Origin of the sequence: Acidimangrovimonas pyrenivorans, from assembly GCF_042643245.1 — a bacterium.
GTDB classification, from domain to species: domain Bacteria; phylum Pseudomonadota; class Alphaproteobacteria; order Rhodobacterales; family Rhodobacteraceae; genus Acidimangrovimonas; species Acidimangrovimonas pyrenivorans.
Genome location: NZ_JBHRSK010000015.1, coordinates 1 through 54,992, shown reverse-complemented (window position 1 = coordinate 54,992; position 54,992 = coordinate 1). Strand labels below are relative to the sequence as shown.

The following is a 54,992-nucleotide window of genomic DNA, read 5'->3' as shown; positions in this document are numbered from 1 at the left end:
TCGAGCAGACGTCGGACTGGATCGAATCGGCGATCAGATGGGTGATCCGGTCGAGCCGCTCCTGCCCCGCGCCGCGCTCGGCCAGGGTGTCGCGCAAGCGGCGCAGCAGCTTGCGACTTTCACTTTCCGTGCGCTCGGGCATGGGCCCCCGCTCAAATCAGTCCGGGACAGGCGCCCCGGTGTCAGGCGGCCGTGTCCAATTCGAAGGCATCATGCAGTGCCTGAACCGCCAGTTCCATGTATTTCCGGTCGATCAGGACCGAAATCTTGATCTCGGAAGTTGAAATAACCTTGATGTTGATCCCCTCGACCGAGAGCGCATCGAACATCTTCGCCGCCACGCCGGCATGGCTGCGCATGCCGATGCCGACCACCGAGACCTTGGCCACCTCGGTATCCTCGACCAGCTCGTCGAAATTGATCTCGCCGGCGGCCTTGGCGTCTTCCATCGCCTTGCGGGCCCGGGCCACCTGGTTGATCGGGCAGGAGAAGGTCATGTCGGTGACCGCGACGCTGTGGCCCTCGTAGTTCTTTTCCGAAATGTTCTGGACGATCATGTCCACGTTCACCCCGGCTTCGGCCAGTGGGCTGAAGATCGCCGCGGCGATGCCGGGCCGGTCCTCGACCGACACCAGGGTCATTTTGGCCTCGTCGCGCGAATAGGCGACGCCGGAGACGACTTTCGATTCCATGATTTCCTCCTCGTCGCAGACGAGCGTTCCCGAATTGGCGTCGCTGTCCTCGAAGCTCGACAGCACCCGCAGCCGTACCTTGTAGCGCATCGCCAGCTCGACCGAGCGGGTCTGCAGCACCTTGGCGCCCAGGCTGGCCAGTTCCAGCATTTCCTCGAAGGCGATCTTTTCCAGCTTGCGCGCCTTGGCGGTGATCCGCGGGTCGGTGGTGTAGATGCCGTCGACATCGGTGTAGATGTCGCAACGCTCGGCCCCGAAGGCGGCGGCGAAGGCCACCGCCGTGGTGTCCGAGCCGCCGCGGCCCAGCGTCGTGATCCGGCCCTCGGGGCTGACGCCCTGGAAGCCGGCGACCACCGCCACCTTCATGCCTTCGGCGAATTTCTGGTCGATATTGCCGCGCGGAATGTCGACGAAACGGGCCGAGGCGTGCGCGCTGGTGGTCTGGATCGGCACCTGCCAGCCCTGCCAGCTGCGCGCCGGCACGTCCATCTCCTGCAGCGTCAGCGCCATCAGCCCGGCAGTGACGTTCTCGCCCGAGGCGACGACGGCATCGTATTCGCGCGCGTCGTAGAGCGGCGAGGTCTGCTCGACCCAGCCGACCAGCTCGTTGGTCTTGCCCGACATCGCCGAGACGATGACGATCACGTCATAGCCGCGCTCGACCTCGCGCTTGACCTTCTCGGCCGCGTTCTTGATGCGGTCGAGATCGGCCACCGAGGTGCCGCCGAATTTCATCACCAGAAGCGGCATGGACCATCCCCGCGCGCCAAGTCACAATCGGCTGTTTCATATGCGTGACAGGGCGGTTGCGCAAGGGGGCGGGGAACGCCGCCGCCAGTCCGGGCGCCTTGGCGCTGGCGTCCGCCCGGCGGCTCGCATAGGGTCGCGCCATGACCGTGCCGGCGCTGCAGTTTTCCGAAGATCAGGCCGAGGCCTGGGACCGCGTGGCGGATGTGCTGCGCGGCGCCGGCGTCGATCTCGACGACAGCCTGCTGACGGCCGAGGCTTCGGGCAAGAGCCAGGTCCTGGCAGTGGTCGGCAAGGCCGGCTCGGGCAAGACGATGCTGCTGGCCAGCATGGTCAAGGCGCTGACCGAGGCCGGGGTCGACATCGTCTCGGGCGATTACGAGGGCAAGAAGCGCAAGGACCGGCGGACGCTGGCGATCCTGGCGCCGACCAACAAGGCGGCCAGCGTGCTGCGCAACCGCGGCGTGCCGGCGACCACCATTCACCGCATCCTCTACACCCCGGTCTACGACCCGGAATACGAGAAGATCGCCGAATGGCTGGCCGGCAATGGCGACCGGCCCGAGATCGAGGGCCTGACCGAGCTGGCGCTCGACCGGGCCAAGGCGTTCTACGAGACCGTCAAGTCGATCCCCGGGGCGCTGGCGGCGGCGGGGCTGCGCGGCTCGGACTTCATCCGCGGCTGGAAGCGGCGCGAGGATCCGCTCGATATCGGCTTCGTCGACGAAAGCTCGATGCTCGACGAGCGCCAGTTCGACGACCTGCGCGAGATCTTCCCGACGCTGGTGCTGTTCGGCGATCCGGCCCAGCTCGCCCCGGTCGGCCAGTCGGGCGAGATGGTGTTCGACCGGCTGGGCGAGGAGCGCAAGCTGACCCTGCACCGCATCCACCGGCAGGAAACCGACAGCCCGATCCTCGATCTCGCCCATGCGCTGGCCGAGCCGGGGCTGAGTTTCGAGGAATTCGAACGAATGGTCGAAAACGCCGCCCGCCGCGACGACCGGGTGGTGGTGGCGCAGCGGGTCGAGGCGGCGATGATGGCGCGCAGCCCGGTGCTGGTCTGGCGCAATGCCACCCGGATCCGGCTGATCCAGGCCTTCCGCGCCGCCTATGCCGCGCCGGCCGACGAACTGTTGCCGGGCGAGCCGTTGATCTGCGACGGCATCGAGCTGCCGCTGAAGCACCGCAAGAAACGCATCGACCTCGAGGCGCGCGGCCTGATCAAGGGCGCGCAGGTGATCTATCTCGGCCCCGGCCGCAAGCCCGGTTTCGCCCGGCTGCACGTCATCGGCGCCGAGGAGCCGCAGGTCTCGGCCGCCTCGATCATCAAGATCGAGCTGCCGGGCGAGGAGGAGCCCTTCATCGCCTCGGCCGCCACCATGGGCGCGGCCTTCCTGCACGGGGCGGCGGTGACGATCCACAAGGCGCAAGGGTCCCAGTGGGAGAACGTCCAGGTCTTCGCCCCCGACCTCTGGGCGGCGGCGCAGGCGGGGCGAACCGAGGCCGGCATCGCGCTGTGGAAGCGGCTGGCCTATGTCGCCATCACGAGGGCCGAGAAGCGGCTGTTCTGGGTCGTTCGCAACCGGCTGGCGCGGCCGACCGAGCCGCTCTCCACCGCCGATCTGCAGGCCCCGGCGGCGGAGTTGAAGCTGGAAGCGGAATGATGGCTCTGGCGGGCGCGGGCGCTTCGCCCTAGTCTGGCGGCCAAACGTCCAAGGAGGCCCCGATGCGCTGCGTTTTCGTCCAGTTCCGCTGCACCCCCGGCAAGACCTACGAGGTGGCCGACGCGATCTACGACCGCGAGGTCGTGTCCGAGCTGTTCTCGACCTCGGGCGACTATGACCTGCTGGCCAAGATCTACATCCCCGACGGCGCCGATGTCGGCCACTACCTGTCGGAAAAGCTGTTCGACATCCCGGGCATCAGCCGAACCCTGACGACGATCACCTTCAAGGCGTTCTGAACCATGACGGGGACCATCGTCATCACCGGCGCCAGCGCCGGCATCGGCCGGGCGACGGCCGAGCGGTTCCTGCAGGCGGGCTGGAACGTGGCGCTGCTGGCGCGGCGCGACGAGGTGCTGAAAGAGATCTGCCACGGCTGTCCGACGGCCCTGCCGGTCGCCTGCGACGTCACCGACCTGGGCGCTGTCGAGGCGGCCTTCGACGCGGCGGCGGGACGCTTCGGCCGGATCGACGTGCTGTTCAACAACGCCGGCGTCTTCCCCGAATCCGGCCTGATCGACGAGATCGCGCCCGAGAGCTGGAGCAGCGCGGTGGCGGTCAACCTGACCGGCATGTTCAACGCTGCCCGCGCCGCCTTCGCCCGGATGCGCCGACAGGAGCCGCAGGGCGGGCGGATCATCAATAACGGCTCGATCTCGGCCCATGTGCCGCGGCCCAATTCTGTTGCCTACACCACGACCAAGCACGCGATCACCGGCCTGACCAAGTCGCTGTCGCTGGATGGCCGGCCCTATGACATCGCCTGTGGCCAGATCGATATCGGCAATGCCAGGACCGAGCTGCTGGAAGACGTGATCGAGCGGACGCTCGAGGCCGATCCGCTGGCCGAGGTGCCGCCGACGATGGATGTTTCCCATGTCGCCGACGCGGTGCTGAACATGGCCGAGCTGCCGCTGTCCGCCAATGTCCAGTTCATGACCCTGATGGCGACCAAGATGCCCTATATCGGCCGCGGCTGAATGGGCTCGGGGCGGAGCGGGACCGGCGGCGCGGCGCCGCCGGGGGCGGTGTCGAAATGGCCGTGGCTGGTCTTGTCCCAGAAGAACGGCCGGGCAAGCAGCTCCCACGCCGCCTTGTAGGCCGCCAGCGCGCCGAGCGGGAAGTAGAAGATCAGCGTCGGCACCCAGGGCAGCAGGAAGCGGTGGCGCGGGCCCGAGACGCCGCGCAGGCCGGTGGCGATGTTCACCCCTTCGCTGGCGACGAACAGCCCGATCAGGGCGGCGCCGGCCCAGCCCGGCATCGCGACCAGCGGTTGCCCGAGGCCGAGGGCCAGGAGCCAGAACGACCACAGCACCGGCGCCAGCAGGAATTGCGACAGCGTGCCGAGGAACAGCGCCTGCAGGCCGAGAACCCGCCGCCATCCCAGCTGCCGCAGCAGCAGGCGGGGGCTGCGCGTATGCACCCACCAGGTCATCATGAAACCCTTGAGCCAGCGCGAGCGTTGCCGGACCCAGGGCAGCAGCCGGCAATTCGCCTCTTCCCCCGTCGTGCTGTCGAGGATCTCGGTCCGGTAGCCGTGGCGGGCGAGGCGGATGCCGAGATCGGCGTCCTCGGTCACGTTATGGGCGTCCCAGCCGCCCAGGTCCTCGATCGCGGCCCGGCGCAGGAACAGGGTGGTGCCGCCGAGCGGGATCACCAGGCCGAGCCGCTCCAGCCCGGGCAGGATGACCCGGAACCAGGCCGCGTATTCGATGGTGAAGCAGCGCGCCATCCAGTTGCTGCGCGGGTTGTAGTAGTCGAGCTTGCCCTGCAGGCAGGCGACCTCGGGCCCGCGTCGATGGAACCGCGCCACCACCTTGCGGATCTGGTCGCGCTCGGGCGCATCCTCGGCGTCGTAGATGCCGACGATGCTGCCGCGGCAGAAATCCAGCGCGAAGTTCAGCGCCCGCGGCTTGGTCGTCAGCGGTCCGTCCGGCACGGTGACGGTGCGCATCCAGCTGGGCAATGCCGTCCTGGCGAGCGCGTCGCGGGTCAGGCGGTCCGCCTCCTCGACCACCAGCAGCACGTCGAGCAGTTCCTGCGGATAGTCGAGCCGGCCGAGGCGGCGGATCAGCCGCGGGGCGATGGCGGGTTCGCGGAACAGCGGCACGATCAGCGAGACGCGCGGGAGGCGCGCGATTGCGGGCGCCGGGCCGGTCTCGGCGGCGGCGGGACGGGCGCCCAGCATCGCCAGCAGGGCCGCAGCCTTGAGCGTGACGGTCGCCATCAGCGTCAGCACCGCCCAGGCGGTCAGCGCCCCGAACAGCGCCCGCGGCGCCAGCGCGAGCAGCGCGATGATGAGCGCGGCAGCGGCCAAGGCGACGCTCCTGAGCCGGCCGATGCGCCAGCCGCGGCAGCTTTCCGCGGCCGCCACCCGGGTTTCGGCCCGTCGTCGCAACGCGTCGCCGCGGAGCGCCGTGATCGCCGCGCCGATCGCCGCTTCCGGGGCCAGCGCCATGGTCACGGGGCCGAACAGGGCCGTCAGCGTCGCGCGCTGGCGTTCGAAATGTTCGGGCCGGGCGCTGAGGAGGACGGTGGTGCCGCCCGACCGGCGCCAGGGCAGCAGCCCCTCGGCCAGGCAGCGCGCGGCGCCGAAGGCATCGACCAGTTGTGGATCGGGCGGTTCGGCACGGGGATCGACGACGCGGCTGTGCCAGCGTGCCGCCTGCGCGGCCAGCAGCTCCGCCTCCGTCACCAGGCCGCGGGCCTGCAACAGCTCGTCCAGTCCCGCCTCCTGCCGGGCCGCGGCCTCGAGGGCGCCGATCAGGGGCCCCGACGCAACGGCCCCGCGGGCCAGCAGTGCCGCGGCCAGCGACGGCCGTCGCGCAGGCCCGTCCCGCTCCGAAACGGCGGGCGCGCTGGAACGCGGGTTGTGGCTGTCCATGGCATCCCCGGGTCGACCCGATGGGGCGAGCTTGCCGGCGGGGGCCTTAAGGAGCCGTTAATGCCCGGCGGGCGCCTCGGCCGTCTTGCGGGCGCGCATCGCCTCGGCGAAACGCTCGAACAGGTAGTAGCTGTCCTGCGGCCCCGGGCTGGCCTCGGGATGGTACTGGACCGAGAAGACCGGCCGGTCGGTCAGGCGGATGCCGCAATTCGAGCCGTCGAACAGGCTGACGTGGGTTTCCGTGACGCCCTCGGGCAGGCTCTGGCTGTCGACCGTGAAACCGTGGTTCATCGAGGTGATCTCGACCTTGCCGGTCTCGATGTCCTTCACCGGGTGGTTGGCGCCGTGATGGCCGTGGTTCATCTTCACCGTCCGGGCGCCGAGCGCCAGCGCCAGCATCTGGTGGCCGAGGCAGATGCCGAAGACCGGCAGATCGGCCTCCAGCACCCCCTTGATCGCCGGCACCGCATATTCGCCGGTCGCCGCCGGATCGCCCGGCCCGTTCGACAGGAACACCCCGTCGGGGGACAGTGCCAGCACGTCCTCGGCCGTCGCGGTGGCCGGCAACACCGTCACCTCGCAGCCCGCCGAGGCGAGGCAGCGCAGGATGTTGCGCTTGGCGCCGTAGTCGATGGCGACCACCTTGAGGCCCGGCTCCTCGCGCCGCTTGTAGCCCTCGGGCCATGCCCAGCGCATCTGGTCCCAGCGGTAGCTCTGGGCGCAGGTCACTTCCTTGGCCAGGTCGAGCCCGACCAGCCCGGCGAAGCCGCGCGCCTTGGCGACCAGCGCCGCGATGTCGAACTTGCCCTCGGGGTCATGGGCCAGCGCGACATGGGGCGCGCCCTGCTGGCGGATCGCCCGGGTCAGCCGGCGGGTGTCGACCCCGCCGATGCCGATCCGGCCCTTGCGCGCCAGCCACTCGGTCAGCTCGCCGGTGGCGCGCCAGTTCGACGGCTCGGTCGGGTCCCATTTCACCACCATGCCCTCGGCCACCGGTTCCGCGGTCTCGTCGTCGTCCTCGTTGACGCCGACATTGCCGATATGCGGGAAGGTGAAGGTGACCACCTGGCCGGCATAGGAGGGATCGGTCATGATCTCCTGGTATCCGGTCATCGCGGTGTTGAAGCACAGCTCGGCCACCGTCTCGCCGGTCGCGCCGAAGCCGTGGCCGTAGAAGACGGTGCCGTCGGCCAGCGCCAGGCAGGCGGTGGGTTTGGGGGCGGATTGCGACGGAGTGGCGGGCATGGAGGTCTCCCCTGCTCAAATCTGCGGCAAACTATGGCTTGCGCGGGGGCGGGTCAAGAGGCCGCGACCAAATGGTTAATTGTTGTAAATCAATGGTTTGCTAGATTAGGTATCGGTTGTCACAGCCGGGCTGGCGGGATATGGTGGGCGCTCAGACGATCTTCGGACTGCTAGGGGATGCCAGCCGATGAGTTTGCGTGACCGGATTTCCGCGGCCCTCAAGGACGCGATGCGGAACAAGGAGGCCGAGCGCCTCTCGACCCTGCGGCTGATCAATGCCGCGATCAAGGACAAGGATATCGCCGCCCGCGGCGAGGGCAACGATGCCGGCGTCACCGACGCCGATATCCTCGCCATCCTCGGCCGGATGGTGAAGCAGCGCCAGGAAAGCGCCCGGGCCTATGAAGAGGGCGGGCGGCTGGAACTGGCCGAGAAGGAACAGGCCGAGATCGCGGTGATCGAGGATTTCCTGCCGCGCCAGCTGTCGGAGGACGAGGTCACCGAGGCCATCGCCGAGGCCATCGCCGAGACCGGCGCCAGCTCGATCCGCGACATGGGCAAGGTGATGGGCACGCTCAAGGGCAAGTATACCGGCCAGATGGATTTCGGCGCCGTCGGCCCGATGGTGAAGGATCGGCTGGGCTGATCTCCTGCCGGCTGCCTCACTCGGGATATTGCCGCCGCGCCCGGGCCACGCCCAGCCTGCCGCCCATCTTGCGGGTCTGGGCCGTCGCCGTCCATTCATAGGTGTGACGACCGCCGGGCGGGCAGGGGCTCTTGTAGCGAAAGGCGCCCGGCGCGATCACCTTTTCGCCGTGATATTCCACCAGCCCGCCGCCGTGATTGTAGCTGCGCGCATCCAGATCGGTCATGCGGAAGCGGATGTACCTGGTGCCGGCCGGCACGTCCTCGAGAACGAAGCGCGGGTTGTCGACGACATTGGGTTGGCCGCTGGTGCACAGCTTGAGCCCCTGCCAGTCGAAGGAAATCGAGAAGGCCGCGGCCGCCTGTGCCGAGCACAGGCAAAGCGCGGCGAAAAACGCTGTCTGCTGGAAACGGGTCATTTGCTCCTCCCGGATTTGCGGGCGGAACCAGCATTGGCCCGTCATGCCGGCGGGTCAAGGGGCCGGCGACAGCGGGGACAGGCCGAGGGCTCTTCCCCGCTTTCATCTTCACGAAAATATCCCGGGGGAGTCGCCCCTGGGCGACGGGGGCAGCGCCCCCAGCTGCACGCAGTGCCACAAGGCGTGCGGCGCAACCGCGCAATCGGATCAGGCGCGGCGGCGCAGCTCGGCCAGTTCGACCAGCAACTCGTTGCGCAGCCTGGTGCGTTCCTCCGGGGCGAGGAAGGCGCCGAGCTCGACCTCGCGGCCGCCGCCCTTCAGCGTCAGGTAGTTCGGCACCGGGCCGCCGGTCTCGTGCAGCGTCACCGATACCCAGTAGGGATTGGCGCTCCAGTCCTGGCGCGGCTTGCGCGGGTTGTAGCGGGTCAGCTCGATCCGGTCGGGCCAGAGCCTGAGATCCTCGATCAGCTCGCCGTCGCGGTAGCTGCGGCCGAGCGCGTACCACATGCCGCCGAGGGCCAGCAGCAGGAAGGGCAGCAGCCCCCAGAGCACCGGCGAGCCGAGCAGCTCGATCAGCGGCAGCAGCAGCAGCGCGGCGGTGCCGCCGATGAACCAGACGAAGCCGCGGCGCGGCAGAGAGCGGTAGGGCCAGAGGTGCAGCTCGGCCAGCGGCGGCGCTCCGGCGTCGCGGCCCCCCGCCCGATAGGAAGAGGCCCCGGATTGCTCCGGGGCCTCCTCGATCCGTTTCACCCAGTCGTAGGGCATCAGTGGGCGTGGCCGTGATCCCAGTCCGACTGCTTCGGCAGCGTCTCGAACGTGTGCTCGGGCGGCGGGCAGGTCAGCGTCCACTCCAGCGTGTCGGCATGCTCGTTCCAGTAGTTGTTCTGGGTCACGCGCTTGCCGGCGAGCAGGGTGTAGAAGACCACGCCGATGAACCACACGAAGGAGGCGAAGGCGATGAAGGCGCCGATCGACGAGATGTGGTTCCAGAAGGCGAAGGCCTCCGGGTAGTCGATGTAGCGGCGCGGCATGCCCTGGCGGCCGAGGAAGTGCTGCGGGAAGAAGGTCAGGTTCGAACCGATGAACATCAGCCAGAAGTGCAGCTTGCCGGCCCATTCGGGATATTGCTTGCCCGACATCTTGCCGATCCAGAAGTAGCAGCCGGCGAAGATCGCGTAGACGGCGCCGAGGCTCATCACGTAGTGGAAGTGGGCCACCACGTAATAGGTGTCCTGATAGGCGCGGTCGACGGCGGCCTGGCTGAGCACCACGCCGGTCACGCCGCCGACGGTGAACAGGAACAGGAAGCCGGTGGCGAACAGCATCGGCGTCTTGAACTCGATCGAGCCGCCCCACATCGTCGCGATCCAGCTGAACACCTTGATGCCGGTCGGCACCGCGATGACCATCGTCGCCAGCATGAAGTAGCTCTGCTGGGTCAGGCTGAGGCCGACGGTATACATGTGGTGGGCCCAGACGACGAAGCCCAGCACGCCGATGGCGACCATCGCGTAGACCATCGGCAGGTAGCCGAAGACCGGCTTCTTCGAGAAGGTCGCGATGACGTGGCTGATGATGCCGAAGCCCGGCAGGATGATGATGTAGACTTCGGGGTGGCCGAAGAACCACAGGATATGCTGATAGAGCACCGGGTCGCCGCCGCCGGAGGCGTCGAAGAAGGTGGTGCCGAAGTTGCGGTCGGTGATCAGCATGGTGATGGCGCCGGCCAGCACCGGCAGCGACAGCAGGATCAGCCAGGCGGTGACGAAGATCGACCACGGGAACAGCGGCACCTTGTGCAGGGTCATGCCCGGCGCGCGCATGTTGAGGAAGGTGGTGATCATGTTGATGGCGCCAAGGATCGACGAGGCGCCGGACAGGTGCACTGCGAACAGCGCCAGGTCGGTCGAGTAGCCCGCTTCATGGGTCGAGAGCGGCGGGTAGAGCACCCAGCCAAGGCCCGAGCCCATCTGCTGGTCGCCGCCCGGGGTGAACAGCGACGCGACCGCCAGCGAGGTGCCGGCGACATAAAGCCAGTAGGACAGGTTGTTCATCCGCGGGAAGGCCATGTCGGGCGCGCCGATATGGAGCGGCATGAAGTAGTTGCCGAAGCCGCCGAACAGGGCCGGGATGACGACGAAGAACATCATCAGGATGCCGTGGGCGGTGATGATCACGTTCCACAGGTGGCCGTTCGGGGTGCAGTCCGCCGAGGACGGGATCAGCCGCATGCCTTCCAGGCACATGTACTGGACACCGGGCTCCATGAGCTCCATCCGCATGTAGACCGTGAAGACCACCGAGATGAAGCCGACGATGCCGGCCGTGAAGATGTAGAGGATGCCGATGTCTTTATGGTTGGTCGACATGAACCAGCGGGTGAAGAACCCGCGGGTGTCATGTTCCCCATGACCATGAATGGCTGCGTCCGCCATTTGTGTTGCCTCCCGTCCCTAGGCTGTGATGCGCGGGGTTTGCCCCGCGCGCGATCATTTGATCTTCACTTTTTAGAGGCTCGCCTGCCCCGCGGCAATCGCTCACTTTGACCTGGATCAAGAAAATGAGCGTAAAGACGGGGTTTTGCGGGGCAGGCGCTGCGTCATTCCGACGCAGGTATCTTGTTACTTGACCACCGAAGCCAGGTAGGCGGCGACGTCTTCGCCACCGCGGCGCAGCTTGAAGGTCATCTTCGACTTGGCCTTGTCGCCGGTGATCTCGTCGAGGAACTTGGTCGGGTCCTTGACGTATTCGGCAACCTTCGCCTCGTCCCAGACGAGGCCCTTCTCGGCGGCTTCCTGGATGCCCTTGCCGTAACGGAACCCTTCCTCGCTGGCGGCCGGGCGGCCGATCACGCCGTAGAGGTTCGGGCCGACCTTGCCGCCCTTGACGATCGCGGTGCCGTCATCGGCGATGATCGAGTGGCAGGCCTTGCACTTCTTGAACTCTTTCTCCCCCTTGGCCGCGTCGCCGGCGGCGAAGGCCGGCGAGGCCAGAGCCAGCACGGTCAGGGCCGTGAGCGCGTGCTTTTTCATAATCCGTCAACTCCTCTTGTTCGCTTTGTGAGCGGTTGCGCGGCCGTGACCATAGGGAAATCCGTTCCGAATGTAAGGGCGGGTTATGTCGCAGGTTGGCTGTCTTCTGATCGCAATGGCGTGAACACGTCCTCGAAAGTGTCGCGCAGGGCGAGGTCGACATCCTCGAGCGTCACCGGCAGGCCGAGGTCGACCAGGCTGGTGACGCCATGCTCGCGGATGCCGCAGGGCACGATGCCGTCGAAATGGCTCAGATCGGGTTCGACATTGATCGCGATGCCGTGGAAGCTGATCCAGCGCCGCAGCTTGATGCCGATGGCGGCGATCTTGTCCTCGCGCGGGCTGCCGTCGGCCATCGGCGGCTTGTCGGGCCGTGTCACCCAGACGCCGACGCGGTCGGGCCGGACCTCTCCGACGACGTTGAAGCGCGCCAGCGCGGCGATGATCCAGCTTTCCAGCCCGTGGACGAACTTGCGCACGTCGCGGCCGCGGCGGTTGAGGTCGAGCATGACATAGGCGACGCGCTGGCCCGGGCCGTGATAGGTGTACTGGCCGCCGCGGCCGGCGCTGTAGACCGGAAACCGGTCCGGCGCGGTCAGGTCGGCGGGCCGGGCCGAGGTGCCGGCGGTGTAGAGCGGCGGATGCTCGAGCAGCCAGATCGCCTCATCGGCCTCGCCGGCGGCGATTCGCGCCACCCGCTCCTCCATCGCCGCGAGGGCTGTCTCATAGGGCACATAGCCCGGCCAGTTGCGCCATTCGACCATCGATTTCGGTCCCTTCTTTCCGCCGCTTCCGGCGTCTGCGGCAATTCCCCGCGCGCAGGACGCGCCGGTCATGCTACAGTCGTTCCATATTCTGCGAAATGCATTTGGGGGAGAGATGTGATGTTCCCGAAGAGAATTGCAACCAGCTGCCTGCTGGCGGCCCTGGCGGTCAGCCCGGCGCAGAAGGTGGCGGCCGGCGGCGGCGACGCCATCGTCGGCGGGGTGATCGGCGGCATCATCGGCGGCGCCATCGTCAACGAGGCCAACAAGAACAAGCAGCGGCGCACGACGACGCGCAGCACGACCTACTATTCGGCCGCGCGGGCGCAGAATCGCGAGGTCCAGGTGGCGCTGAACTATTTCGGCTTTCCCGCCGGCACGCCCGACGGGGTGCTCGGCCACCGCTCGCGCGCCGCGATCGCCGATTACCAGGCTTTCCTTGGCTACCCGGCCACCGGCCACCTGACCGTCTATGAACGCGACGTGCTGGTGACCTCCTACCATCGCGGCATCGCCGGCGGCGCGCTGACCACCCAGCAGGCGGCCGCCAACCCGATGGGGATGCGCGGCGTGCTGCTGAGCTATCGCGACGACATGGCGGGGATGCCGGCGCAGCCCAACCTGGGCATGGGCGACGAGATGGCCTCGGCGCCGCAGACGGTCGATCCCTTCGCCGCCCCCGAAACCGGCGCGTCCACGCAGGTGGCCGAGCCGAGCCCGGCGCCGGAACCGGCCGCGCCGGTCAGGTCGGGCCTGCCCAATTTCATGGCCAGCAGCCGGCAGGCTTCGCTCGCCTCGCACTGCAACAAGGTCAGCCTGCAGACCAGTTCCAACGGCGGCTTCACCACCGCGGCGACGATGACGGACGCCGATTTCGCGCTCAACGAGCAGTTCTGCCTCGCCCGGACCTACGCGATCTCGCAGGGCGAGGATCTCGCGGCCAAGGTCCAGGGCTTCACCCCGCAGCAGATCGCCGAGCAGTGCAACAGCTTCGGCCCGGCGATGAAGGACGAGATCGCGGCGCTGTCGCTCAAGCCGCGCGACGAGGTGCTGCGGATGGTGTCGGATTTCGCCCAGGGCACCGGCATGGCGCCGGACCAGCTTGCCGCGACCGCCAAGATCTGCCTCTCGGTCGGCTACCGCACCGACAACATGGATGTGGCGATCGGCTCGGCGCTGCTGCTCTCGGCGCTCGGCGACGCCGCCTATTCCGAGCTGCTCGGCCATCACCTGGCCGAAGGCTTCGGCGCCGCCAGGCGTCCCGATCTCGCGCTCGCCTGGTACCAGCAGGCGCTCGACGCGCTCGGCTCGGGGGCGCGGGCCGCCTTCGTGCCCGGCCAGCCGGACCGCGCCGAGCTGATTCGCAAGGCCGCCTACATGGCGGCGGGCAAGCCCGGCGCCTCGGCCGCGCCGGCCAAGCTGCCCGCCTTCGGCATGCCGAAGACGCAGAAGGTCGCCACCGATCCCGCCGCCGATCCCGCCACCGGCGCGACGGCGGTGCCGGCGATGGAGTAGCCCGGCAGGCCCGCAGACGGGGTCCGCACGGGCCCCGCAGGCCTTTTCATCTTCACCCAAATATCCCGGGGGTCCGGGGGCAGCGCCCCCGGCCTCCGTTCCCGGCCGTCACCATGTCGCAGCCCGCGAGGGCACGATGTGAAAAATCCGCTTCACAACCCCGGGACGGTGCGCTAAGAGGCGGCGCACCAAGCCAAGACAGTGCGGTCGTGGCGGAATTGGTAGACGCGCAGCGTTGAGGTCGCTGTGGGGTAACTCCCGTGAAGGTTCGAGTCCTTTCGACCGCACCACTCTTCTCCGCCCAGGCGGGCCGGTAGAACGAGGGCCGCCCCAGGCGGTCGCGGGGCGGATGCGAAGTTCCGGCAATTCCAGGTAGATAGCGCGGCCACACTTTCGCGCGAGGTTGCGCGTCCCCGGCCCGGGACGGAGCGTGGAACGCCGGAGAAATGCCGCGGCGGGCTGCCGCGAAATTCAGCCAATTCTCCCGGAAAACGCTATGCGGGTGCCGCATTGGCCACCAGAAGCGGCGGATTCTGACCATTTTTCCCGCATTTTTTGGGCAATGCCTCATTCACCGACAAGCCGGTTGCAATGCCGGTCCGCTTTCGGTTTAGTCGGGCCGGAACCAAGCGCAGCATCGCTGACGCAATCATAAGTGCAGCCAAGCTGCCGCGACATACGGGGAGATCAGAGTGGGAAACCACAACGACGCATTCGTCGAATTCGACCGTGTGCAGAAAAGCTATCGTGTGCAGAAAAGCTATGACGGGGAAACGCTCGTCGTTAAGGATCTGAACCTCCAGATCGGCAAGGGTGAGTTCCTTACCATGCTGGGGCCCTCGGGCTCGGGCAAGACCACCTGCCTGATGATGCTGGCGGGCTTCGAGACCGCCACCCATGGCGAGATCAAGCTCGACGGCCGGCCGATCAACTCGGTGCCGCCGCACAAGCGCGGCATCGGCATGGTGTTCCAGAACTACGCGCTTTTCCCGCACATGACCGTGGCCGAGAACCTTGCCTTCCCGCTGGAAGTGCGCGGCATGGGCAAGTCCGAACGCGAGGCCAAGATCAAGCGGGCGCTGGAAATGGTCCAGATGGGCGCCTTCGGCAACCGCCGGCCGGCCCAGCTCTCGGGCGGTCAGCAGCAGCGTATCGCGCTGGCCCGCGCCCTGGTCTTCGATCCGTCTCTGGTGCTGATGGACGAGCCTCTGGGCGCGCTCGACAAGCAGCTGCGCGAGCATATGCAGTTCGAGATCAAGCACCTGCACGAGACGCTGGGCATCACCGTGGTCTACGTCACCCACGACCAGTCCGAGGCGCTGACCATGTCGGACCGGATCGCGGTATTCAACGACGGCCGCATCCAGCAGCTGGCGCCGCCGGCGACGCTCTACGAAAGCCCGGAAAACAGCTTCGTGGCGCAGTTCATCGGCGAGAACAACAAGCTGCCCGGCACCGTCGAAGAGATTGCCGAAGGCCGTGCCACGGTGAAGCTCGATACCGGCGAGATCATCGACGCGACCGCGGTCAACGTCCAGTCGAAGGGCCAGAAGACCCTGGTCTCGATCCGGCCCGAGCGGGTCGAATACCGGCCGGAAATGCTGCCCGAGGGCGCCCATACGATCGACGCCGAAGTGCTCGAGTTCATCTATATGGGCGACATTTTCCGCACCCGCCTGCGGGTCGCCGGCAGCGACGAGTTCGTCATCAAGAACCGCAATACCCAGGGCCAGGAACGCCTGGTTCCGGGGCAGACGGTCAAGATCGGCTGGGCGCCGCAGGACGCGCGGGCGCTCGACCCGATGTGAGGCGCAGGGCCATTCCGGGGGGCCTTGCCGGGCCTCGTTCCGGGATGGCCGACAGGTAGAAAAGTCCAACTGGGAGACTACAAATGAAGAAAATGCTCATTCTGACCACCGCGCTGACGGCCGGCCTCGCCGTCGCCGCCCATGCCGAGGAGATCAACGTCGTCTCCTGGGGTGGCGCTTACGGCAAGAGCCAGGTCGAGGCCTATGACAAGCCGTTCACGGCGAAGACCGGCATCAAGGTCAACATGATCGACGCCAGCAACCCGGCGACCCCGATCAAGGCCCAGGTCGAGGCCAAGAACGTCACCACCGACGTGGCGGACGTCGAGTATTCCGACGCGGTGCGGATGTGCGACGAAGGCCTGATCGTCCCGATCGATCCGAAGATGCTGCCGGCCGCCCCCGACGGCACCCCGGCCTCGGAAGACTTCATCCCCGGCGCCATCACCGACTGCGCCGTGGCCTCGATCGTGTGGTCGACCGTCTACGCCTACGACACCACCAAGTTCACCGGCGACAACGTGCCGAAGACCATCGACGACTTCTTCAACGTCAAGAAGTTCCCGGGCAAGCGCGGCATGCGCAAGACCGCCAAGGCGAACCTGGAAATGGCTCTGATGGCCGACGGCGTGAAGCCGGCCGACGTCTACAAGGTGCTGTCGACCCCGGAAGGCGTGGACCGCGCGTTCAAGAAGCTCGACTCGATCAAGAAGGATGTCGTCTGGTGGGATGCCGGCGCCCAGCCGCCGCAGCTGCTGGCTGATGGCGAAGTGTCGATGACCACCGCCTATAACGGCCGCATCTTCAACGCCGCCGTCGGCGAGGGCAAGCCGTTCAAGATCGTCTGGGACGGCCAGGTTCTCGACTTCGACCTGTTCGTGGTGCCGAAGGGCGCGCCGCACGAGAAGGCCGCGATGCAATACATCGCCTTCGCGACCGACACCCAGCGCCTGGCCGACCAGGCCAAGTGGATCGCCTACGGTCCGGCCCGCAAGAGCTCGAGCGCCCTTGTCGGCAAGTACAAGGACGGCAAGACCGACATGGCGCCGCACATGCCGACCGCGCCGGCCAACATGACCAACGCGCTGGTCAACAGCTACGAGTTCTGGGCCGACAACGGCGACCAGCTCAACGAACGCTTCAACGCCTGGCTGGCGTCGAACTGAGCGTGACCTGATCGGGCGGCGCGGCACGGCCGCGCCGCCCTTTCCTCTTTCCCAAAGACAAAGAACTGCAACACGGGGGCAGGCATGACGGATGCGACCGCAGAGGTAACCGGGCCGCTGGTCACGGCAGACGGACGGCCGCTAAAGGCGGCACTGGCCCGGGCGCAGGCGCGGGCCAAGTGGCGCGCCTTCGGCCTCGTCTTCCCACTGCTGCTGTTCGTCCTGCTGACCTTCGTGGTGCCGATCGGCGGCATCCTGTGGCAGTCGGTCCATAACGACGCCTTCACGGCCAACATGCCGCGCATGGTGGCTTGGTTCCAGGCCAACCCGCAGGGGACCGAGCCGGACGAGGCCGCCTACACCGCGCTGGTCGAGGATCTCAAGGCCGCCTACAAGGACCATACGGCGGGCAAGATCGGCACGCGGGTGAACTACGAGATGTCGGGCACCCGGTCGCTCTTCACCAAGACGGCGCGCCATGCCAAGCGGCTCGAACCGCCCTACAAGGAGGCGGTGCTGAAGGTCGACAAGGACTGGGCCAATCCCGCCCTGTGGGAGGCGATGCGCCAGGTCGCCCCGGCTGTGACCGAGAACTTCTACCTCGCCGCGATCGACAAGACCCACAATGCCGAGGGCAAGATCGTCGACGTTCCGAAGAACCGGCAGATCTATGTCAAGCTGTTCGTCAAGACGCTGCTGCTGTCGGCATTGATCACCTTCCTTTGCTTCCTGCTCGGCTTCCCGGTGGCGCATCTGCTGGCGGTGCTGCCGATGCGGATTTCCAACCTGCTGATGATCCTGGTTCTGCTGCCGTTCTGGACCTCGCTGCTGGTGCGGACGACGAGCTGGATCGTGCTGCTGCAGAGCGAGGGCGTGATCAACGACATCCTCGTCTCGCTGCACCTGATCGGCAACGACAACCGGCTGCAGATGATCTACAACTCGACCGGCACGGTCGTCGCGATGACCCATATCCTGCTGCCGTTCATGATCCTGCCGCTCTACTCGGTGATGCGGCCGATCCCGCCCTCCTATGTCCGCGCCGCGCGCAGTCTGGGCGCGACCTCGTGGACGGCCTTCCGCCGCATCTACTTCCCGCAGACGGTGCCCGGGATCGGCGCCGGCTCGCTGCTCGTCTTCATCCTGGCCGTGGGCTATTACATCACGCCCGCCTTGGTCGGCGGCGCCAAGGGGCAGCTGATCTCGAACCTGATCGCCTATCACATCACCAAGTCGCTGAACTGGTCGCTGGGCGCCGCGCTGGCCGCCATCCTGCTGGCCGCGATCCTGCTGCTCTATTGGCTCTACGACAAGCTGATCGGCATCGACAACCTCAAGCTCGGCTAGGAGAAACGAACCATGGCTCTGCCGATTTACGCCTCGCCGCTGGAACGCGTCTGGTACTACACGTTTCGCGTGCTCTGTGCCCTGGTCCTGCTGTTCCTGATCGCGCCGATCCTGATCATCATCCCGCTCAGCTTCAACGCCGAGCCCTACTTCACCTTCACCAAGGAGATGCTGCATTTCGACCCGGTCGGCTACTCGATGCGCTGGTACGACACGCTGCTGACCTTCGGCATGCAGGACCCGGGCGGCGAGCGTGGCTGGGCCTGGTGGGGGGATGTCTGGGAAAACGCCAAGTGGATCAATGCGGCGAAGAACTCGATCATCATCGGCTTCTTCTCGACCGTCGTCGCCACCGTGCTGGGCACCGTCGCCGCGCTGGGGCTGTCGCGGCCCGAGATGCCGTACCGTCGGGCGATCATGGCAGTGCTGATCTCGCCGATGATCGTGCCGATCATCATCACCGCGACGGGTCTGTTCTTCTTCTATTCCAAGACCGGGCTGGCGGGCACCTATGCCGGCATCGTGCTGGCCCATGCCACCCTGGGCATCCCCTTCGTCATCATCACCGTGACGGCGACGATGGTCGGCTTCGACCATTCGCTGACCCGGGCCGCGGCCAACCTGGGCGCCAACCCGACCACGACCTTCTTCAAGGTGATCATGCCGCTGATCCTGCCCGGCGTGATCTCGGGCGCGCTGTTCGCCTTCGTGACGTCCTTCGACGAAGTCGTCGTGGTGCTGTTCGTCGCCGGGCCCGACCAGCAGACCATCCCGCGCCAGATGTGGAACGGCATCCGCGAGCAGATCAGCCCGGCGATCCTGGCCGTGGCGACGATCCTGGTCGTGATCTCGATCGCGCTGCTGGCGACGGTCGAACTGCTGCGCCGGCGTTCGGAGAGGCTGCGCGGCATCACCCCGCAGTAACGCCCATTCCATCGAAGGCTACCGGCCGGCCGCTCCCTCGGGGGGCGGCCGGTTCGCTTTGGGGTGGTGCGGACCGGCGGGGCGCCTGCGCGCCGGGGGCCTTCGGCGCCGCCTCGCCACGCCCCCGCGCTGAGCCGCGGAGCGGCCGGAGAGCGGCTCAGCCGCCCAGCAGCGCCAGCCAGACCCAGGCGGTGAGGATGGCGCCGGCGGTGGCCAGCAGCACCGCCGAGGCCGCGACCCGCTTGCCCACGCCATACATGTTGGCGAAGACATAGGCGTTGACCCCCGGCGGCATCGCCGCGGTCAGCACCGCCGAGCGGAACGGGGCCTGGCCGAGGTTGAGCGCCGAGCCCATGGTCCATGTCACCACCGGGTGCAGCACCAGCGACACGGCGCAGACATAGAGGATGGTGCGCAGGTCGCCCTCGGGCCGGTAGCGATAGAGCACCCCGCCCAGCCCGAACAGGGCCGCCGGCAGGGCCGCGCGGGTCATCAGGTCGACGGCATCGGTGAGGACGCCGGGCATCGGCACGTGGCCGAGATTGACGATGAAGCCGAGGGTGATGCCGATGACGAGCGCATTGCGGAACATCGCCCGCAGCACCCGCAGCGCGGTGGCGCCGATGCTGCCGCCGGAATGGCGGGCGATCTCCATCGCGGTGATGCCGAGGGCGTAGCAATAGGGCGAGTGGATGGCGATGATGGTGTAGTTGCCGGCCAGCGCGCCCGACCCGTAGGCCCGTTCGGTGATCGGCAGCCCCAGCAGCAGACTGTTCGAGAACAGCCCGCAGAAGCCGATCGCCACACTGTCCTGCCACGGCCGCTTGAAGATGTAGCGCGCGCCCAGCAATCCGGCGAAGAAACCTGTCGTCGCCCCGGTATAGAAGCTGGCCAGCAGCCGCAGGTCGAATTCCTGCGCCAGGTCGAGCTGCGAGATGGCGCGGAACAGCAGGCAGGGGATGGCGAAATTCTGGGTGAATTTCATCAGCCCGTCGACATGCGCCTCGGCGAACCAGCCCTTCCACGACACCAGGTAACCGAAGCCGATGACGAGGAAGACGGGCAGGACGACGTCGAGGAGAGCCTCCACCTCAGACCTCGTAGCTGATGGTCATTCCATCATAGGCCGGGGTGATATGGTCGGGCGTCTCGGCCTCGAGCGTTTCGTAGTCGAGATCGATATGCATGTTGGTCAGCACCGCGCGGCGTGGCGCCGCCCGTTCGATCCAGTCCAGCGCCAGGGCGAGGTGGGCATGGGTCGGGTGCGGCTTGCGCCGCAGCGCGTCGACGACGAAGCAGTCCAGGCCTTCGAGATGCGGCCAGGCCTCGTCATAGATCTCGACCACGTCGGGCAGGTAGGCGAGGTCGGCGATCCGGAAGCCGAGCGCGTCGATCGAGCCGTGGCCGACATGGAACGGGTGCAGGCTGATCGTGCCGCCATCGCCGGTGATCTCGAACGGGCCGTGGATGGTGTGGATGTCGAGGATCGGCGGGTAGGGGCTGCCCTCGGGCTGGACGAAGGCATAGCCGAAGCGGCCCAGCAGCGCGTCCTGCGTCGCCCCGTCGGCCCAGACCGCCAGCCGGCGGCGGGTGTTGAAGACGATCTGGCGCAGATCGTCGATGCCGTGGACATGGTCGGCATGGGAATGGGTGTAGACCACCGCGTCGAGCTCGCCGACGCCGGCATCGAGCAGCTGCTCGCGCATGTCGGGCGCGGTGTCGACCAGGATGCGGGTGATGCCGTCGACGGTCTCGCGCTCGATCAGCAGCGAACAGCGCCGGCGCCGGTTCTTCGGGTTCGACGGGTCGCACGCGCCCCAGTGGCCGCCCAGACGGGGCACGCCGCCGGAGGAGCCGCTGCCGAGGATGGTGAAGGTCAGCTTGGCCATCAGGCGGCCTCCTTCCAGGCCGCGGCCTTGGCGAAGAGGCGGTCGAAATTGGCGCTGGTCCGGGCGGCGAACTCGTCGTAGCTCAGGCCGAAGACCTCGGCGCCGACCTGCGCGGTCAGGGCGGTATAGGCGGGCTCGTTGCGCTTGCCGCGATGGGGCGGCGGGGCGAGGTAGGGGCTGTCGGTCTCGACCAGCACCCGGTCGATGGGCGCGGCGGCGAAGATGTCGCGGATCTCCTGGCTCTTCTTGAAGGTCGCGATGCCGGACATCGACAGGTAGAAACCGAGATCGAGCGCCGCCTTTGCCAGTTCGGCGGAGGACGAGAAGCAGTGCATCACGCAGGGGTAGGGGCCCTGGCGGTATTCCTCGGCCAGGATCGCCGCCATGTCGTCATCGGCGGCGCGGGCATGGATGATCAGCGGCAGCCGGGTCTCGCGCGCCGCCGCGATATGGATGCGCAGGCTCTGCTTCTGCACCTCGGCGCTGTCGGCGGTGTAGTGGTAGTCGAGCCCGGTCTCGCCGATGCCGACGAATTTCGGATGCGCGGCCAGCGCGACCAGTTCGTCGACGCTCGCCATCGGCTCCTCGGCGGCGCTCATCGGGTGGGTGCCGGCGGCGTAGAAGACCGGGGCGTGGGCTTCGGCGATGGCGCGGACGCGGGGCTCGTTCTTCAGACGGGTGCAGATGGTGACCATGCGGGTCACCCCGGCCTCGGCGGCGCGGGCGATCAGCGCGTCGATCTCGCCCTCGAAATCGGGAAAGTCGAGGTGGCAGTGGCTGTCAACGATTTCGGCGGTCATGCGACTTCCGGCAATTACACGGGGCCTCAGCGCGCGGCGATGGGGGCCGCGGTCTCGTCTATCTTCAGGACCATATCAAGCACCAGGGCGGCAGGGTCAAGGTTCACCGCCCGGGCATGGCGGGCGCGGGCGCCCAGGGTCTGGTGCAGGTCGGCCCAGACGCGGCCCGCATAAGGATTGGGCGACAGCCGGGCCAGCAGCTCGGCCTCGCCCGGCGCGGCCTCGGGCGGGACGGCCCCGATGGCGCCGGCGCGGGCGAGCCGGGCCAGGAACAGCTCGATCAGGTCGAGCGTGAGGTCGAGCCGAGTTTCGGCGCCGCGGCCGGCGACGCTGTCGGCCAGGGCCAGGGCGCGGGGGCGGTCGAGCCGGGGCAGGCCCGAGAACAGGGCGACGAGGCCGGCATAGGCCTTGAGCCCCTCCATGTGGGCCAGCCGGATCGCCTCGCCGACCGAGCCGGTCGACAGTTCGGCCAGCGCCCGGGGATCGCCCTCGGGGTCGGTGCCGGCGGCGGCGAGCGCCTCGGCCATCGCCGCGGGACCGAGCGCGCCCAGCCGCAGCTCGCGGCAGCGCGAGCGGATCGTCGGCAAGAGACCCGAGGGCTGGTGGCTGACCAGCAGCAGGGTGGTGCGGGCGGGCGGTTCCTCCAGCACCTTGAGCAGGGCGTTGGCGGCCGAGGGATTCATCTCGTCGGCCGGGTCGACGATGACGACGCGGCGGCCGCCATCGGCGGCTGAGAGGCCGAAGAAGCTCTTGAGTTTGCGCACCTCGTCGACGGTGATCTGGGTCTTGAGCCGCTTGCGGTCGGCGTCCCAGGCCCGGCGCAGCACGAACAGGCGGCCCTCGGAACCGGCCGCGATGCGGCGGGCGATCGGGTTTTCCGGGGCGATGTCGAGGCTGGTCGGCGCGGGCGGGGCGTCGCCGAACAAGCCGCCGCCTTGCTCCTCGGCCGGTTCGGCCAGCAGGAAGCGGGCGATGCGCCAGGCCAGCGTCGCCTTGCCGACGCCGCGCGGTCCGGTGAGCAGCCAGCCATGATGCAGCCGGCCGGTGGTATAGGCGTTGAGGAAGGCGGCCTCGGCGGCGTCCTGGCCGATCAGCCGCGCCGTATCGCGCGGATGGGGGGCGCCTTCGATGCGGTCGGGTTCGGGGCGGGTCTCGTCGCTCATCGCGGTTCCGTCCCCTCCGGCGCGCCCAGCCGGGCCTCGGCCGTGCGGGCGACATCCGCCGCGACGGCCTCGATCGCCCGGCCGCCGTCGATCACCACGCAGCGGTCGGCGAACTGCCGTGCCAGGTCGAGAAACCCGGCCCGCATCTTGACCTGCAGTTCCTCGCCGAAGGCCTCGAAGCGTTCCTCGGTGCCCTGCCGGCCGAGCGCCCGGGACAGGCCGGTGCCGGGGTCCATGTCGATGACGAAGGTCAGGTCGGGCTCGACCCCGATCATCATCTCGTGCAGCCGGTCGACGAGGCCGCGCAGGTCGCCCCGGGTGATGCCCTGGTAGAGCCGGGTGCTGTCGGCGAAGCGGTCGGTGATCACCACCTTGCCGGCTTCCAGTGCCGGCCGGATGGTTTTTTCCACGTGGTCGCGGCGGGCGGCGGTAAACAGCAGGATCTCGGTCTCGGCCGACCAGCGGTCGGGATCGCCTTCCAGCACCAGCCGCCGGATCTCCTCGGCCCCGGGCGAGCCGCCGGGCTCGCGCGTCAGCACGACCTCGTGGCCGGCGCCGCGCAGGTGATCCGCCAGCGCCCGCGCCTGGGTCGACTTGCCAGAGCCGTCGATCCCCTCGAAGCTGATGAATTTGCCCCGGCCGTTCATCGCTCCGGCCATGTCAGAAGCTGGGCGTCTGCCCGGCCACCTTTTGCAGCAGCGACAGGGCGGCAGTCGCCAGCCGCTTGCCGAAGCCGCCCTTGGCGACGCCGGTCTCGGCCACGAGCGGTATGGTGTGGTCCTGCAGGCCGGGGGCCGAGACGATCAGCTTGGCCAGCACCTGCCCGCGCTTGACCGGTGCCGCGATCGGGCCGTCATAGACGACGCGCGCCTTGACCTGGTTGCGCCCCAGCGCCGGGATCAGCAGCCGGACATCCTCGGCCGGCACCAGGCCGACCTTGCCGGCGTTGCCCATCCAGACATTGGCCTCGGCGATGCGCTGGCCCTTCTTGGCCACCGTCTTCATGCTGAACTGGCCGAAGGCCCAGTTGATCAGCTTCTCGCCCTCGGTGCCGCGGCTGGCCTCGGTCGGCAAGCCGTTGAGCACCACCAGCACCCGACGGTCGCCGCGCTTGGCCGAACCGACAAGGCCATAGCCCGAGGCCACGGTATGACCGGTCTTCATCCCGTCGGCGCCGATGCCCAGCGTCAGCAGCGGGTTGCGGTTGAAGCGGTTGCCGGGGGCGCGGTTCTCGAAGTCGTATTCGGTCTCGCCGAAGAAGTGGTAATATTCCGGGTAGGTCTTGATGATGTGCATCGCCAGCATGGCCAGATCGCGCATGCTCATCAGGTGATCGGGGTTGGGCCAGCCCGAGGCGTTGACGAAATGCGACTTGGTCAGCCCCAGCGCCTTGGCCTCGGCATTCATCAGCTCGGCGAAGGCGGGCTCGGTCCCGGCCAGCTTCTCGGCCACGGCGACGCAGGCGTCGTTGCCGGAATTGACGATGATGCCCTGGATCAGCTGGCGGATCGTCGGCCGGTCGCCCTGCTTGAGGAACATGGTCGAGCCGCCCTGGCGGGTCAGCGCGACGGCGCGGTCCGAGACATTGGCGGTGTCGTCCATCGTCACCCGCCCGTCCTTGAGCGCCTTGAACAGCAGGTCGATGGTCATCAGCTTCGACATCGAGGCCGGCGGCATCGGCGTCTCGGCATCCTTCTCCATCAGTACGGTGCCAGTGGTGACATCGACGACATAGGCCGCCTTGGCGATCGTGTCGAAGGCCAGGGCCGGCTGGCCGAGGGCCAGGGCAAGGATGCAGGCGAGGGCGGCGAGAAGGCGGTGACGCATAAGCAAGTCGGGTCCGATCAGTCCTGTGTCATTTCGAGACGAAATAGGCATCCGAATAGCCCAGGGCCCGGACTTTCTTGAGCAATTCCGTCCGTGCGGCGGGAGTGGCGGCGGGACCGGCGACGACGCGCCAGAAGGTCTTGCCGTGGCTCCTTTCCTTCTTCACCGCGACTTGCGCCCCCGCCTTGCTGACCGCGTCGGCCGAGCGGTTGGCATTGGCCTCGATGCTGAAGATGCCGATCTGAAGGAAGTTCCGGCCGGTCGGTGCCGGTTTCGCCGCCGGCTTGGCGGCGGGCTTGGCGGCCTTGGCCTCGGCCTTGTCGATCGCGGCGCCGGCGGCGGCGGTGACCTGGTCGAGCGGCTTGGCCACGATCTTGCCGTTCGAGGCGGCGGATTTCTGCTTGGCGTCCGGCCGCGCCTGCGGCTTGGTGGTCTGCGGTTTCGCCGCGGTGGCCGGCTGCGGCGCCGGCGCTTCCTCGCGCCGCAGGGCGGTGACGCTGACCGTCGCCGGTTCGCCCGCCAGCAGGCCGAGCGCGGCGGCGGCGTCGGATGACAGCTGCAGCTTGGGCCCGGGATTGTTCAGCTCGCGCCGGAACAGCGCGCCGATGACGAACTTGCCGTTGGCCGGGTTGCGGATGATCACCCGCTCTGGATCGGTGACGCCGGGATAGGCCGCCCAGACGCCGCCGAGCGACGGCCGCCCGTCCCACAGCCCCTTGTCGGTGACCTGGAAGACGTCCGGCGCCTCGACATCGCGATCGACCAGCTTGACCGAGCTTTCCGGCTTGGTCGCCGTGCCGGAGGCATCGGCCGCAGTCGCCGTGTCGGCGCCGTCCTTGTTGAGAAAACCGAAGGGTTTGGTCCCATCCTGACAGCCGGCCAGAGCCAGCACGGCCGTCATCGCCAGGGCCAGTTTCCCGAAACTGCTACTCGTCATCCTTGCCCCCTTCTTGCGCGGCTTCGCGTCGCGCTTGTCATTCTCCCGGCCCGGCCTTTTGGCGGCCTGTCGCCGGGGTCTCCTGCCCTTTGCCGCCACGCGCGTGGCAGGCTGGGCGCATACTAGCCGCAGAGCCGGGCCAAGGAAAGGCCGCAGCGTGGCCTCGGCGGGTTTCGGCTGTGTCACATTGGCGTTCCCGCGACAGGTCCCGGCAGTGCTCCGGCTGGCGTTTCCGGGCGCGCTCCGGTGCCGGGCCGCCCGCGGGAGGCATCGGGACACTGGACCTCGATTTGCGGGCGTGATTACAAGGAGCGCCGGGCCGGGCGGCAGGGACGCGCCGGCCGACAAGGAAGCGTGGCCGAGTGGTTTAAGGCACTGGTCTTGAAAACCAGCGTGCGGGAGACCGTACCGTGGGTTCGAATCCCACCGCTTCCGCCACCACATGAGCCGGTTGAGGTCAGCGGCCTGTGGCTCGACGGCGTCACGATGACCGCCACCGCCGCAATGGGCGCAACCTGCCTGGGCCGGTTCTGCCGATGCAAGAGGGCTGAGACATGCCGCGATTCGCCGCCAACCTGACGATGATGTTCACCGAGCTGCCCTTCCTCGACCGTTTCGGCGCCGCCGCCGCGGCCGGGTTCGACGCGGTCGAATACCTGTTTCCCTACGATTTCCCGGCCGAGATCCTTGCCGAGCGGCTGCAGGCCCACGGCCTGACCCAGGCGCTGTTCAACCTGCCGCCGGGCGACTGGGCGGCGGGCGACCGCGGGTTGGCGGCGCTGCCGGACCGGGCCGCCGAGTTCCGCGCCTCGATCGCGACGGCGCTGGCCTATGCCGAGGCGACCGGGGCCGGCCGGGTGCATGTGATGAGCGGGCTGGCCGACCGCAACGACGCGGGGGCGGTGCGGGCCTATCGCGAGGCGCTGGCGCGGCTGAGCGACGCGGCGGGCGGGCAGGGGCGCGAGGTGATGATCGAGCCGATCAACCCGCGCGACATGCCGGGCTATTTCCTCGACGATTTCGATTTCGCCGCCGACCTGATCGCGGCGCTGGACCTGCCCAACCTCAAGCTGCAATTCGACATCTACCACCGCCAGATCCTTCATGGCGACGTGCTGACCGGGCTGCGGCAGATGATGCCGCTCATCGGCCATGTCCAGGTCGCCAGCGTGCCCGAGCGGCACGAGCCGGGGACCGGCGAGCTGGACGATATCCGGGTGCTGAGGGAACTCGATGCGCTGGGCTATGGCGGTTTCGTCGGCTGCGAATACCGTCCGGCGACCGGCACCGTGGCCGGGCTGGGCTGGCTGCGCGCCTTCGGCTGAACCGGGCTGCGGCACCGGGGCGCCCTTGTCCTCGGCCCGGCGCTGCGCGAGACTCCGCGCCGGCCCGAAACGTTGTGCCGGGATTTGCGGAAGAGGAGGCGGAGATGGCCAAGCGCATAGTGTTCACCGGTGGCAGCGGCAAGGCGGGGCGCCATGCCGTCCGGCATCTGCTGGGCAAGGGCTACGAGGTGCTCAACCTCGATCTCGCACCGCTCGACCTGCCCGGCGTGAACACGCTGGTCACCGACCTGACCGACAGCGGCGCGGTGTTCAACGCGCTGACCAGCCATCACGGCTTCGAGGGCTTCGACAACGGCGCGCCGCCCTCCGCCCCCGACGCGGTGGTCCATTTCGCCGCCATCCCGCGGGTGCTGATCGAGCCCGACAACGTCACCTTCCAGGCCAATGTCACCAGCACCTACAACGTCGTCGAGGCGGCGATGAAGCTGGGCGTGCGCAAGGTGATTGTTGCGTCTTCGGAAACAACCTATGGGGTCTGTTTCGCCGAGGGCGACAAGGACTACCACAGCTTCCCGCTGGAAGAGGATTACGACAGCGACCCGATGGACAGCTACGGATTGTCGAAGGTCTGCAACGAGAAGACCGCCCGTGCCTTCGCCATGCGCTACGGCGCCGATATCTACGCGCTGCGCATCGGCAACGTGATCGAGCCGCATGAATATGGCCGGTTCAAGGACTTCATCGCCGACCCGATGAGCCGCAAGCGCAACGCCTGGAGCTATATCGACGCCCGCGACCTGGGCGAGATCGTCCATCTCTGCCTGCAGAAGGACGGGCTGGGCTATCAGGTGTTCAACGCCGTCAACGATACCATCACCGCTGACATGCCGACGATGGAGTTCCTGCGCAAATACTGCCCGAACACCCCGACCAGCCGCGAGATGGGGCCCGACGAGGCGCCGATCTCGAACCGCAAGGCGCGCGAGGTGCTGGGCTTCAAGGAAGCCCATCCCTGGCGCAAATACGTCGATCTGTGACCGGCCCCGTTCGGCGGTCCGATCGGCGGTCCGGTCGGCGGCCGCGCGTCCCGGCCGCGATCGGCGTCGATTTCGAAGTCTTCGCCGGTGCCCCTGCCTGACCGTGGCGCCGGCCCCTTGAACCGAAGGAGACCCAAATGCATCCCGCTCTCGCCAAAGGCAATGTCGCCATCGTCACCGGCGGTGCCTCGGGCATCGGCCTTGCCGCCGCCCGCCATCTCGCCGCGCTCGGCCTGCGCGTCTGCATCGCCGATCTGCCCGGGCCGATGCTCGATGCCGCCGCGGCCGAGCTGACCGCCGCCGGCGCCGCCGAGGCCGACGTGATGACCGTGGCCACCGATGTCTCCGACCGTGCCCAGCTGACCGCGCTGGCCGAGGCGGTCGAGGCTGCCTTCGGTCCGGTCAACCTGTTGATGAACAATGCCGGCATGCAGCCCGGCAGCTCGATCTTCGACGAAGAGGGCAACTGGGACCGGATCCTCGAGGTCAACATGGGTGGCATCATCCGCGGCAGCCAGATTTTCGCGCCGCGGATGATTGCCTCGGGTGCCCCCGGCCTGATCGTCAATACCGGTTCGAAACAGGGCATCACCACGCCGCCGGGCGACCCGGCCTACAACGTCTCGAAAGCCGGCGTGAAAGCCTTCACCGAGGCGCTGCAGCACGATCTGCGCAACCGCCCCGGCTGCCAGGTCGAGGCGCGGCTGTTCATCCCCGGCTTCGTCTTCACCCCGCTGACAGCGAACGGCCGCAGCGAGAAGCCGGCTGGTGCCTGGACGCCGGAGCAGGTGGTCGATTTCCTGTTCGAGGCGATCGAGCGCGGCGATTTCTACATCCTCTGCCCGGACAACGACGTCGACCGCAAGACCGACGAGAAGCGCATCCTCTGGGCCGCCGGCGACATTACCGAGAACCGCCCGCCGCTGTCGCGCTGGCATCCCGAGTATGGCGAGGCCTTCAGGGAATGGCTCAAGGCGTGACGACGCGGTGACGTGATCCCGCCGCGCCGCCACCGTTCCGGGCCCGTGACGCTCGGCCGCCCCGTCGGGCAGGCAGCTTGTGACGCAGACCGCTCGTGGCGCAGACCATTGCCTTCCGGTTCGCGGCCGGTCAGCTTCGACCGGGACACGGCGCGCAAACGGCTATCGCCGCGGGAGATGAGGCCAGCCTGCCCGGTGCGCCAAGGGGCGCACCGGGCCTTAGCGGCGGCTGGTGCGCGTCCTGCCGTCGCGGCTTTCGTCAACGGCCTCTGGACGCCCGAAGTGGCTCCAGCGCGGGGCATCGGGCTGGCGCCGGTCGAGGCTGACGATCGGCGCCTTCAGCGCCTCGGCATGCCGCGTGATGCGGTTCAACCGGGCATCGGCGTCGACGAGGAACGCATCCAGATGATCGGCGATCGGGGCGATGCCGTCGCCCTCGCCCCGCAGCCGCGCATGTTCGGCCCGGCAGGTGGTGCGGACAGAGGAGAGCCCCGAGACCAGCGCCCGCAAATCGGCGTCGATTGCCGGAAGCCGCCGGCCCGCCCGGATCACCGCCGCCAGCGACTTGCTTGCCTTTTCGCGATAGGCGAGCTTCTGGATCGCCAGCCAGGCGACCTCGATATCCGGGTTGAACTTGCCCGGCGCCGCCTCGACCCCGTCGCATTGCACCACCGCCTCGTCCTGGATCCGCGCGGTGCAATGCAGAAAGATCGCCGTATGCAGCAGTTTCTGCCAGGTCGCGGTCAGGGATCGGCCGTCGCTGAAGACGGCTTGCAGGCGGTCGAGTATCCCGGCCGCCTGGGCGCAGTGGTCGTGCGAGGCCGCGGTGATCGGGCCGCCCCCGGGCTCCAGCCGCGCGGCGGCGATGCGCAGGCTCGCCGGCCCCTGGTAGACCGTGGCGAGATCGTCGAGCAGCGCCGCGATCTCGCGGTCGATCAGCCCGAGGCGGTTTTCGATGCGGCACATGTTGACCAGCGCCTCGTCCCGCGGCTGGCCCAGGCCGGCGTCGCGCGCGGCGACCTCCTTGGCCGCGGCATGGGCCATGAAGGCCTCGTAGCTGTCGAAGCCGCGCCGCGCCAGCCGATCGAGCAGCATCGCCGCGCCGGCCTCGGGCGAAAAGCCGCTCTCCTCGGCCGCATGCACCGCCGCATAATCGGCGCGTACCTGGTCGAAGACGGGCGAGCTGGGCTTGATCCGGACCGACAGATAGCCGTCCTCGATCGGCGTCACCGTCGCGAAGACCCAGTAATACAGCCCGTCCGCCGTGCTGTTCTTGATATAGACGCCGACCGGCTGCCCCTGCTTGATGCGCTGCCACATCAGGTAGAACAGCCCGCGCGGCGTGTCGCGGTGGCGGATGATGCGATGCGGTGCGCCCACCAGCCGGTCCCAGTCGAGCGCGGCGACGCGCTGGAACACGTCATTGCCCGACTGGATGACGCCGCGCTCATCCGTCCGCGAGTAGAACAGTTCGTGCAGGCCGAAAGGCGCCTCTCCTGACGAGGGGCGCCGCGTTCTGAATGAAATGTCTTCCAACGAAAATCCGCCTGTTTACTGGGCCGGCAAACAATTCCGCCGGCCTTACCACCGCCCCCACGCAGTTCGTCCTCACATGAGATGTCGCGCGGGTTAAGAAAAGGTTAAGCCTTGGCGTCCGGCGAGGCTGACGTAACGCCGCTGTTGACAGCCGGCGCGGCGACGGGACCATTGGAACGGCAAGGGGAGGACGGCCCGGAACTGGGCCGGAGGGAGAGAGATGCCGCTGGGCATTTTGCTGATACTGGTGGCCGGTGGCATTACCGGCATCGTGCTGCTGCTGCATTTGACGGGTCATTCGCGCCCGTTCGAGATCGACGGCGAAGCGACGGCGCGGCGCGAATGGCTGCGCCACAATCCCGGCGACGAGATCCGCGAGGCGCATGTCGCCCCGGGCGGGCGGGCCGCGCTGATCGTCACCACCCAAGGCGCCGGTCTGCTGTGGTCCTTCGGTGCCGACACCACGGCCCATGACCTGCGCCGCGCCCGCGTGCGCCAGGTCCGGCGCGGGCTGCGCGTGATCTTCGGCGATTTCGCCGCCCCTTCCGTCACCCTGCGCCTGCCGCCCGAGGCCCGGGCGCACTGGGCCGCCCGCATTGAAGGAGCCGCGTCATGAGCCCGCATTACCCGGACGTCGTCAAGCTGGCCGTGCCCGGCTTCATCGCCCTCATCCTGATCGAGTTCCTGTGGATCGCGCTCAAGCGCCGGGGTGGCCGCTACGAGACCCGCGACGCGCTGACCTCGCTGCTGATGGGGGCGGGCAACGTCGCCGAGGGGATCATCCTCGGCTTCGTCACCTGGGGCTTCTTCATGGCCCTGTGGCGGGTCACGCCGCTCGACCTCGGCACCTCGTGGTATGTCGTCGTGCTGTGCTTCGTGCTCGACGACCTGCGCTACTACTGGGTGCACCGCTTCGGCCACCGCTCGCGCTGGGTCTGGGCCAGCCACGTCAACCACCATTCCAGCCAGCACTACAACCTGACCACGGCGCTGCGGCAGACCTGGACCGGCACCTTCACCTTCATGATGGTGGTGCGGGCGCCGCTGATCCTGCTGGGCTTCCACCCGGCGATGGTGCTGTTCTGCGGCGGGCTCAACCTGATCTACCAGTTCTGGATCCATACCGAGGCGATCGGGCGGATGCCGCGCTGGTTCGAGGCGGTGATGAACACGCCCAGCCACCACCGCGTCCATCACGGCCGCAACCCGCGCTACCTGGACGCCAACTATGCCGGGGTCTTCATCGTCTGGGACAAGCTGTTCGGCACCTACGTGCCCGAGCTGGACGAGGAAAAGCCGGAATACGGGCTGGTCCACAACCTCGGTACCTTCAACCCGCTGCGGGTGGCGTTCCACGAATGGGTCGGGCTGTGGCGCGACGTGCTGCAGCCGGGCCTGACCCTGCGCCAGCGGTTCATGTATGCCGTGGCGCCGCCGGGCTGGAGCCATGACGGCAGCCGCGAGACCTCGGAGGGCATCAAGCGCCGCCACCTGGCCCGCCACCCCGAGGCCACGGGCTCGCCGGGCTTCGAGGACGCCTGAGCGCCGCGCATCCCGTCTCGCGTCAGGCCGAGGCCTGTGGCGTTTCTGGGCCGCCGTAGGTGCGCGCCTCCAGCGGTTCCGAGGCGATGGCGTCGCGCAGCGCATCGACGACCAGCCGCTCGGCCCGGCTCAGGCGGCGGCGCGGGTTGGTGACGAGGTGGATGTCGACCGCCGGCGCATCCGAATAGGGCGGCAGCCGCCACAACAGCCCGTCGCGGACGTCGCGCTCGACGACATGGACCGGCAGCGGGCCGATGCCGAGGCCGCAGCGGATCATCCGCTGCACCTCCTCAAGCTGGATCGACTGGCCGACGACGCGCAGGTCGAGCAGGTGCTGCTGTCGCAGCTGGGCCACCGGCCGCAGCGCGTCGCGCAGGTCGTCGGTCTCGAAGGACACGGAATCGCAGTTGCGCAGGTCCTCCAGCCGCAGGTTCTCGCGCCCGAACAGCGGATGCGGCGGGCCGCAATAGAAGCCGAAGAACTCGCGATAGAGCACATCGTAGTCGAGCAGCGGCAGCTTGCGGTTGACCAGGCAGATGCCCAGCGTCGCGTGCTGGTCGCGGACATCCTCGGCGACGGCGGCGCTGGAGCGGATCCGCATCCGGTAGCTGATCCCCGGATGCTTGCGGTAGAGATCGGTCAGCACCCGGTCGAGGATCGGCGTCGTCACATGCGAGGCGAGGTGGATGGTGACGCTGCCCGAGATCTCGCGCGCGGCCGAGGTCGTCGCCTCCTTCAGCCGGGCGATGTCGCCGTAGATGTCGACGCAGCGGGCATAGAGCTCGCGCCCCGCCGCCGTCAGCCGGAAGGAACCGCCGCCGCGCTCGATCAGCCGCATGCCCAGCTCGGTCTCGAGCCGCTGCAGCGCCAGGCTGACCGCGGGCTGGCGCCGCAACAGGCGGCTGGCGGCGCGGGTGATGCTGCCCTCCTCGGCGATGACGACGAAGGTGCGCAGCAGGTTCCAGTCCAGATTGGTGACGAACTTGCCGTCGGGACCGTCGGGGGTGCGGTCGAGGGTATTGATTGGGTTAATGTCGTCCATTGTGATTATGAATTTTGTCAATTTCGGGTCGGCATGCAATAGCTAGGGCACACACTTGGTAAAAGTGCAGGGAGCGTATGGCCGTAGAAGCCGCGAAATTCGACAAACGCCCGTGGCTGCTGCTCAGCCCCGCGCTAATCGCCATCACGGCCCTGGTCGTGATCCCGATGTCCTTCATCCTGGTCTACTCGTTCTACGAGAACGTCGACCTTGCGGTGGACGTGCCGGCCTTCCAGTTCGGCAACTGGTCCGACATCTTCACCGACAACTACTACCACGTCGCGATCTGGAAGACCTTCCGGCTGTCGCTGATCGTCACCGTGCTGGCCGCGATCCTGGGCTATGTCCCGGCCTATTTCATCGCGATGACGCGGTTCACCAAGAAATGGATGCTGCTGCTGCTGCTGATCATGCCGTTCTGGGTCAGCTTCATCATCCGGACCTTGAGCTGGATCCACATCATGGGCAACGAGGGGGCGATCAACAGCCTGCTGCTCTATCTCGGCCTGATCGATAAGCCGATCCAGATGATGTATAACGAATTCGCGGTGATCGTCGGCTTCATCCACGTCTTCCTGCCCTACATGATCCTGAACATCTATGTCAGCCTCGAGGGCATCGACCGCAATCTCGAGCCGGCCGCCCGCACCCTGGGCGCGACGCCGTGGCAGGCCTTCCGCGAGGTGACGCTGCCGCTGTCGCTGCCGGGGCTCGCCGCCGGCTCGCTGCTGGTCTTCGTGCTGACCGCGGGCAGCTATGTCACGCCGCTGATCCTCGGTGGTCCCAACGACTTCCTGTTCGGCAACCTGATCTACGATTCGGTGATCACCGAGCTGAACTGGCCGATGGGCGCGGCGCTGTCCTTCACCCTGCTGGTGCTGCTGGGGCTGGTGGTGGTGGTCTATAGCCGTGTGATGGGGCTCAAGCAGCTCTCCAAGGCCTTCAGCTAGGGAGATGAAGATGCGCGCCTGGTCCCTCATCCGTTTCTACACGATCGCCGTCTACATCTTCATGTTCGCGCCGATCGCCGTCGTCCTGCTGCTGGCCTTCAACAGCTCGGAATTCGCCTCCTTCCCGATGACCGGCTTCTCGCTGCGCTGGTTCTACAAGCTGTTCGAGAACGAGGCCATCGTCCGCGCCTTCAAGACCTCGATCGAGCTCGGCCTGATGGTCGCCGTGATCTCGACCACGCTGGGGGTGATGGCCTCGATCGCGCTGGTGCGCTACAAGTTCCGCGGCAAGGACCTGATCACCACCTTCCTGATCTCGCCGGTGCTGGTGCCCGAGACGGTGCTGGCGGTCGGCATGCTGATCTTCCTGCGCTACCTGCACATGCCGCGCAGCTTCGGGCTGCTGCTGGTCGGCCATTCGATCATCGCGCTGCCCTTCGTGGTGCTGGTGGTCCAGGCCCGGCTGGTGGGGATCAAGCGCGAATACGAAGAGGCGGCGCGCTCGCTCGGCGCCAACCCGCTGCAGACCTTCTTCACGGTCACGCTGCCGCTGCTGCTGCCGGCGGTCTTCGCCGGGGCCCTCTTCGCCTTCACCATTTCCTTCGACAACATCACCGCGACGATCTTCTGGCGGCCGTCGGGGATGGAGACGGTGCCGACCCAGATCTTCGGGATGCTGCGCAATTCGATCAGCCCCGAGATCAATGCGCTCGGCTTCGTCATGATTTGTGTAACCGTGGGTGTGCCGCTGCTGGCGGGCGGTCTGGCACGCTATTTCGCAAACAAAAAAACAGTACCCGCCATCCAGCAAGGAGAGTAAGTGAGATGAAAAAGATGGACAGCACCACCCGGCTTGAACGGCTGCGCGAAGCCGTCGGCAACGGCGACGTCGACCGTCGCTCGTTCCTGAGCCTGCTCGGCGCCGCCGGCGTCACCGCCGGCCTCAGCGGCGGCATCATGGCCGGCCTGGCCCGCCAGGCCCATGCCGCGGGCACCGACCTCTACTTCGAGGGCTGGGGCGGCGTCGTCAGCGAGGCGCTGCGCAAATACGCCTTCGACCCCTACGAGAAGGCCACCGGCAACAAGGTCGTCGACTCGACCTTCGGCGGCGAGAAGGAGGTCCTGACCAAGATCAAGGCCGCCGGCAACACCAGCGGCCACAACATCCTGCATAGCTCGGGCGTCGACTGGTACAAGCGCTGGACCGACAACGGCTATGGCGTGAAGCTCGACATGGCGAAGATCCCGAACTTCGCCAACGTCATGGATTCGATCGTCGAGCCGTTCCGGAAGATCACGCCCGACTACCTGTCGGCCGTGCCCTACGACTACGGCACCACCGGCATCGCCTACAACACCAAGCATATCAGCAAGGAAGATGCCGAGGCCCAGGGCGCCAACATCCTGCTCAACCCGAAATACAAGGGCAAGATCGGCGGCTGGGGCGGCGACTGGGCCAACCGCGCCTGGTTCGGCGCGCTGCAGTCGGGCCAGGACCCGAACAACATCCAGGACTGGGATGCGGTCTGGGCCAAGGTGCGCGAGATGCGCGCGCTGGTGCTGAAATACTGGGGCTCGGGCGCCGAGCTGATGGACCTGCTGGCGAAAGAGGAAATCTGGGTCACCGAGGCCTGGTCGGGCCGGGTCGCCGCGCTGCAGGCGCAGGGCCATCCGATCGGCTACTTCGATCCCAAGAACGGCCTCGCCTGGATGGAGTCGATGTTCGTGCTCAAGGGCTCGCCGATGGACGAGGCCGAGGAGCTGCTGAACTTCATGCTGGCGCCGGAAACCGCGCTCGCCGTGGCCGCCGGCCAGAAATACCCGTCCTCGCTCGACCCGACCAAGGTCAAGATGCCCGACAGCGTCACCTCGCTGCCGGCCTTCGACCCGACGGGCAAGCTGGACGCGCTCACCTTCCGCGACCCGGTCAAGTGGAACGCGGTCGAGAAGGAAGAAAGCAAGATGTGGAACCGGGTCAAGAAGGGCGCCTGAGCGCCCGCGACCGACCGGAAGGCGCGGGGCTCGCCCGCGCCTTCCTCTCCAAAGAACAACGCAAAGGGATAGGGCGGCAGCATGGCGCGCGTCGAACTGAAAGGTCTGACCAAATCCTTCGGGGCGGTGAAGGCCGTGCAGGAGGCCAACATCACCTTCGAGGAGGGCTCTTTCACCACCCTTCTCGGGCCGTCGGGCTGTGGCAAGACCACGATCCTGCGGATGATCGCCGGGCTGGAAACGCCCACCAGCGGAGACATCCTCGTCGCCGGCAACCGGGTCAACGAGGTGCCAATCCACAAGCGGAACCTGGGCATCGTGTTCCAGAACTACGCCCTGTTTCCCCACCGCACGATCGGCGAGAACATCGCCTTCGGCCTGAAATACCGCAAGGTGCCGAAATCGACCTTTGCCGAGAAGGTGCGCACCGCGCTCGACGTGGTCCGCCTGCCGGGGGTCGAGGACCGATATCCGAGCCAGCTTTCCGGCGGCCAGCAGCAGCGCATCGCGCTGGCCCGCGCCATCGTCATCGAACCCGACGTGCTGCTGCTTGACGAGCCGCTCTCGGCCCTCGACGCCAACCTGCGCGAGGAGATGCGGGTCGAGCTGAAGGCGATCCAGCACCGCATCGGCGTGACCTCGGTCTTCGTCACCCACGACCAGTCCGAGGCGCTGGCCATGTCGGACCGCATCGTGGTGATGAGCGCCGGCAATGTCGAGCAGATCGGCGAACCCGAAGAGGTCTACAACCGGCCCGCCAGCGAGTTCGTCGCCGATTTCCTCGGCGCCTCGAACATCGTCGAGGCGAAGGTCGGCAGCAAGGATGCCAGCGCCGTGGTGCTGGAAGTCGACGGCTTCGGCGCCGTGCCGGTGCCGGCCGACCGCGCCGCGACCATCGGCAGCGGCCCCGCCGCCAAGCTGATGATCCGGGCCGAGAAGCTGAAGCTGAGCGCCGGCCCGGCGGCGGAAGGGCGGATCTCGTCGCCCGCGACGGTCGAGGCGGTGGACTACCAGGGCCAGCTCGCCCGCTATTTCCTGCGTGTCGGCGACCGCCAGTACCAGGTGATGAACATGATCGAGGGCCACCCGTTCCATGCCGGCGCCGAGGTCACGCTGAGCTTCGATCCGGCCGATTGCGCCGCCCTGCCGATGGAAGGCTGAAATGTCGAACCTGTTCTACCAGTCGCGGCTGGAGCGGCCCACGCTCGACCGTGCCGAGGGCCTCTACCTGTGGGACAAATCCGGCAAATGCTACCTTGACGGCTCGTCCGGGGCGATGGTGTCGAACATTGGCCATTCCGATCCGCGCGTGCTCGAGGCGATGCGCCGCCAGATGGACAAGTCGACCTTCGGCTACCGGCTCCATTTTGCCTCGGACGTTGCCGAGGAACTGGCCACCCGCACCGCCGCGCTGGCGCCCGAGGGGCTGAACAAGGTCTTCTTCGTCTCGGGCGGCTCCGAGGCGGTCGAGAGCACGCTGAAGCTGGCGCGGCAATACGCGCTCGCCCGCGGCGAGGGCCAACGCTGGAAGGTGATCTCGCGCTTTCCCAGCTATCACGGCAGCACCCTGGGTGCGGCCACGGTCACCGGCATGGCGCTGTTCAGCGCGCCCTTCGCGCCGATGATGGTGCAGATGCCCAAGATCCCGGCGCCGCGCGCCTATCTCGACGGGCTCGACCCGAACGATCCGGCCACCGGCCGCCACTATGCCGACATGCTGGAAGAGGCGATCCTGCGCGAAGGCGCCGAGACCGTGCTGGCCTTCATCGTCGAGCCGGTCGGCGGCGCCTCGACCGGGGCGCTGGTGCCACCGCCGGGCTACATGGCGCGGATCCGCGAGATCTGCGACCAGTATGGCGTGTTGCTGATCCATGACGAGGTGATGACCGGCGGCGGCCGCACCGGCAAGTTCTTCGGCGGCGAGCATTGGGAGGGCAAGCCCGACCTGATCTCGATCTCCAAGGGCTTCGGCGGTGGCTACGTGCCGCTGGGCGCGATGATCGCGCGCGACGACATCGTCGAGGCGGTGCTCGACCATGGCGGTTTCCAGCACGGCTTCACCTATGCCGGCAACCCGCTGGCCTGCGCCGCCGGCAATGCCGTGCTCGACGTCATCGAGGAGGACGGGCTGGTCGCCAATGCCGCCGCCCAGGGCGAGGTGCTGAAGGCCCGGCTCGAGGCGCTGATGCAGCGCTTCGACTTCATCGGCGACGTCCGCGGCAAGGGGCTGTTGACCGCCTTCGAGCTGGTCTCGGACCGCGAGACGCTGGCGCCGCTGCCGCGCGACCTGAACGCCTATACCCGGCTGGTCGACATCGCCTATGACATGGGCCTGATCATCTATTCGCGCCGCACCCGCGGCGGCTATGTCGGCGATCATTTCCTGGTCTGCCCGCCCTTGATCGTCGGCGAGGACGGCATCGACGAGATCATGACCAAGCTGACCGCCGCGCTCGAGGCGTTCGCCGCCGAGGCGGGCCCGCGGTTGCGGGAGGCGGGCTGAGCATGACCGCCGCGATTACCCTTGCCGGGCCGGGCGACATCGCCGTGCTGGCCGAGATGCTGACCCGGCTGGCGACCGATCTTGAGGCGGGCGAGAAGTTCCGGGGCACGCCCGAGGCGCTGGCCCGCTACGGCACCGGGCCGGACGCGCTGTTCCGGGCGCTGATCGCGCGGAACGGCGGTCGGGCCGAGGGCTTCGCGCTGTTCTTCCCGCATTTCTCGACCTGGCGCGCCCAGCCCGGCGTCTATGTCCAGGACCTGTGGGTCGCGCCCGAGACCCGCGGCAGCGGGCTCGGCGAGCGGCTGCTGGCCGCCACCGCCCGCCATGCCGCCGAAGGCTGGGGCGCACGCTACCTGATGCTGTCGGTCGACGCGCAGAACGGCGGCGCCCGGCGGTTCTATGAACGGCTCGGCTTCCGCCCGCAAAAGGACGACCGGCCGATGGCGCTGGAGGGCGACGCCTTCGCGCGGCTGCGGGGCACGGAGGCCGCGGCATGAGATTTTCCGACAAGACCACGACGATGGCAGAGGCGATCGCCCGGATCGGCGACGGCGCGACGATCATGCTGGGCGGCTTCGGCGTTCCCGGCACGCCGTTCGAGCTGATCGCGGAACTGGTCCGGCAGGGGCCGCGCGGGCTGACCATCATCAAGAACGACGCCAACGAGACCGGCATGGGCGTCGACCACCTGCTCGAGGCAGGCCTGGTCAAGCGCCTGGTCTCGACCCATATCGGCCTCAACCCGCGCGCCATCTCGCTGATGAACGAGGGCAAGCTCGAGGTCGAGTTCTGCGCCCAGGGCATCATGGCCGAACGCATCCGCGCCGGCGGCGCCGGTCTGAGCGCGATCATCACCGATATCGGGCTGGACACCGAACTGGCCGTGGGCAAGCAGCTGGTCGAGATCGACGGCCGCCGGGGCGTGGTCGAGACCGCGCTGCGGGCCGATTTCGCCCTGCTCCATGCCGAGACCGCCGACCCGTTCGGCAACCTCTCCTACGCCGCCACCGCGCGCAACTTCAACCCGCTGATGGCGATGGCCGCGGACCGGGTGATCGCCGAGGCCGAAAACGTCGGCCCGCTCGGCGTGCTGGCGCCGAACCAGATCCACACTCCGGGCCCCTTCGTCGACCATGTCGTGCCGATGGCGGCCGTGACCGAGGAATACGCCGTTGTCCGACGCTAGCGTGCAATTGCAGCCCCGAGACCGCCTTGTCGCCCGCGCCGCCCGCGACATCGCGCCGGGCATGGTGGTCAACCTTGGCATCGGGCTGCCGACCAAGGTGATCGGCCACCTGCCGGCCGATTACCCGGTCTGCCTGCATTCCGAGAACGGCATCGCCGGCATCGGCCCGGTGCTGGGTTTCGACGCCGCCGACCGCAACCTGATCGACGCCGGCGGCGCCTATGTCTCGACGCTGCCCGGCAGCTCGTTCTTCGACTCCGCCACCTCCTTCGCGCTGGTGCGCGGCGGCCGGCTCGACCTGACCATGCTGGGCGCCTTCGAGGTTTCGGCCAAGGGCGATCTGGCCAACTGGAAGATCCCCGGCCTGTTCACCCCCGGCATCGGCGGCGGCATGGAGCTGGCACAGAAGGCGCGGCGGGTGACGGTGCTGACGACCCATCTCGACCGCAAGGGCCAGTCGAAGATCGTGCCGGAATGCACCCTGCCGCTGACGGCGCGGGAATGCGTCGACCGGATCATCACCGACATGGCCGTGATCGACGTCACCGGGGACGGGCTGGTGCTGCGCGAGCTCCGCGCCGGGCTGACCGTCGAGGAGATCCGCGCCGCCACCGCCGCCCCGCTGATCGTGCCCGACGGCACCCTGCCCGAATTCTGAGGTTCCCATGGACGACAAGCTGCAATCCGCCATCCTCAAGGCCGTCGACGACCGCTTCGACGCCGAGGTCGAATTCCTGTCCGAGCTGACGGCGCATCCCTCGACCCGCGGCAACGAGCAGTCGGCGCAGGACTTCATGGCGGGCGAACTGGCCGGGCGTGGCTACGAGGTCGACCGCTGGCAGATCGACGTCGCCGACATCCGCGACATGCCCGGCTTCTCGCCGGTCATCGGCAATTACGACGACGCGGTGAACGTGGTCGGGGCCCACCGGGCGCGCGGCAGCGGCCGGTCGCTGATCCTGAACGGCCATATCGACGTGGTGCCCGAGGGGCCGCATGACATGTGGGACACGCCGCCCTACCAGCCACGGGTCGACGACGGCTGGATGTATGGCCGCGGGGCAGGGGACATGAAGGCCGGTCTGGCCGCCAACCTGTTCGCGCTCGACGCGCTGAAGGCGACCGGGCACCAGCCGGCGGGCGACGTCTTCTACCAGTCGGTGGTCGAGGAGGAATGCACCGGCAACGGCGCGCTGGCCTGCCTGCAGCGCGGCTACCGCGCCGACGCGGCGCTGATCCCCGAGCCCTTCGCCGAAAGCCTGGTGATGGCGCAGGTCGGCGTGATCTGGTTCCAGGTCCATCTCAAGGGCCTGCCGGTCCATGTCGCCTATGCCGGCACCGGCTCGAACGCGATCGAGGCGGCGGTGCCGCTGATCTCGGCGCTGCACGCGCTCGAACACCGCTGGAACGCCGCCGACCGCCGGCCGGCCGATTATGCCCATATGGACCACGCGCTGAACCTGAATATCGGCAAGATCGAGGGCGGCGACTGGACCAGCTCGGTCCCGGCCTGGTGCGTCTTCGACGTCCGCATGGGGGTCTTCCCGGGCCAGGACATGGCCAAGGCGCGGGCCGAGATCGAGGAAGTGCTGCGCCAGGCCGCGCGCGACAACGACTTCCTGCGCAACAACCAGCCCGAGATCGTCTATCACGGCTTCCAGGCCGAGGGTTACGCGCTGTCGCAGGACAAGAGCGAAACCGCGGCCAGGGCCATCGGCGCGCTCGAGGCGGCGCATGGCGCGGTGACCGGCGGCACGCTCGACAAGCTGGCGATCACCGCCACCACCGACGCGCGTTTCTTCGGCCTTTATGCCGACACCCCGGCGCTGGTCTACGGCCCGCGGGCCGAGGCGATCCACGGCTTCAACGAGCGGGTGGAGCTGGAGAGCATCCGCCGCACGACCCAGTCCATCGCCCTGTTCATCGCCGACTGGTGCGGGCTGGAAACGCTCTAACTCACACACAAATCCAAGGAGAGCCGGATGCGCGAGGCCGTCATCGTCTCAACCGCACGCACGCCGATTGCCAAAGCCTATCGCGGCGCGTTCAACGATCTCGACGGGGCCAGCCTGGCGGCCCATTCGCTGCGCGCGGCGGTCGCGCGGGCCGGCGTCGCCGGCGAAGAGATCGAGGACGTGATCCTCGGCTGCGCTCTGACCCAGGGCGCGACCGGCGTCAACGTCGCTCGCCACGCGGTGATGGCGGCGGATCTGTCGGTGACGGTGGCCGGCGCGACCATCGACCGGCAATGCGCCTCGGGCCTTTCCGCCATCGCCCAGGCGGCGCAGCGCATCGTCATGGACGGGGCGCAGGTGACCGTCGGCGGCGGGCTCGACTCGATCTCGCTGGTGCAGAACAACACCTTCAACACCCACCGCGCCCGCGACCGGCATGTCTCGGAGACGCGGCCGGAATACTATCTCAGCATGATCGAGACCGCCGAGATCGTCGCCGAACGCTATGGCGTTACGCGCGAGATGCAGGATGCCTATGCGCTGCAAAGCCAGAGCCGCACCGCCGAGGCACAGCAGGCGGGCCGGTTCGATGACGAGATCGTGCCGGTGACGGCGGTGAAGCTGGTCACCGACAGGCAGACCGGCGAGACCACGCCGCAGGAGGTCACGCTGAGCGCCGACGAATGCAACCGCCCCGGCACCACGCTGGAGGGGCTGGCCGCGCTGAAACCGGTGGCCGGCCCGGACGGGGTGGTGACGGCGGGCAATGCCAGCCAGCTTTCCGACGGCTCCAGCGCCGCGGTGCTGATGGAGGCCGGCGAGGCGGCGAAGCGCGGGCTGGCGCCGCTGGGCGCCTATCGCGGCATGGTGGTGGCGGGCTGCGCGCCCGAGGAAATGGGCATCGGCCCGGTCTTCGCCATCCCGCGCCTGCTCGAACGCCACGGCCTGGCGCTGGACGATGTCGGGCTGTGGGAGATCAACGAGGCCTTCGCCTCGCAGCTGCTCTACTGCCGCGACCGGCTCGGCATCCCCGACGACAAGCTCAACGTCAATGGCGGCGCGATCTCGATCGGCCATCCCTACGGCATGAGCGGCGCCCGCATGGTCGGCCACGCGCTGATCGAGGGCCGGCGGCGCGGTGTCCGCCATGTCGTCGTCAGCATGTGTGTCGGCGGCGGCATGGGCGCGGCCGGCCTGTTCGAGGTCTACTGAGCCACCGCCTGCAGCAGCCGCTCGGCCGAGCCGAAGGCGAAGGTCCAGCCCAGCGAGCCCTGGCCGGCAGTGACGAACAGGTTGTCGGCGCCGGCCCTGCCGATCATCGGCAGGTCGTCCGGCGTCTGCGGCCGCAGCCCGGCCCAGGCCTCGGGCGCCGCGTCGTACTCGGCGGCGCCGGGCATCAGGCTGCGGCCCTTGTCGCGCAGCAGGGCGCATTCGGCATCGGTCGGCGTGGTGTCGTCGGTGAAGGCGGCGAAGCCCGCCACCCGCACCCGATCGCCCAGCCGCAGCACGACGAACTTGCCGCCCGCATCGGTGACCGACAGCTCGGGCGCCGCCGGACCGGCGGGATAGGTCAGCGACACTCCGCGGACGCCGACGAGGGGCTTGCGGCCGCGGAAGCGCGGCAGCAGTTCCGCCGCTCGCCCGGTGGCCAGCACGAAGAGGTCGGCGGGGATATCGCCCTGCGGCGTCGCCAGCGCCTGGACAAGGCCGTTCCGCCGGACCAGCCCCGTCGCCTTGGTGCCGAAGCGGACCTCTCCCCCCAGCCTGTCGCGCAGCACCCCGACCAGCCCGGCGCAGAAGGCGCGGCAATCGCCCAGCTCGGCGTCGGGCAGGTGGATCGCCCCGGCGATCGGCCGCGCGGTGCCCTGCAAGGCCGGTTCGCGGGCCAGCGTCTCTTCGGCCGTCAGCACGGCATGGCGGCCGCCGAACCGGGCCTGGAAGTCGGCCGTTCGGGCGGCGGCGGCCAGCGCCGCCTCGGTCGGATGGACGATCAGCTTGCCGGGCCGGCGCCAGTCGAAGGCGAGGGGGTGGCGGTCGAGAAAGCCGTGGAAGGCGGGTTTCGACAGCCGCGCCAGCTCCAGCATGTCGCGGGTGTTGCGCCGCCACGCCGACGCGCTGCACTGGCGCAGGAAGGCCAGCGCCCAGGGCCAGTTTCCCGGCGCCGCCAGCCCGAGCGCGCCGACGCCCTGGCTACGGTCGGCCAGCGTCTTCGGCAGCGATTTCAGGAAGCCGGGCGAGCCCATGGCGCTAACCCGGTCGAACAGCAACTGGCCGGCATTGGCGTGGCTCGAGCCGTCGCCGGGCCCGTCGCGCGCCTCGATCACCGTCACCCGGTAGCCGCTTTCGGCCAGCCGGCAGGCGCTGGTCAGGCCGGTGATCCCGGCCCCGACGACCACGGCCCGAAGGCCCTTGTCCCGCACCATCCCGCCTCCCGGGCTGCCTGTTCGAGGCAACGGCTAGCATGCGCGGGCGGCCCCGGCAATGCTGCCGGCGGCTCAGCCGAGAAGATCGCGCAGGGTGCGGTGGAAGATCCGCGTGCCGATCGGGATCAGGCTGTCGGGAAAGTCGAAATCGGGATTGTGCAGCGCCGGGCTGTCGGGGCCGGAGCCGAGCAGGAACATCGCCGATTTCGCGGCGCCGCCGAAGCGGCCGAAATCCTCGGAGGCGCGCATCGGCAGGTTGTCGGCGTCATGGCCGATGCCCTCGCTGTCCAGCGCCCGGCGCAGCACCGCGACCGCCTCGGCATCGTTGCTGCAGGCCAGGAACAGGTCGTGCTGCGAGAAGGCAACGTCGAGCCCGGCGGCGGCGGCCTCGGTGCGGGCCAGCTCGGTGGCGCCGTGCAGCAGGCCGGTCAGGTCGTCGTCCTGCAGCGCCCGCAGGGTCAGCCACAGCTCGGCCGCGCCCGGCGCGATGCCGAAGGCGGGCTCGCCCATCGTCACATGGGTCAGGGTGGCCAGCCGGAACCCGGGCGTCAGCGCGCCGCCAGGTCCGAGCGCGGAAAGCGCCGGGATCAGCCGGGCCAGCGCCGGGGCGGGCGAAGTGCCGTCGTCGGGCGTCGAGGCATGGGCGGTGCGGCCGGTCAGGGTGATCTTGAGCCCGACCGAGGCGCAGTTCGCCGGCCCCTCGGCCAGCGAGACCCGGCCCAGCGGCAGCCCCGGCATGTTGTGCAGCGCGAAGGCCCAGTCGGGCGCGATGGCCGCGAATTGCGGATCGGCCAGCACGGCCGCCGCGCCGGCGCCGTTCTCCTCGGCCGGCTGGAACAGCAGCACGGCGCGGCCCCGGGCGGGGCGCTGCCGGGCCAGCAGCCGGGCCAGCCCGACGAGGATCGTCGAATGGCCATCATGGCCGCAGAGATGGCCCTTGCCCGGCACCTCCGAACGGTAGGGCAGGTCGGAGATCTCCTCGATCGGCAGGGCGTCGAGCTCGGAGCGGATCAGCACCGTCGGCCCATCCGCGTCCCCGTCGAACACCGCCGCGACGCCGTGGCCACCCAGCTCTGTCACCACCCGGTCCGGGGCGCAGGGCGCGAGCGCCCCGATGATGGCCTGCGCCGTGCCCGCCTCCTCGCCCGACAGCTCGGGCCGGCGATGGAGGCTGCGCCGAAACTCGGTCAGTTCGACGATGTCGTGATTGGTCAGCGGCATTGGGGGTCCTCTGTCGGGCTTCGGCCAGACCGTTATAAGGCGGGCCGCCCCGACCGCAACGGGGCGGCCGCAGGCAATATCCTTGCCGTCCCTTGGCGCGGGCCGGCGCGGTCTTGCCTCGTCGCCGGCGCATCCTATATCTCGGTGACGGTGCTGGCGGCCGTCCGGTGGCCATCTGCGCCACGCTGGCGCGGGCCATGTTCCCGTTCATAAAACCTTCGCCTTCCGCGGGTAATGAGCTGCGACAACAGCCACGTTGACGTGAGGGCGCTGTCCGGGGGCGTGACATTCGGCATCGGAGCGGCTATACCCGCACTCTGCCTTTCAAGCGGGCGCCCGGCTGCAATGCTGTCAGGGCGCTGGCGGCACATTTTGGACCCTCCGACGCTATCCTGCGGGGCGGTCTCATATAACAAGAACAAAAAGGAGATGGGATAAGATGAGCAAGAAGACTGCTGAAGTCATTTTGAAGGGTCGGCCTCTGCCGGCCGAGACGCCGAAGAACGACGTCACTCTGCGGGAGCCGCCCAAGGAGAAAGAGACCGACTGGGCGCACCTGCGCCACACGCAATACGCGACCTACGCGTAACGCCGCCGCCCCTTGCCGTCATTGCGGACGGCAAGGGCAATCCCCTCCCGCCGACGATCCCCTTTTCCCGACATCGACGATCTCAGCCACGCAGCGGCGTCCCGCCCCGGCGCGATTGCGCCTGTCCGGAACCTCGCGCAGCGGCCGCCGGGACGGCGGCGAAGCGGCTATTCGACCCGGCGGTCGGGGGCGAAGAGATAGAGCGCGAGGCAAAGCGCGAGCAGCCCGGCGAAGAACAGGAATATGGTGGAATACTGGCTTGTCGCCGCGCCGTCGATGGCGGCGGGCAGGCGGCCGGTGACGACCTGCAGCGCCCCGGTGCCGCCGATGCCGATCAGGGTCAGCAGGGTGACGCCGCGGCCGACGAGATGGGGCGGCAGGAAGCTGCGGCCATGGGCCATCACGGCGGGGTAGGAGGCGCCGGTGAAACCGAGCGCCGCCAGCCCGATCACGGTCGGTCCCAGCCCGGCCGCCGGGAACAGGCCCAGCATGAGCAGGCTGCCGCAGGCCAGCAGGTTGCCGCCGAAAACGCCCCATTTGCGCGAGCGGAGCAGCCGGTCGAGCGGGCCATAGGCGAAGTTGCCCGCGACCATGGCCAGCCCCATGACGAGGCTTGCGGTGCCGATCCCGCCGGCGTCGAGGCCGTAGACATCGCCCAGATAGGGGCCGACCCAGAGCCCGCGGATATTGGCCGCCGGGGCGTAGCCCGCGATCATCATCGGCGCGATCAGCCACAGCGCGCGCTCGCGCAGCAGGTCGCGCAGGGTGCCGGCGCCGCCGTGATGGTGCAGCTTTTCCGGGTCGCGGATGAAGCGGGCCAGCGCCGCCGCCACCGCCAGGGTGAGCGCCGCCAGCCCCAGCACCGTCGCCCGCCAACCGAAGGCGGCGACGGCCCAGGCCAGGGGCAGGGTGCCGGCGATATTGCCGAAGGAGCCGAAGCCGATCGACAGTCCGGCCAGCGTCGCGAACATCGCCGGCGGGAATTCGCGGGCATAGATGTAATAGGCGGCGACCAGGACCGGGGCGCAGCCGATGCCGATCAGGATCATCGCCACGGTGATCGCCCCCGGCCCCTGCGCCACCGCGAAAAGCAGCGCCCCGCCGCCGGCACAGAGCGCCAGCGGCACCGAGGCGGTCAGCCGCGGCCCGATCCGGTCGAGCGCCCAGCCCACCGGCAGCTGCGCCAGCGCGAAGGCGACGAACCACAGGCCCGAGGCGCGGGCGAGGCTTTCGGCCGTGGCGCCGATATCGTGGATCAGGTAGGGCGTCAGGACCGCTAGGAAGGCGCGGTAGAACTGGCTGAGGACATAGCCCAGCACCAGAAACACGATCCCCTTCGACACGCGCGCCGTCCTCCCCGGGCCGCACTCTGTCCCAAGCCCCGGACGGGGGCAAGACCGTCCGCGACGGGCTTGCTAGTCGCCGTTGCGCCTGCCCGCGGCGCGGCGCCGGATCGAGGCGCGGCCCGCGCGCTGCGGCTCGGCCCTTGCATTGGCCGCCTCCAGCTCGGCGGTCATCCAGTCGATGAAGGCGCGCACCAGCGGCGTCTTCTGAACCTCGGGCCGGCAGGCGAAGAAGAAGCTGTCGCGGGCCGGGATCGCCTTGTCGAAGGGAATGATCAGGGTGCCGCGGGTCAGGAAATCGGCCACCGTCAGGGTGTCGCCCAGGGCGACGCCGAAGCCGTGGCTGGCCGCCTGCAGCGCCAGGCTGGCATCGGTGAGGGAGTGCTGGCGGGCGCGGAACGGCAGCTCGGCCCCGGCGGCGACCAGCCAGCTCTGCCATTCGCGCCCGCTATCGGCATGGACCAGCGTGTGGCCCTCGAGATCGCGGACCGAGCGCAGCGGGCTGGCGTTGAGCAGCAGCGGGCTGACCACCGGGAACAGGTCGAGCTTGGACCACAGCGTGACCCAGGCGTCGGGCCAGGTGCCGTCGCCGTAAAGGATGCACAGATCGGCGTCGGGGCCGTGGATCTCGGCCGGGTCGTTGGAGCCGAACAGGGTCAGCTCGACATCGGGGAAGGCGTCGGCGAAGCCGGCGATGCGCGGCAGCAGCCAGAACGAGAGCAGCGCCGGCACGCAGGCGATGCGCAGGGCGCCGCGGGTCTCGGGCCGGCCGAGCTGGGCGGTGGCCCCGGCGATGGTGTCGAAGGCCTCGGTGACCGAGGCGAGGAAGGGTGCCGCCTGCGCCGTCGGGTGCAGCCGCCGGCCGCGCTTTTCGAACAGGGCGAGGTCCAAGGTCGCCTCGAGGCTGCGGATCTGGTGGCTGATCGCGCCCTGGGTGACGTTCAGCTCGCGCGCGGCGCCGGCAATGCTGCCGGTGCGGGCGGTGGCCTCGACGGCGCGGAGCGGGTTCAGGGGCGGGAGGCGTGGCGGCATGCGGAATCCATAGTTGAGATAATCTCAACTATTATATGGCATGCTTGTCAATTGACTTTGCCGTTACCCGATCTAGGCTTGTCGTCAAGCCGCGCCAAGGCGGTGGGCCGACAGCAGAGAGGAACGCATGACCGATTTCCCGGCGGAGCTGGAGCGTTTGCGCGCGAAATACGGGGCGGATCAGGGCGGCGAGACCCATGATCCCGAATTCGCCCGGGTCGCCGACAAGATCTTTTCCGGCGGCAAGCGCCCGGCGCCCTATGCCGGCGTGCCGACCTTCCTGACCGCGCCGCACCGCCCGGTCGATCCGGTCGCGCCCGATTTCAGCGGGTTGCAGGTGGCGATTTCCGGCGTGCCGATGGATCTTGGCGTCACCAACCGCCCCGGCAGCCGCTTCGGCCCGCGCGCCCTGCGCACGATCGAACGGGTCGGGCCCTACCATCACGTGCTGAAATGCGCGCCGCTGTTCGACCTGGCGGTCGCCGATGTCGGCGACGCGCCGCTGGCGACGCGCTATTTCCTCGACCGGTGCCATGCCGACATCGAGGCCTGGATCGGCAAGATGGTCGCAGCCGGCGTCGCGCCGCTGACCGTCGGCGGCGACCATTCGATCACCCACCCGATCCTGCGCGCCGTCGGCCACGACCGACCGGTCGGCCTGATCCATATCGACGCCCATTCCGATACCGGCGGGCCGTTCGACGGCCAGAAGTTCCACCATGGCGGGCCGTTCCGCAACGCGGTGCTCGACGGCGTGCTCGACCCGGCGCGCACGGTGCAGATCGGCCTGCGCGGGCCGGCCGAATACATGTATGAATTCGCCACCGACAGCGGCATGACCTGCCTCCATGCCGAAGAGGTCGACCGCATGGGCCTCGACGCCGTCATCGCCAGGGCGCGGGCGGTCGTCGGTGACGGCCCGACCTATATCAGCTTCGACGTCGACAGCCTCGATCCGGCCTATGCGCCGGGCACCGGCACGCCCGAGATCGGCGGCCTGACCCCGCGCGAAGTGCAGGCGATACTGCGCGGCATGAAGGGCGTCGACGTGGTCGGCGGCGACGTCGTCGAGGTGGCGCCGCAATACGATGCGACAACCAATACTGCGCTTGCGGGGGCGCAGATCCTGTTCGAGATCCTCAGCCTGATGGTATTCTCGCCCAGTATTAAGAACCAGAACCTCCCCGCGTGACCAACAGACAGGAAGGTACAATGAAAAAAGTCATGACGATGAACCGCCGTGCCGTGCTTGGCGCCGGTGTCGCCTCGGTGGCCGCGCTTTCGGCCCCGACCGTGCTGCGCGCCGCCGATCGGAGCATCAAGATCGGCGTCTACGGCGGCTATTTCAAGGAAAGCTTCGACAAGCACATCTTCCCCGCCTTCACCGAGGCGACCGGGATCGCCGTGAACTCGGTGGCCGAGCCGACCGGCGAGGCCTGGCTGGTCCAGCTCCAGCAGGCCGCGCGCGCCGGCCAGGCCCCGGCCGACCTGTCGATGATGAGCCAGGTCTCGATGCTCAAGGGCCAGCAGAGCAATCTCTGGGCCAAGCTCGACGAAGCCCGGCTGAAGAACCTCGGCAACCTGCTGCCGCAATTCATCAACCGCTATGACGACGGTTCGCTGTCCGGTGTCGGCGCGGTGGCCTGGTACATCACCCTGGTGTCGAACACCGATGTCTTCCCGACCGCCCCGACCAGCTGGGCCGCGCTGTGGGAAGACGACAAGAAGGACAAGCTGGGCCTGCTGGCGCTGGTCACCAACAGCTTCCTGCTGGAAGTCACCGCCAAGACCTTCATGGGCGGCACCGGCGCGCTGGATACCGAGGAAGGCATCCTCAAGGCGCTGAACAAGCTGGCCGAGCTCAAGCCGAATGTCCGGCTGTGGTATCGCGACGAGGCCCAGTTCGAGCAGGCGCTGAAATCGGGGGAGATCCCGATGGGCCAGTATTACCACGACGTCACCGGCCTCGCCATCGCCGACGGCTTCCCGGTCCGCTCGACCTTCCCGAAAGAGGGCGGCATCTCGGACAGCGGCGCCTGGGCGCTGAGCCGGGCCAGCAAGAAGGCCGACGAGGCCCATGTCTTCATGGACTACTTCTGCCAGCCCGAGGTCCAGTCGACCGTGTCGCGCAAGGTCGGCACCGCGCCGACGGTCAAGCGCAACCTGCTCGACCTGACCGACGAAGAGTTCGCCGCCTGCAGCTCGGACATCGACCCGATCATCCCGCGCTACGATCTCTACTCGACCAAGACCGACTGGCTGAACCAGAAATGGACCGAGATGATCGTCGGCTGAGCCGGCAATCCGTGAACGACCCGCGGCCCCGGGGCGGGGCCGCGGCTGATGAGGAGAGACCATGTCGGGCCTTGAGCTGCGGGACGTGACCAAGCTGTTCGGATCCTTCCGGGCGGTGAACGATGTGAGCCTGAGCGTGCCCAACGGCCGCTTCGTCTGCCTGCTGGGCCCGTCGGGCTGCGGCAAGACCACGCTGTTGCGGATGATCGCCGGGCTCGAGGAGCCCGATGGCGGGCATATCCTGCTTGACACCGAGGACCTGACGCGGGTGCCGACGCACAAGCGCGACCTCGGCATGGTGTTCCAGTCGCTGGCGCTGTTTCCGCACCTGACGGTGGGCGAGAACATCGCCTACCCGTTGCGCCTGCGCCGCCGGCCGAAGGCCGAACAGCGGGCGCGGGTGGCGGAACTGCTGGAACTGGTGCGGCTGCCCGGCATCGCCGACCGCCCGGTCGCCAAGCTTTCCGGCGGCCAGCGCCAGCGGGTGGCCATCGCCCGGGCGCTGGCGCTGTCGCCGCGCCTGTTCCTGCTCGACGAGCCGCTCTCGGCCCTCGACGCCAAGCTGCGCGAGGCGATGCAGATCGAGCTGCGCCAGCTGCAGCAGCGACTGGGGATCACGACGATCGTCGTCACCCATGACCAGCGCGAGGCGATGACCATGGCCGATCTGGTCGTGGTCATGGGCGAGGGCCGCATCCGTCAGGCCGCGCCGCCGGTCGAGATCTACCGCAACCCGGCCGACGCCTTCGTCGCCGATTTCATCGGCACCACCAACCTGATCCCGCTCAAGGGCGGCAAGCTCTTGGGCGCGCCGCTGGCCGGAGCCACGGAAGGCATGGTGTCGATCCGGCCCGAGGATGTCGTGCTGACCGACGAGGGGCAGGCGCCCGTCACCGGCCGCGTCGCCTTCGTCCGCGACCTCGGCGCGACGGTCGAGACCTTCATCGAGGTCCAGGGCCAGACCCTGACCGCCGCCAGCTCGCCGCGCCACCGCCACAGGCTGGCCGTCGGCGATGCCGTCGGCATCGAGCTGCCGGCCGAGTCCTGCGTGGTGCTGCCGGCATGAGGCGCGAACCGCCCCGCCGCCTGCGCGACTACGCGCCGATCGCCTGGCCGGCGGCGATGCTGGTGGTGTTCTTCGTCATTCCCTTCGCGACGATGATCGCGGTCAGCTTCTTCCAGCGCGACCCCGCCGCCTTCTATACCCCGGCCTTCGTCTTCTCGAATTACGAACGCTTCCTGACCCCGTTCTTCGCCCGCATCCTCGGCTTCTCGCTGTTCCTGGCGATGCTGGTGGCGGTGGTGGCGGTGACCATCGCCTTCCCCTTCACCTGGTCCCTGGTGCGGCTGCCGCGCCGGCGCCAGGTGGTCTGGCTGGTGGCGATCCTGTCGGTGCTGTCGCTGTCCGAGGTCATCATCGGCTTCGCCTGGTCGACGCTGTTCTCGCGCACCGCCGGGCTGACCAACCTCTTGGTGATGCTGGGCATCATGGCCAAGCCGGTGGCGCTGACGCCGGGCTTCGGCGCGGTGCTGACGGCGATGGTCTACCAGGCGTTGCCCTATACGGTGCTGGTGCTCTACCCGGCGCTGGCCCGGCTCGACCCGGCGCTGACCGAGGCCGCCCGCTCGATGGGTGCCAGCCCGGCGCGGGCCTTCCTGACCGTCGTCGTCCCGGTCTGCCGCAACACCATCGTCGCGACGCTGGTGATGGTCTTCGTCTTTGCGCTGGGCGCCTACCTGCTGCCGCAGATCCTCGGCCGGCCGCAGCACTGGACCCTGTCGGTGATGATCACCGATCAGGCGGTCTACCAGTCGAACATGCCCTTCGCCGCGGCGATGGCGGTGTTCCTGGTCGGCGTCAGCCTGTCGCTGGTGGCGCTGGTCGCCTGGCTCGGCCGGCGGGAGGGCGCGCAATGATCGGACGTCTGTGGCGGGTTGCCGTCGGCATCTTCCTGGCGCTGCCGCTGATCGTGGTGGCCGGCGTCTCGATCAACGAGAAGCAGAACCTGTCCTTCCCGCCCAAGGGCTTCTCCCTGGGCTGGTACGCGCAGATCTTCACCGATGACGGCTGGCGCGCGGCGCTGATCAACTCGCTCTGGCTCGCCGCCGCATCGGCGGTGCTGGCGGTGTCGATCGCGCTGCCGCTGTCGTGGTTCCTGTGGCGCCGGGTAGCGCCCTGGGCGCGGCTGGTGCAGATGCTGGGCCTCGCCCCCTTCGTGCTGCCGCCGGTGATCACCGCGCTCGGCTTCCTGTCCTTCTGGGCCACCACCGGGCTTTACGGCCACCAGTGGACGGCGGCGATCAGCCACGGCATCTTCTTCACCACCCTGCCGCTGGTGACGCTGACGCTGGGCTTCTCGTCGATCGACCGCAGCCTGACCGAGGCGGCCTCGACCATGGGCGCCGACGATCGGCAGGTGTTCCGCACCGTCGTGCTGCCGCTGATCGTGCCCTACCTGATCTCGGGCTTCGCCTTCGTCTTCGTGCTGTCGCTGAACGAATATATCGTCGCCTACATGACCGTGGGCTTCGTCATGGAAACCCTGCCGATCAAGATCTTCAACGCCCTGCGCTACGGCTACACGCCGACCATGGCCTCGGTCTCGCTGCTGTTCGTGGCGGTCGCCGCGGTGATCTTCGCGCTGGTGGCGCTGTTCGGCAACCTGCCGCGGCTCCTGGGCGCGCCGGGAGAGGAGCGGCATTGATGAAGATCGCCGTGGCCCAGATGTCCGCGGTGCCGGGCGATGTCCCCGGCAACCTGCGCAAGATCGACGCCGTGGCGGCGCGGGCGGCCGAGGCCGGGGCAAAGCTGCTGCTGACGCCCGAGCTGATCCTGCCGGGCTACGGCGCCGCGAAGGCGATGGCGGAACTGGCCGAGCCCGTCGACGGCCCGCAGGGCGAGGCGCTGGCCGAGATCGCGGACCGCCACGGACTGGCCGTGGTCGCCGGCTTCGCCGAGGCCGCCGACGGGGCGGTGTTCAACTCCGCCCTGTTCACCGACGGCACCCGGGCGGTGGTCTACCGCAAGTCGCATCTCTACGGCGATTACGAGCGCGGCCTGTTCCGCCCCGGCCCGCCGGAGGCGGCGACGGTCGAGCATGGCGGGCTCAAGTTCGGCCTGCTGATCTGCTATGACGTCGAGTTCCCCGAGAATACCCGCCGGCTGGCCCGGGCCGGGGTCGACGTGGTGCTGGTGCCGACGGCGCTGCCCGCCGGGGCCTCGGCCGATTTCATCGCCCAGCGGATGATCCCGGTGCGCGCCTTCGAGAACCAGGTCTTCGTCCTCTACGCCGATAATTGCGGCGCCGATGGCCGTTTCACCTATGGCGGCCAGTCCCATGTCGCGGCGCCGGACGGGGCGACGCTGGCGTTGGCCGGGCCCGAGGCGGAGGAACTGCTGATCTGCGAGATCGAGCCGGCTACCTACGAGACCTCCCGCGCCGAGAACACCTACCTGCGCGACTTGCGGGTCTGAGGGCTGTGACGCCACGGCCGCGTCTGTAGACATGATCCCGCGGTTGTCCGTTTGTCCAGCGCACGAAGGCCCCCGATTGCCAGGGCGTGGGCGGCTGATGCGTTTCGGGCTGGTCACCGCACTCCGCGCGAAATGGGGCTGGTCAAGCGGGGGCGCTTGAGACAGTTTGGCCGCGGAAACCTAGTCCGCGCCATGAAATCATCGCGATCCCTTTCCACGCCCCGGCGCCCACTGAAGTACTCGTTACTCTGCGCCGGGCCCTGACCGGCAATCTCTGAACGATGCCGCGGGGGTCCCGAATGCCCTGCAGGAGCCCAGACGCCAGATGTTCTTCATCGCCTCCAAGATCGTCTGGGCCCTTCTGCGTCCCGAAACGCTCCTGGTCTATGCCCTGGGCGGCGGCTTGTTCGCCCTGCTGCGCGGCCGCCGCCGGCTCGGGATCGGCCTCGCCGGCGGCGGCTTGCTCTGTTTCGTCCTTCTTGCCGCCCTGCCGCTTGGCGATGTGCTGATCCGGCCGCTGGAGACCAGATACCCCGCCAATCCGCCGGTGACGGATGTGCGCGGCATCATCGTGCTGGGCGGGGGAGAGCAGGCCGACCTGTCGCGCTACTGGCGGGTTCCCCTGGTCAACGGCGCGGGCGACCGTTTCCTGGCCGCGCTTGCGCTGGCGCAGCGGTTTCCCGACGCGAAGCTGCTCTTCACCGGCGGCCGTGGCAGCCTCGATCAGGCCGGGCCGGCGGGGGCCACGGTCGCGCGGGAGATTTTCCTGTCGGCCGGCCTGTCGCCCGACCGGCTGATCCTGGAGGGCAAGTCGCGCAATACCGCCGAGAATGCCCGCTTTTCCCGTGCCATGGCGGGCGGCGACGATCGCGGCACCTGGCTCCTGGTCACCAGCGCCGCCCATATGCCGCGCGCGATGCAGGCCTTCTGCGCTGCCGGCTGGAACGGGCTGGTCGCCTGGCCGACCGACTTCCGCAGCCTGCCCTTCCGCTTCGACTGGGGCTGGCGGCTGCCCCGGCATCTCGAGACGCTGGACTTCGCCGCGCATGAATGGCTCGGTCTTCTGGCCTACCGCCT

General features: G+C 68.5%; 54 protein-coding genes and 2 tRNA genes (1 of these 56 running past the window's edge). 34 read left to right on the top strand and 22 right to left on the bottom strand.

Translation table 11 applies throughout. From position 1 onward, the window contains the following. Both ptsP and ACFOES_RS16800 read right to left on the bottom strand, forming a co-directional pair. A protein-coding gene (ptsP, locus tag ACFOES_RS16805; RefSeq protein ID WP_377834523.1) for a phosphoenolpyruvate--protein phosphotransferase crosses the window boundary here: on the bottom strand, window positions 1-142 show its 5' portion. 2,111 nt of this gene lie to the left of the window's left edge; the window shows 142 of its 2,253 coding nt (coding positions 1-142); it begins with the start codon at window positions 140-142; the stop codon falls past the left edge of the window. 40 nt (window positions 143-182) lie between these two features. After that, on the bottom strand, window positions 183-1,442 hold the full coding sequence (locus ACFOES_RS16800) for an aspartate kinase (RefSeq protein ID WP_377834522.1): 1,260 nt from the start codon (window positions 1,440-1,442) through the stop codon (window positions 183-185). 140 nt (window positions 1,443-1,582) lie between these two features. Here ACFOES_RS16800 and ACFOES_RS16795 point away from each other — a divergent pair, with 140 nt between their 5' ends. The 3 genes from ACFOES_RS16795 (at window position 1,583) to ACFOES_RS16785 (ending at window position 4,143) form a co-directional block, all read left to right on the top strand. Beyond that, the gene (locus tag ACFOES_RS16795) at window positions 1,583-3,103 is read left to right on the top strand and encodes an ATP-dependent DNA helicase (protein WP_377834521.1); all 1,521 of its coding nucleotides are present in this window, start codon (window positions 1,583-1,585) and stop codon (window positions 3,101-3,103) included. A gap of 62 nt (window positions 3,104-3,165) precedes the next feature. Beyond that, complete coding sequence (locus ACFOES_RS16790; RefSeq protein WP_377834520.1) at window positions 3,166-3,402, top strand: Lrp/AsnC ligand binding domain-containing protein; 237 nt, start codon at window positions 3,166-3,168, stop codon at window positions 3,400-3,402. Window positions 3,403-3,405: 3 nt separating this feature from the next. After that, window positions 3,406-4,143 (top strand): SDR family oxidoreductase, encoded by a 738-nt coding sequence (locus ACFOES_RS16785; protein WP_377834519.1) that lies wholly within the window; start codon window positions 3,406-3,408, stop codon window positions 4,141-4,143. On the opposite strand, the gene ACFOES_RS16780 is transcribed toward ACFOES_RS16785, so the two are convergent. Then, complete coding sequence (locus ACFOES_RS16780; RefSeq protein WP_377834518.1) at window positions 4,125-6,047, bottom strand: glycosyltransferase family 2 protein; 1,923 nt, start codon at window positions 6,045-6,047, stop codon at window positions 4,125-4,127. The two genes, ACFOES_RS16785 and ACFOES_RS16780, sit on opposite strands and share 19 nt — an antisense overlap. 57 nt (window positions 6,048-6,104) lie before the next feature. Continuing rightward, complete coding sequence (gene carA, locus ACFOES_RS16775) at window positions 6,105-7,292, bottom strand: glutamine-hydrolyzing carbamoyl-phosphate synthase small subunit (protein ID WP_377834517.1); 1,188 nt, start codon at window positions 7,290-7,292, stop codon at window positions 6,105-6,107. A 187-nt stretch (window positions 7,293-7,479) separates the two neighbouring features. Here carA and ACFOES_RS16770 point away from each other — a divergent pair, with 187 nt between their 5' ends. Beyond that, a complete protein-coding gene (locus ACFOES_RS16770) occupies window positions 7,480-7,938 on the top strand; it encodes a GatB/YqeY domain-containing protein (RefSeq protein WP_377834516.1) in 459 nt (152 codons plus the stop codon). A gap of 16 nt (window positions 7,939-7,954) precedes the next feature. On the opposite strand, the gene ACFOES_RS16765 is transcribed toward ACFOES_RS16770, so the two are convergent. The 5 genes from ACFOES_RS16765 to lipB all read right to left on the bottom strand — a co-directional run bounded on the left by ACFOES_RS16765 (window position 7,955) and on the right by lipB (window position 12,152). Then, a complete protein-coding gene (locus ACFOES_RS16765) occupies window positions 7,955-8,356 on the bottom strand; it encodes a hypothetical protein (RefSeq protein ID WP_377834515.1) in 402 nt (133 codons plus the stop codon). Window positions 8,357-8,563: 207 nt separating this feature from the next. Beyond that, the gene (locus tag ACFOES_RS16760; protein ID WP_377834514.1) at window positions 8,564-9,121 is read right to left on the bottom strand and encodes a DUF2244 domain-containing protein; all 558 of its coding nucleotides are present in this window, start codon (window positions 9,119-9,121) and stop codon (window positions 8,564-8,566) included. Further along, window positions 9,121-10,791, bottom strand: a complete 1,671-nt coding sequence (locus tag ACFOES_RS16755; protein ID WP_377834513.1) for a cytochrome c oxidase subunit I — start codon at window positions 10,789-10,791, stop codon at window positions 9,121-9,123. The genes ACFOES_RS16760 and ACFOES_RS16755 overlap by 1 nt, the downstream gene beginning before the upstream one ends. Before the next feature lie 186 nt (window positions 10,792-10,977). Beyond that, complete coding sequence (locus ACFOES_RS16750) at window positions 10,978-11,388, bottom strand: c-type cytochrome (RefSeq protein ID WP_377834512.1); 411 nt, start codon at window positions 11,386-11,388, stop codon at window positions 10,978-10,980. 83 nt (window positions 11,389-11,471) lie between these two features. Beyond that, entirely contained in the window at window positions 11,472-12,152 is a 681-nt protein-coding gene (gene lipB, locus ACFOES_RS16745) for a lipoyl(octanoyl) transferase LipB (RefSeq protein WP_377834511.1), read from the bottom strand. 120 nt (window positions 12,153-12,272) lie between these two features. On the opposite strand from lipB, the gene ACFOES_RS16740 reads away from it, so the two are divergent. From ACFOES_RS16740 to ACFOES_RS16715, 6 genes are all read left to right on the top strand, one after another. Next, entirely contained in the window at window positions 12,273-13,667 is a 1,395-nt protein-coding gene (locus ACFOES_RS16740) for a peptidoglycan-binding domain-containing protein (RefSeq protein ID WP_377834510.1), read from the top strand. Window positions 13,668-13,870: 203 nt separating this feature from the next. Continuing rightward, window positions 13,871-13,957 (top strand) — tRNA-Leu (locus ACFOES_RS16735). Window positions 13,958-14,359: 402 nt separating this feature from the next. Continuing rightward, window positions 14,360-15,475: an ABC transporter ATP-binding protein gene (locus ACFOES_RS16730; RefSeq protein WP_377834509.1), complete on the top strand. Its 1,116-nt coding sequence runs from the start codon at window positions 14,360-14,362 to the stop codon at window positions 15,473-15,475. A gap of 83 nt (window positions 15,476-15,558) precedes the next feature. Beyond that, on the top strand, window positions 15,559-16,641 hold the full coding sequence (locus tag ACFOES_RS16725) for an ABC transporter substrate-binding protein (protein WP_377834508.1): 1,083 nt from the start codon (window positions 15,559-15,561) through the stop codon (window positions 16,639-16,641). An 84-nt stretch (window positions 16,642-16,725) separates the two neighbouring features. Next, window positions 16,726-17,988 carry an ABC transporter permease gene (locus tag ACFOES_RS16720; protein ID WP_377834507.1) on the top strand — a complete coding sequence of 421 codons (1,263 nt, stop codon included), beginning with the start codon at window positions 16,726-16,728 and terminating at the stop codon, window positions 17,986-17,988. A gap of 12 nt (window positions 17,989-18,000) precedes the next feature. Next, window positions 18,001-18,912, top strand: a complete 912-nt coding sequence (locus tag ACFOES_RS16715; protein WP_377834506.1) for an ABC transporter permease — start codon at window positions 18,001-18,003, stop codon at window positions 18,910-18,912. Between the two features lie 157 nt (window positions 18,913-19,069). On the opposite strand, the gene ACFOES_RS16710 is transcribed toward ACFOES_RS16715, so the two are convergent. Genes ACFOES_RS16710 through ACFOES_RS16680 form a run of 7 tightly spaced genes read right to left on the bottom strand, consistent with a single transcriptional unit; the run spans window position 19,070 to window position 25,528 of the window. Continuing rightward, entirely contained in the window at window positions 19,070-20,002 is a 933-nt protein-coding gene (locus ACFOES_RS16710) for an AEC family transporter (RefSeq protein WP_377834505.1), read from the bottom strand. Window position 20,003: 1 nt separating this feature from the next. Further along, on the bottom strand, window positions 20,004-20,801 hold the full coding sequence (locus ACFOES_RS16705; protein ID WP_377834504.1) for an MBL fold metallo-hydrolase: 798 nt from the start codon (window positions 20,799-20,801) through the stop codon (window positions 20,004-20,006). Next, window positions 20,801-21,601 carry a TatD family hydrolase gene (locus ACFOES_RS16700; protein ID WP_377834503.1) on the bottom strand — a complete coding sequence of 267 codons (801 nt, stop codon included), beginning with the start codon at window positions 21,599-21,601 and terminating at the stop codon, window positions 20,801-20,803. The genes ACFOES_RS16705 and ACFOES_RS16700 overlap by 1 nt, the downstream gene beginning before the upstream one ends. A 26-nt stretch (window positions 21,602-21,627) precedes the next feature. Continuing rightward, complete coding sequence (locus tag ACFOES_RS16695) at window positions 21,628-22,764, bottom strand: DNA polymerase III subunit delta' (RefSeq protein WP_377834502.1); 1,137 nt, start codon at window positions 22,762-22,764, stop codon at window positions 21,628-21,630. Further along, window positions 22,761-23,411, bottom strand: a complete 651-nt coding sequence (gene tmk / locus ACFOES_RS16690; RefSeq protein WP_377834630.1) for a dTMP kinase — start codon at window positions 23,409-23,411, stop codon at window positions 22,761-22,763. The genes ACFOES_RS16695 and tmk overlap by 4 nt, the downstream gene beginning before the upstream one ends. 13 nt (window positions 23,412-23,424) lie before the next feature. Continuing rightward, window positions 23,425-24,591, bottom strand: a complete 1,167-nt coding sequence (locus tag ACFOES_RS16685) for a D-alanyl-D-alanine carboxypeptidase family protein (RefSeq protein WP_377834501.1) — start codon at window positions 24,589-24,591, stop codon at window positions 23,425-23,427. Window positions 24,592-24,619: 28 nt separating this feature from the next. Beyond that, window positions 24,620-25,528, bottom strand: a complete 909-nt coding sequence (locus ACFOES_RS16680; protein WP_377834500.1) for an SPOR domain-containing protein — start codon at window positions 25,526-25,528, stop codon at window positions 24,620-24,622. 348 nt (window positions 25,529-25,876) lie between these two features. Between ACFOES_RS16680 and ACFOES_RS16675 the strand changes: the two genes are divergently transcribed. The 4 genes from ACFOES_RS16675 (at window position 25,877) to ACFOES_RS16660 (ending at window position 28,831) form a co-directional block, all read left to right on the top strand. After that, window positions 25,877-25,966 (top strand) — tRNA-Ser (locus ACFOES_RS16675). 116 nt (window positions 25,967-26,082) lie between these two features. Then, window positions 26,083-26,853: a 2-oxo-tetronate isomerase gene (otnI, locus tag ACFOES_RS16670; protein WP_377834499.1), complete on the top strand. Its 771-nt coding sequence runs from the start codon at window positions 26,083-26,085 to the stop codon at window positions 26,851-26,853. Between the two features lie 104 nt (window positions 26,854-26,957). Beyond that, window positions 26,958-27,851, top strand: a complete 894-nt coding sequence (locus tag ACFOES_RS16665) for an NAD-dependent epimerase/dehydratase family protein (protein ID WP_377834498.1) — start codon at window positions 26,958-26,960, stop codon at window positions 27,849-27,851. A 137-nt stretch (window positions 27,852-27,988) separates the two neighbouring features. Further along, entirely contained in the window at window positions 27,989-28,831 is an 843-nt protein-coding gene (locus ACFOES_RS16660; protein ID WP_377834497.1) for an SDR family NAD(P)-dependent oxidoreductase, read from the top strand. A gap of 219 nt (window positions 28,832-29,050) precedes the next feature. Here ACFOES_RS16660 and ACFOES_RS16655 read toward each other — a convergent pair whose 3' ends face one another. Beyond that, window positions 29,051-30,367: a chemotaxis protein gene (locus ACFOES_RS16655; RefSeq protein ID WP_377834496.1), complete on the bottom strand. Its 1,317-nt coding sequence runs from the start codon at window positions 30,365-30,367 to the stop codon at window positions 29,051-29,053. A gap of 220 nt (window positions 30,368-30,587) precedes the next feature. Between ACFOES_RS16655 and ACFOES_RS16650 the strand changes: the two genes are divergently transcribed. After that, window positions 30,588-30,983, top strand: a complete 396-nt coding sequence (locus tag ACFOES_RS16650) for a hypothetical protein (RefSeq protein ID WP_377834495.1) — start codon at window positions 30,588-30,590, stop codon at window positions 30,981-30,983. Further along, the gene (locus ACFOES_RS16645) at window positions 30,980-31,909 is read left to right on the top strand and encodes a sterol desaturase family protein (RefSeq protein ID WP_377834494.1); all 930 of its coding nucleotides are present in this window, start codon (window positions 30,980-30,982) and stop codon (window positions 31,907-31,909) included. The genes ACFOES_RS16650 and ACFOES_RS16645 overlap by 4 nt, the downstream gene beginning before the upstream one ends. Window positions 31,910-31,931: 22 nt before the next feature. Here ACFOES_RS16645 and ACFOES_RS16640 read toward each other — a convergent pair whose 3' ends face one another. Continuing rightward, entirely contained in the window at window positions 31,932-32,951 is a 1,020-nt protein-coding gene (locus tag ACFOES_RS16640) for a LysR family transcriptional regulator (protein WP_377834493.1), read from the bottom strand. Window positions 32,952-33,028: 77 nt separating this feature from the next. Here ACFOES_RS16640 and ACFOES_RS16635 point away from each other — a divergent pair, with 77 nt between their 5' ends. The 10 genes from ACFOES_RS16635 (at window position 33,029) to ACFOES_RS16590 (ending at window position 42,749) form a co-directional block, all read left to right on the top strand. Beyond that, on the top strand, window positions 33,029-33,901 hold the full coding sequence (locus ACFOES_RS16635; RefSeq protein WP_377834492.1) for an ABC transporter permease: 873 nt from the start codon (window positions 33,029-33,031) through the stop codon (window positions 33,899-33,901). Window positions 33,902-33,911: 10 nt separating this feature from the next. After that, window positions 33,912-34,721 (top strand): ABC transporter permease, encoded by an 810-nt coding sequence (locus ACFOES_RS16630; protein ID WP_377834491.1) that lies wholly within the window; start codon window positions 33,912-33,914, stop codon window positions 34,719-34,721. A gap of 5 nt (window positions 34,722-34,726) precedes the next feature. After that, window positions 34,727-35,893 carry an ABC transporter substrate-binding protein gene (locus ACFOES_RS16625; protein ID WP_377834490.1) on the top strand — a complete coding sequence of 389 codons (1,167 nt, stop codon included), beginning with the start codon at window positions 34,727-34,729 and terminating at the stop codon, window positions 35,891-35,893. Window positions 35,894-35,974: 81 nt separating this feature from the next. After that, the gene (locus tag ACFOES_RS16620) at window positions 35,975-37,054 is read left to right on the top strand and encodes an ABC transporter ATP-binding protein (protein ID WP_377834489.1); all 1,080 of its coding nucleotides are present in this window, start codon (window positions 35,975-35,977) and stop codon (window positions 37,052-37,054) included. A 1-nt stretch (window position 37,055) separates the two neighbouring features. Then, on the top strand, window positions 37,056-38,396 hold the full coding sequence (locus ACFOES_RS16615; RefSeq protein ID WP_377834488.1) for an aminotransferase family protein: 1,341 nt from the start codon (window positions 37,056-37,058) through the stop codon (window positions 38,394-38,396). 2 nt (window positions 38,397-38,398) lie between these two features. Continuing rightward, the gene (locus ACFOES_RS16610) at window positions 38,399-38,893 is read left to right on the top strand and encodes a GNAT family N-acetyltransferase (protein ID WP_377834487.1); all 495 of its coding nucleotides are present in this window, start codon (window positions 38,399-38,401) and stop codon (window positions 38,891-38,893) included. Continuing rightward, window positions 38,890-39,582 carry a CoA transferase subunit A gene (locus ACFOES_RS16605; RefSeq protein WP_377834486.1) on the top strand — a complete coding sequence of 231 codons (693 nt, stop codon included), beginning with the start codon at window positions 38,890-38,892 and terminating at the stop codon, window positions 39,580-39,582. Before ACFOES_RS16610 ends, ACFOES_RS16605 begins: the two co-directional genes overlap by 4 nt. Further along, window positions 39,569-40,240: a 3-oxoacid CoA-transferase subunit B gene (locus ACFOES_RS16600; RefSeq protein ID WP_377834485.1), complete on the top strand. Its 672-nt coding sequence runs from the start codon at window positions 39,569-39,571 to the stop codon at window positions 40,238-40,240. Before ACFOES_RS16605 ends, ACFOES_RS16600 begins: the two co-directional genes overlap by 14 nt. 7 nt (window positions 40,241-40,247) lie before the next feature. Then, window positions 40,248-41,537, top strand: coding sequence for an ArgE/DapE family deacylase (locus tag ACFOES_RS16595; RefSeq protein WP_377834484.1), 1,290 nt, complete (start codon window positions 40,248-40,250; stop codon window positions 41,535-41,537). Window positions 41,538-41,564: 27 nt separating this feature from the next. Continuing rightward, window positions 41,565-42,749: an acetyl-CoA C-acyltransferase gene (locus ACFOES_RS16590; RefSeq protein WP_377834483.1), complete on the top strand. Its 1,185-nt coding sequence runs from the start codon at window positions 41,565-41,567 to the stop codon at window positions 42,747-42,749. Here the strand turns inward: ACFOES_RS16590 and ACFOES_RS16585 are convergent. After that, window positions 42,743-43,960 carry an FAD-dependent oxidoreductase gene (locus tag ACFOES_RS16585; protein WP_377834482.1) on the bottom strand — a complete coding sequence of 406 codons (1,218 nt, stop codon included), beginning with the start codon at window positions 43,958-43,960 and terminating at the stop codon, window positions 42,743-42,745. The genes ACFOES_RS16590 and ACFOES_RS16585 overlap by 7 nt on opposite strands. A gap of 72 nt (window positions 43,961-44,032) precedes the next feature. Further along, window positions 44,033-45,181: an amidohydrolase gene (locus ACFOES_RS16580; RefSeq protein ID WP_377834481.1), complete on the bottom strand. Its 1,149-nt coding sequence runs from the start codon at window positions 45,179-45,181 to the stop codon at window positions 44,033-44,035. 439 nt (window positions 45,182-45,620) lie between these two features. Here ACFOES_RS16580 and ACFOES_RS16575 point away from each other — a divergent pair, with 439 nt between their 5' ends. Next, the gene (locus tag ACFOES_RS16575) at window positions 45,621-45,770 is read left to right on the top strand and encodes a hypothetical protein (RefSeq protein WP_377834480.1); all 150 of its coding nucleotides are present in this window, start codon (window positions 45,621-45,623) and stop codon (window positions 45,768-45,770) included. A gap of 167 nt (window positions 45,771-45,937) precedes the next feature. Here ACFOES_RS16575 and ACFOES_RS16570 read toward each other — a convergent pair whose 3' ends face one another. Together ACFOES_RS16570 and ACFOES_RS16565 are read right to left on the bottom strand one after the other, a co-directional pair. Further along, the gene (locus tag ACFOES_RS16570; protein WP_377834479.1) at window positions 45,938-47,113 is read right to left on the bottom strand and encodes an MFS transporter; all 1,176 of its coding nucleotides are present in this window, start codon (window positions 47,111-47,113) and stop codon (window positions 45,938-45,940) included. Between the two features lie 72 nt (window positions 47,114-47,185). Next, window positions 47,186-48,145: a LysR substrate-binding domain-containing protein gene (locus tag ACFOES_RS16565; protein WP_377834478.1), complete on the bottom strand. Its 960-nt coding sequence runs from the start codon at window positions 48,143-48,145 to the stop codon at window positions 47,186-47,188. A 127-nt stretch (window positions 48,146-48,272) separates the two neighbouring features. On the opposite strand from ACFOES_RS16565, the gene speB reads away from it, so the two are divergent. The 7 genes from speB to ACFOES_RS16530 form a co-directional block, all read left to right on the top strand. Further along, a complete protein-coding gene (speB, locus tag ACFOES_RS16560) occupies window positions 48,273-49,337 on the top strand; it encodes an agmatinase (RefSeq protein WP_377834477.1) in 1,065 nt (354 codons plus the stop codon). Between the two features lie 20 nt (window positions 49,338-49,357). After that, window positions 49,358-50,440 carry an ABC transporter substrate-binding protein gene (locus ACFOES_RS16555; RefSeq protein WP_377834476.1) on the top strand — a complete coding sequence of 361 codons (1,083 nt, stop codon included), beginning with the start codon at window positions 49,358-49,360 and terminating at the stop codon, window positions 50,438-50,440. Between the two features lie 61 nt (window positions 50,441-50,501). Next, on the top strand, window positions 50,502-51,506 hold the full coding sequence (locus ACFOES_RS16550) for an ABC transporter ATP-binding protein (protein ID WP_377834475.1): 1,005 nt from the start codon (window positions 50,502-50,504) through the stop codon (window positions 51,504-51,506). Next, window positions 51,503-52,357: an ABC transporter permease gene (locus ACFOES_RS16545; RefSeq protein ID WP_377834474.1), complete on the top strand. Its 855-nt coding sequence runs from the start codon at window positions 51,503-51,505 to the stop codon at window positions 52,355-52,357. Before ACFOES_RS16550 ends, ACFOES_RS16545 begins: the two co-directional genes overlap by 4 nt. Continuing rightward, window positions 52,354-53,145 (top strand): ABC transporter permease, encoded by a 792-nt coding sequence (locus ACFOES_RS16540; RefSeq protein ID WP_377834473.1) that lies wholly within the window; start codon window positions 52,354-52,356, stop codon window positions 53,143-53,145. The genes ACFOES_RS16545 and ACFOES_RS16540 overlap by 4 nt, the downstream gene beginning before the upstream one ends. Beyond that, window positions 53,145-53,915: a carbon-nitrogen hydrolase family protein gene (locus tag ACFOES_RS16535; protein ID WP_377834472.1), complete on the top strand. Its 771-nt coding sequence runs from the start codon at window positions 53,145-53,147 to the stop codon at window positions 53,913-53,915. The genes ACFOES_RS16540 and ACFOES_RS16535 overlap by 1 nt, the downstream gene beginning before the upstream one ends. Before the next feature lie 325 nt (window positions 53,916-54,240). Then, window positions 54,241-54,992: YdcF family protein (locus ACFOES_RS16530; protein WP_377834471.1), on the top strand; the 752-nt coding region annotated here is incomplete at its 3' end.

Excerpts from the sequence above, each read along its gene's own strand:
- ACFOES_RS16555 (WP_377834476.1), top strand. The coding sequence starts at position 49,358 with ATGAAAAAAGTCATGACGATGAACCGCCGTGCCGTGCTTGGCGCCGGT.
- ACFOES_RS16550 (WP_377834475.1), top strand. The coding sequence starts at position 50,502 with ATGTCGGGCCTTGAGCTGCGGGACGTGACCAAGCTGTTCGGATCCTTC.
- ACFOES_RS16660 (WP_377834497.1), top strand. The coding sequence starts at position 27,989 with ATGCATCCCGCTCTCGCCAAAGGCAATGTCGCCATCGTCACCGGCGGT.
- ACFOES_RS16605 (WP_377834486.1), top strand. The coding sequence starts at position 38,890 with ATGAGATTTTCCGACAAGACCACGACGATGGCAGAGGCGATCGCCCGG.
- ACFOES_RS16615 (WP_377834488.1), top strand. The coding sequence starts at position 37,056 with ATGTCGAACCTGTTCTACCAGTCGCGGCTGGAGCGGCCCACGCTCGAC.
- ACFOES_RS16715 (WP_377834506.1), top strand. The coding sequence starts at position 18,001 with ATGGCTCTGCCGATTTACGCCTCGCCGCTGGAACGCGTCTGGTACTAC.
- ACFOES_RS16770 (WP_377834516.1), top strand. The coding sequence starts at position 7,480 with ATGAGTTTGCGTGACCGGATTTCCGCGGCCCTCAAGGACGCGATGCGG.
- ACFOES_RS16575 (WP_377834480.1), top strand. The coding sequence starts at position 45,621 with ATGAGCAAGAAGACTGCTGAAGTCATTTTGAAGGGTCGGCCTCTGCCG.
- ACFOES_RS16650 (WP_377834495.1), top strand. The coding sequence starts at position 30,588 with ATGCCGCTGGGCATTTTGCTGATACTGGTGGCCGGTGGCATTACCGGC.
- ACFOES_RS16565 (WP_377834478.1), bottom strand. The coding sequence starts at position 48,145 with ATGCCGCCACGCCTCCCGCCCCTGAACCCGCTCCGCGCCGTCGAGGCC.
- ACFOES_RS16665 (WP_377834498.1), top strand. The coding sequence starts at position 26,958 with ATGGCCAAGCGCATAGTGTTCACCGGTGGCAGCGGCAAGGCGGGGCGC.
- ACFOES_RS16590 (WP_377834483.1), top strand. The coding sequence starts at position 41,565 with ATGCGCGAGGCCGTCATCGTCTCAACCGCACGCACGCCGATTGCCAAA.
- ACFOES_RS16635 (WP_377834492.1), top strand. The coding sequence starts at position 33,029 with ATGGCCGTAGAAGCCGCGAAATTCGACAAACGCCCGTGGCTGCTGCTC.
- ACFOES_RS16680 (WP_377834500.1), bottom strand. The coding sequence starts at position 25,528 with ATGACGAGTAGCAGTTTCGGGAAACTGGCCCTGGCGATGACGGCCGTG.
- ACFOES_RS16595 (WP_377834484.1), top strand. The coding sequence starts at position 40,248 with ATGGACGACAAGCTGCAATCCGCCATCCTCAAGGCCGTCGACGACCGC.
- ACFOES_RS16580 (WP_377834481.1), bottom strand. The coding sequence starts at position 45,181 with ATGCCGCTGACCAATCACGACATCGTCGAACTGACCGAGTTTCGGCGC.
- tmk (WP_377834630.1), bottom strand. The coding sequence starts at position 23,411 with ATGAACGGCCGGGGCAAATTCATCAGCTTCGAGGGGATCGACGGCTCT.
- ACFOES_RS16620 (WP_377834489.1), top strand. The coding sequence starts at position 35,975 with ATGGCGCGCGTCGAACTGAAAGGTCTGACCAAATCCTTCGGGGCGGTG.
- ACFOES_RS16705 (WP_377834504.1), bottom strand. The coding sequence starts at position 20,801 with ATGGCCAAGCTGACCTTCACCATCCTCGGCAGCGGCTCCTCCGGCGGC.
- ACFOES_RS16645 (WP_377834494.1), top strand. The coding sequence starts at position 30,980 with ATGAGCCCGCATTACCCGGACGTCGTCAAGCTGGCCGTGCCCGGCTTC.
- ACFOES_RS16740 (WP_377834510.1), top strand. The coding sequence starts at position 12,273 with ATGTTCCCGAAGAGAATTGCAACCAGCTGCCTGCTGGCGGCCCTGGCG.
- ACFOES_RS16640 (WP_377834493.1), bottom strand. The coding sequence starts at position 32,951 with ATGGACGACATTAACCCAATCAATACCCTCGACCGCACCCCCGACGGT.
- ACFOES_RS16585 (WP_377834482.1), bottom strand. The coding sequence starts at position 43,960 with ATGGTGCGGGACAAGGGCCTTCGGGCCGTGGTCGTCGGGGCCGGGATC.
- ACFOES_RS16780 (WP_377834518.1), bottom strand. The coding sequence starts at position 6,047 with ATGGACAGCCACAACCCGCGTTCCAGCGCGCCCGCCGTTTCGGAGCGG.
- otnI (WP_377834499.1), top strand. The coding sequence starts at position 26,083 with ATGCCGCGATTCGCCGCCAACCTGACGATGATGTTCACCGAGCTGCCC.
- carA (WP_377834517.1), bottom strand. The coding sequence starts at position 7,292 with ATGCCCGCCACTCCGTCGCAATCCGCCCCCAAACCCACCGCCTGCCTG.
- ACFOES_RS16610 (WP_377834487.1), top strand. The coding sequence starts at position 38,399 with ATGACCGCCGCGATTACCCTTGCCGGGCCGGGCGACATCGCCGTGCTG.
- ACFOES_RS16630 (WP_377834491.1), top strand. The coding sequence starts at position 33,912 with ATGCGCGCCTGGTCCCTCATCCGTTTCTACACGATCGCCGTCTACATC.
- ACFOES_RS16725 (WP_377834508.1), top strand. The coding sequence starts at position 15,559 with ATGAAGAAAATGCTCATTCTGACCACCGCGCTGACGGCCGGCCTCGCC.
- ACFOES_RS16750 (WP_377834512.1), bottom strand. The coding sequence starts at position 11,388 with ATGAAAAAGCACGCGCTCACGGCCCTGACCGTGCTGGCTCTGGCCTCG.
- ACFOES_RS16765 (WP_377834515.1), bottom strand. The coding sequence starts at position 8,356 with ATGACCCGTTTCCAGCAGACAGCGTTTTTCGCCGCGCTTTGCCTGTGC.
- ACFOES_RS16545 (WP_377834474.1), top strand. The coding sequence starts at position 51,503 with ATGAGGCGCGAACCGCCCCGCCGCCTGCGCGACTACGCGCCGATCGCC.
- ACFOES_RS16540 (WP_377834473.1), top strand. The coding sequence starts at position 52,354 with ATGATCGGACGTCTGTGGCGGGTTGCCGTCGGCATCTTCCTGGCGCTG.
- ACFOES_RS16785 (WP_377834519.1), top strand. The coding sequence starts at position 3,406 with ATGACGGGGACCATCGTCATCACCGGCGCCAGCGCCGGCATCGGCCGG.
- ACFOES_RS16625 (WP_377834490.1), top strand. The coding sequence starts at position 34,727 with ATGAAAAAGATGGACAGCACCACCCGGCTTGAACGGCTGCGCGAAGCC.
- ACFOES_RS16790 (WP_377834520.1), top strand. The coding sequence starts at position 3,166 with ATGCGCTGCGTTTTCGTCCAGTTCCGCTGCACCCCCGGCAAGACCTAC.
- ACFOES_RS16535 (WP_377834472.1), top strand. The coding sequence starts at position 53,145 with ATGAAGATCGCCGTGGCCCAGATGTCCGCGGTGCCGGGCGATGTCCCC.
- ACFOES_RS16685 (WP_377834501.1), bottom strand. The coding sequence starts at position 24,591 with ATGCGTCACCGCCTTCTCGCCGCCCTCGCCTGCATCCTTGCCCTGGCC.
- lipB (WP_377834511.1), bottom strand. The coding sequence starts at position 12,152 with ATGGTCGAATGGCGCAACTGGCCGGGCTATGTGCCCTATGAGACAGCC.
- ACFOES_RS16720 (WP_377834507.1), top strand. The coding sequence starts at position 16,726 with ATGACGGATGCGACCGCAGAGGTAACCGGGCCGCTGGTCACGGCAGAC.
- ACFOES_RS16760 (WP_377834514.1), bottom strand. The coding sequence starts at position 9,121 with ATGCCCTACGACTGGGTGAAACGGATCGAGGAGGCCCCGGAGCAATCC.
- ACFOES_RS16800 (WP_377834522.1), bottom strand. The coding sequence starts at position 1,442 with ATGCCGCTTCTGGTGATGAAATTCGGCGGCACCTCGGTGGCCGATCTC.
- speB (WP_377834477.1), top strand. The coding sequence starts at position 48,273 with ATGACCGATTTCCCGGCGGAGCTGGAGCGTTTGCGCGCGAAATACGGG.
- ACFOES_RS16795 (WP_377834521.1), top strand. The coding sequence starts at position 1,583 with ATGACCGTGCCGGCGCTGCAGTTTTCCGAAGATCAGGCCGAGGCCTGG.
- ACFOES_RS16700 (WP_377834503.1), bottom strand. The coding sequence starts at position 21,601 with ATGACCGCCGAAATCGTTGACAGCCACTGCCACCTCGACTTTCCCGAT.
- ACFOES_RS16695 (WP_377834502.1), bottom strand. The coding sequence starts at position 22,764 with ATGAGCGACGAGACCCGCCCCGAACCCGACCGCATCGAAGGCGCCCCC.
- ACFOES_RS16755 (WP_377834513.1), bottom strand. The coding sequence starts at position 10,791 with ATGGCGGACGCAGCCATTCATGGTCATGGGGAACATGACACCCGCGGG.